Here is a 57,671-nt window from a genome sequence, read left to right as displayed (position 1 = left end):
GTTGGCAACTTATACCAATCATCAGAGCAATCTGTTGAAGGCGATATATTCAATGGCGAGCGAACGCGAGCTTGGGAATCATCGTACGACGAGAGCTCCATTCTATCCGAGTGGTCCAAGAACCTTTGGGCAATGCTTGACTATGTCTTGTTACACGAAGGCATGAAAGGGGTAAAAGTGGGTGAGAACGGTTGGTTGTTTAGCAACGAAGAATACGAACTTCCATCTGAATCAAGACTTAATGACAATATAGACTTTATTCAAAGCACAGCCAAAACACTTCAAAAGCATGATATCGAGCTAAAAATTGTCCTTATTCCAGAAAAAGCCGAAATATATCATCGCTACGCTCCTCAACAACACTTCAGAGGGAAACATTTAAGGTCTGAAGTGACGCAATCCTTGGATGCAATCAAGGTCGATTACATCGACCTCTTTTCTGTCTTTTATGACCACAGCGATAACTCTCTACTCTATTTGAAAACCGATACGCATTGGAGCCCTATCGGAGCAAAAATCGCAGCAACTACTGTCGCGAATCAATTGCTAAGCAAGGGCAATACGCCCTACCTATCGCAGTTAGTGGAAACTCAAGAATTACGAGGAGATCTCCTCAACTTTATTCCTGTATCCCCACATTTTAGTACCTTAGGCCCTTCTCCGGATAGTTTACCTCTCTATACCACCGCTAAAGAGTCAAACAATGAAGAGGACCTATTTGGTGAGCCTGCTATCCCTCAACTGTTGTTAGTTGGCACGAGTTATAGCGCCAATCCAAATTGGAACTTTCCCGGTTTCCTGCGAGAAGCAGCCAGTCAAGACTTGATAGATATGTCCGTTGAAGGGGAAGGCCCATTTCAACCAATGCAAAGCGTTCTCAGTGACGCTTCACTACTGGATGGTGGTGTAAAAACCATCGTTTGGGAAATACCCATCCGTTATTTCGAATCCCAACAATTCCATATGAGTACGCAAGGAGATCACTCATGAAATTTGTCAACGCTATTATTACGTTAAGTCTATTCTTCAGCTCACAATTGTCCGCGAACGATGCCGCTCTGTATGATCCTAAACCGAACAAGGATTCAAGTTTTGTTCGCTTAGTCAATACTGCAAATACCAAGCAGACACTACAAATTAACGGTAAGAAAACAAGGTCCACTGATGCGTATTCAGTCTCTCCTTATATTGCTCTCGATGCCGGCAGTTACCAAATATCAATCGGCGTAACTGAGAAAGAAATAACCATTCCAAGTAATCACAAGTACACCCTGTTTATACAAGACAACCAAATTCGTTTTGTAGAACAAGCTAAGAATACGAGCAAGAAATCTGCCCGTATTGCGTTCTTAAATCTTTCAGAACAGCCATTGTCACTGACTACACAAAACAACAAGTCGGTGTTTGAACAGTTAGGTAAATATCAAGCCATCGAACGTGATGTTAACCCGATGAAACTCAACTTCGTTGTTAAGAACGACAATCAAGCTATCGTGGCTGACGTAAATGGAGTGTCGATGAAGCGTGGTTTTTCTAGCGATATCATCACCTTCAACACGGCTTTGGGGACTAAAGCACTAACATCAAACTCTGAGTGGTAACAATGAGAACATCAAGTCTTTTACTGTTTCTATTATTAGCAAGTTTTCAGTGTATTGCGACGCCGAAATATAATGCCGAACTTGTCCAAGAACTGTGTTCGGCTGCTCAGTATCAAGAAAACTACAACACCCAGTATACAAAATATATGTATCCACTGGTGTTAGATACTAGGGCCGGAATTTGGATGACCGGGGGACAGCGAGAGCTCTCCCAAGAAATTGATCAAGAAAGCGTTCTAGAATTCAAACGATTCATTAATAGCGTAGAAGCGCGTTTTAATGCAACCATAGTTTTAGCGCTAGCACCGCCAAGAACGTTGGAACACGATCGTTGGAGCAATGGTGAATATGCTTCAAAACAAGAACTACATAAACGATACCAATCTATCATCAAACTGTTCCGACAATCAGGTATTCATGCACCTGATCTATCTCGAGGTATTGATGATGTTAAACCAAGTTACTTTTTTCAAAGAGACGTTCATTGGCGGCCTGAGGGAGCAAGGCATGCTGCATATGCAATCAAAGAGTATCTCCAGACAAGCGGTATTTTAGACCAGTTGCCAAAATCCGATATCGAATTTATCACGAAGCAAGTTGGTGAAAGCCAGTTATCCAAATCAACGTTCAATCGAGTACTAAAGTCGGTTTGTGGTTATTCTTTCATCGACGAATCAAGCATTCGCTACGAAACAGCCTCAAAGGCTGAGCTAGATCTATTTGATACTAGCGAACCAGATATTTATATGCTGGGTACCAGTTACTCGAAAGTACCATTGTTTAACTTCGAAGGATTTTTAAAAGAAGCACTGCAACGAGATGTCACAAACCTAGCAGTTAGTGGTGGGGGGGAGTATGGCGCATGGTTAGAACTACTTCAGGCAAATGACGAAAGTAATTCGACACATAAAATCATAATTTGGGAGCTGCTCTCCTATTATAACCCCACAGATCATGAGACCTTGAAGCACCTAATACCGATGGTCAACGATGGCTGTAATAAACAACAGAAACTAAATAGTTTTTCTTCAACTATTCACGATCGACATAAAAAAGAACTGATTTTTTCACCAAACCTTCTAAATTACTACCCATCTCAATTGACTGTGGATCTACAAACCGACGTCTCGGATACCAAGTCACTTAAGCTACTGATCTGGCATGAATCGGGGCATAAAACGAAAGTCTACTTAAGCTCTACTCGTAATAGACACAAGAATGGTCGCTTTGTATTTGAGCTGGCTCAGAAACAATCTGATGAACTGGGGAGAATCCTTGCTGTTGACCTACTTGACGTCGAGTCAAACTCGCAACCTATCACACAAATTAATGGCTCTGTTTGCTTGTCAACTGTTGGAGGAAATGCATCATGAGATGGGGACAGGGTCAATTAATTTTTGTATCACTTTTAGTGTCAGCTTGTGCAACTGAAGCAAGCATTGAAAATGTCGCCCTCCCTACTGACTATTTTGTTACCGCTGCACCTATAAGAACAAAAGACGTCACTTGTACTACCCTACCGCCCTATCAAGGTTCCATGGTGTTTTACAGCAAATACCGTAAAAGTGACCCAGAAAAAAGTCATGTTATCGCGAGTTTGGATGAAAAATATAGACAAGATACTTTTGGTATAAATCGGTTTAACTCACACATGACCAAGCTCGCTGATCGACTAGTGAAATCGCCTACCGAGGAAGATCTAAAATGCTATCTAGACAATCTTACCAACTGGTCTAAGTACAGTTCTTTGGCAACAAGCAAAGATGAGAACTACGTAGGAAAAGCAGTCAAAAAATGGGCGCTAGCTTCAATTGCCAGTAACTATTTGAAAGTCATCACTAACCATTCAACAATCGTTGACCAACAACAAGATCAGGATATCAAAAAGTGGATTTCGATATTGGCAAATCAAGTCACCATTGATTATTCCAATCGCAAAGCTTCTCAAATAAATAACCATGACTACTGGGCTGCATGGGCAGTTATGGCTTCAGCGGCTGTACTTAACGATACTAAGTTATATCGTTGGGCCGAAGGACGCTTTGTCTACGCAACACAACAAATCGACGACCGAGGCTTTTTGCCTAATGAGTTAAAAAGAAGCCAAAGGGCAGCCAATTATCACAACTATGCGATGCAACCTTTGGCCATGCTAGGGTTATTTATTAATGTGAATAACCCTGACACCTTCAGCGCTCATAGACCGTCTCTTGAATTGCTGGCAGACAATCTATTCATCCATGCAACCGGGACACCTATCTTCGAATTAGAGACCGGCGTTAAACAAGTCGATTCCGACATAACTATAAACGGACGCAGCGCTTGGCTCGCGGCCTACCTAACCTATTCTCCTGCACAGGAGAAGCAAATTCGTGAAGTAATCGATATATCAACCAATCTACGCTCAACTCGTTTAGGCGGCGATTTAGGTTTTCTTTTTTTGCATCCAACTAATCACCACAATAAGGAATAATTATGGTTCCAGTAATTTTGTCAGGCGGCAGTGGCTCTAGGATGTGGCCACTATCTCGTAAAGACTTTCCAAAACAATTCATCAGCTTAGTCAGTGATTTCTCGCTATTGCAGGATACGGTTTTAAGGCTACCAAACGGCGCTGATGAGCAGCCGATCTTCATTTGCAGCGAAGATCATCGATTTATCGTCAAAGACCAACTGGCTGAAATTAATTGTCATGCTCGCTCTGTTTTACTTGAACCAACCGGTCGAAACACAGCTCCAGCTGTCGCTTTAGCCGCCTTGGAGCTAGAACATCAGGGCCTCAGTGATGAACTTATGCTTGTGCTTCCCGCCGATCACGTGATCAAAGACAAGCAAAAATTCCATCAAGCTCTAAGTCAAGCTTGCGATGCCGCTCAAGCCGGTAAACTGGTGCTGTTTGGTATCGAACCGACTGGACCAGAAACTGGCTATGGTTATGTTAAGTCGGGAAATAGTATTGTTGATAATACTTACGAAGTTGACCGCTTTGTTGAAAAGCCCGACATCAATACAGCCATCGAATACCTCAAATCCGGTCAATACTACTGGAACAGTGGAATGTTTTTATTTAAAGCGAGCGTTGTTTTAGATGAACTCAAAAAACACACCCCAGAAGTACTCGACTACTGCCGTACGGCCATAAACTCTAAGTTCAAAGATCTGGATTTCTACCGCATCGATGAAACTGTTTTCAGTCGCTGCCCTGATATTTCTATTGACTACGCTGTGATGGAAAACACTCAAGACGCTGTAATTGTTCCCCTCAGTGCTGGTTGGAACGACGTAGGTAGTTGGTCTGCTTTATGGGAAGAACGAGACGACATACGAGATAATCAAGGCAATGTTTATCAAGGGGATGTTATTGGTGAAAGTAACCAAGACTGTTTGGTCAAGGCTAACCATCGACTCGTCAATGTCAATGGCCTCAAAGATACCATCGTAATTGAAACAAAAGATGCCGTGATGGTCTCGCATAAAGACCATGTGCAAGATATCAAACAAGTGGTGGAGACTCTAAAAAGCCAAGAGCGCAATGAAGGCTCACATCATACAAAGAGCTATAGACCTTGGGGTTTTAACGACAGCATCGATAAAGGGAGTCGCTATAAGGTGGTTAAGCTGACCATACATCCTGGAGACTCACTCTCTCTACATCGCCATTATCATCGTGCAGAGCACTGGATTGTTGTCAAAGGCAGCGCGGTAGTTACCGTCGATGAAAACTCCTTTGTCATGACTGAAAACCAGTCCACCTATATTCCACCAGCAACTTACCATCGCTTAACCAACAACGGGCAAATCCCGTTAGAACTAATAGAAATTCAAACCGGTTCTTATTTAGGTGACGATGACATAGAACGTGTCGAAGACAACTACGGACGTTCAACAACTGAAAAACATGATGCAGGACTTATGCAACCAGCTCCATTCTTGCACATGGTTAGAAACTCATAAGGTAGGCCGACAACATGGAACAATTAACCTGTTTTAAAGCCTACGACATTCGAGGTAAATTAGGGGAAACGCTCGACGAAGAGATCGCTTACAAGATTGGGCGCGCATTTGCTCAGCATCTAAGTGCGAAAAATGTCGTGGTAGGCGGTGATATCCGAGAATCAACAGAAGCGCTTAAGGCCGCGTTAATTCAAGGACTAACCGATAGTGGCGCTGATGTAATCGATCTCGGGCTTGCGGGCACCGAAGAAGTTTATTACGCCACCCCCTACTTTGATGCATGCGGTGGTATTGAAGTAACGGCGTCACACAATCCAATTGACTATAATGGGATGAAACTCGTTGGACAGAACAGCAAACCAATCAGTGGCGATACAGGGCTTAATAGTATTAAACAATTGGTCGAAACTGGAACCTTCAAACGCATTGGGCATAAAGGTAACGTCAAGACCATTGATATTAAGCCTGCCTTCGCGAAATACTTAGTCAATTATTTCGATACTGGCTGCATGTCAGCGAAAAAAGTGGTTATCAATCCTGGTAATGGTGCCGCAGCCCCGCTGTTAGATGCCATTGAAAAGGAAATGAGTCTACTAGGAGCGCCAATTGAGTTTATAAAAGTAAACTACACTCCAGATGGCAGTTTTCCCAATGGTATCCCCAACCCACTGCTGGAAGAAAACCGCTCATCAACCGCAGAAGCAGTCATTACCCATAAAGCTGATTTAGGTATTGCATGGGATGGTGATTTCGACCGCTGTTTCCTCTTTGATGAAAACGGCGAGTTTATCGAAGGTTATTACATAGTCGGTTTGTTAGCAGAGGCTTTTTTGAATGCCCATCCAAACAGTAAGATCATTCATGATCCAAGACTAACTTGGAATACTATTGATGTGGTGGAATCAAATGGCGGTCATGCTATACAGTCAAAAACTGGCCATGCTTTCATCAAAGAGCGAATGCGTGAGGAAGATGCCATTTATGGTGGCGAAATGAGCGCCCATCACTACTTTCGCGACTTCAACTACTGTGATAGTGGGATGATTCCTTGGATTCTTGTACTCAATCTTTTAAACCGTAAAAAGTGTTCTCTCTCAAGCTTAGTTCAAGAGCGAATGGAAATTTATCCTGCCTCTGGAGAAATCAATCTAACATTGAACAATCCGCAGGAAAAACTTGAACTTATCGCTCAACACTTCGCTAATGACGGTTTTCGTATTGATACTACCGACGGGATCAGTGTTGATTTGACACACTGGAGGTTTAATTTAAGGATGTCAAATACAGAGCCACTAATAAGACTCAATGTTGAAAGCAAGAAAAGTGTTCAATTAATGAGAGAGAAAACCGAAATGCTAAAAGAAATGATTATGGGATAACTGCATCACAATGTTAGGTATTTAATTTTGGCAATATAACTTTGTGGGCGCAATTTTGCGCCCACTGACTAATTTACTATTTAGATAATAAATCATGAACATCGAACCAAAACAAAAAATACTCTATGCAGGTAACGAATCTTTACAAAGCGCAGCATTTACTAGAATACTTTGCAATGAACTTAATTTAGAGAAAATTGACAACATTGAGTTTATTGAAAATGAAACAAAACCAACTTTAGTACTAATTGACCTTGTCACTGAAAACATTGAACTTCAAGAATTAAAACAGCAGTTGGAGAAAAATCCAACTCTATGCTTAGTCATTTTATTGAATGTCGAAGAAGATAAAGAATACTCAGCTTTCCTTTCTTGGCCTTCCGTTGTCGGAACATTTAAGCCATCAGATTCACTGGACTTCTTGATTGCAGGAATTCAAAGAATGATGAATGGTGAAATATGGGTATCTCGAGAACTCAGCACTCAGTTAATACATCATTTCAGAGGGCACCATGAAAGGAAGAGGCTATCTGTCGGAGAATTAACTCATAGACAGAAAGAAATATTGAGAATGATCATGGATGGAATTTCCAATATTGATATCGCAAAAAAATTAAATATCAGCCCAATGACAGCAAAAACCCACATCTACAATATATACAAAAAAATCAAGGTTAAAAATAGAGCACAAGCCACTCAGTGGGCAAGCAAATATCTTCTAGATTAATATTAAATGACAAAAACAACAATAAATAGCTCAATACTATTGCTGGGCTTTAAGATATATAACAAACTACTCTATTCATTCAATAAGGAACAGCATGCATTATTTTTATCCACTTGATTGTCAAATTCAAGAGTATGATTGGGGCAGTAAAACATCATTAAACCAGTTATTCGGCATTAAAAATATCGAGAACAAACCTCAAGCGGAAGTTTGGATGGGTACTCACCCTAATGGATGTTCAACCATCATTGCGAACGGTGAAAAAACACCATTATCGACCTTCATCCAAAAGCAATCTATCTTCGCCCTAGGTGAAAAGGTTGTAAAACGATTCAATGGTTTACCATTCTTGTTTAAGATACTCTGCGCTGACAAAGCTCTCTCCGTACAAGTTCATCCCAATAAAACGCAAGCTGAACAAGGGTTCAACAAAGAACAGAGATCTGGAAAGGTGGCATTAGATAGTGCTAAGCGAAACTATAAAGATCCAAACCATAAACCTGAATTAGTTTACGCATTAACCCCATTTCAAGCGATGAATGGATTCCGCCAGTTTGATGAGATATTGACCCTACTTTCACGTTTAGATATTCATAAACTCAATAGAATGCTGGAAGAGTTTGAAGCGAACTTAACTCACGATGGGTTACGTTTGTTGTTTGAAGCAATCCTTTATACCAAAGGAGCAGAAAAACAAACAATGATCAGCGGCCTGCTTAACCATGCAAAAAAACATCGCGACATTGAACCTTTCAATTTAGTACTAACTCTTGCTCAGCAATATCCAGATGATATTGGGCTATTTTCCCCATTATTCCTTAACACTATTACGCTCAAGCCTGGGGAAGCGATGTTTCTGCGAGCGTGTACCCCCCATGCATATATCAGTGGTTCAGCCCTCGAAATTATGGCGAATTCGGACAATGTGTTACGAGCAGGTTTAACCAGCAAGCATGTAGATGTTTCAGAGTTAACACGCTGTGTTGAGTTCTACCCTCAATGTAAAAGCACGTTACGCTCAACACCTAACAAAAACCTCAATGCACAACACTATGCAATTCCTGTCGATGATTTTTCTTTTAGCGTCTATTCATCTAGCCAAATCAATCAACTTGAAACAGACAGCGCAGAAATTATCATTGCTCTCGATTCCCCAATAACACTCTCACATTCAAATGGCGAGAGTGTTACCTTGAATCAAGGCGAACCTGTGTTTGTCGCAGCCGCTGTTCAACAATATACCGTTAGTTGTAGTGGTACTTTTGCCCGCGCATACTGCTCGCTCAATTAACTAACAGCCATTCATCAAACACTGCTAATAACCTGGAGAGTTCACCCAACAGTAAATCAGGGCTTGCTTCATTGCCTAACTGGGTACTCTCTTCCCAAGCTATTGCTAACGCTGTCAGTCCTTCTAGCTGCAATAGCGATGCAGAACCTTTGAGTCGATGGATAACTTGCGCTAGCTGTTCTCCATCTTCAATAAGCGCCTTTTCTTGCTTAAACGAATCCACAACGACTCTCATCATTTCCGCTCTTTCATCACCTTGATGATCATCTAACCAAGTAAGGTCTGTCATATGTCGTGAGATTACGTTTTTTGAAGCGACACTTTCAAATTCAATATGTTCTCGAAGCATTTCGCCCAGCTCTTCAAAACTGTATGGCTTGTAGAGAACGTGATCCATGCCAACGCTAGCGGCTTTTTCAAACACAAGCCTTGAATCTTCCGCTGTACACCCTACAACGGGCAAATGCCCAAGTTGTTTACTTTGTTTTATTGCACTGCACAACGCATAGCCGTCCATTTTAGGCATATGGCAATCGGTGATCACAAGATCAATTTCCCCAAAGTGTTCTTCTAAATATTGATAAGCCTCTAGGCCATCATTTCTGACCACTGCTTCAATGCCAAATTTGGCAAGCTGTTTACTAAACAATAATCGGTTGATTGGATCATCATCGGCAACAAGTATGTTTCCTATAAACCTTACTTGTTCGATTTCTAAATCATTCACTTCGTCTTTTTGGTACTTGAGTGCATCTAGGATAACGTCTGGATAAACGTTCTTCCATCCGCTCGCTAGCTCAATGATTGGATAAGATACATCTGTTTGCACCGACCATACTTTAAGCCAATCTAAGGTAACCGCATCGTTAGAGTGCGCTTGGTACTCCGAGCCTATAAAAGCTGTAGTCTGCGAGACGGGTAATAACAATTCTATCGTCGTACCGATGCCTAACTTGCTATTTATTCGCAATTCACCTGACATCATATCGACAATGCTTTTGACAATTGTCATACCTAAACCAGTACCGCCATACTGACGAGTGATCGAAATATCACCTTGCGCAAAAGGAGTAAAAATACGCGAGAGTTGCTCGTCATTCATACCACAACCAGTATCGCTGACAGTAACCAACAACTGCTGTTCAAGTAACTTAATACTGACCTTAATCGAGCCTTGCTGAGTAAACTTCACCGCGTTGTTTAATAGATTATTTAACATTTGTGCGACGCGTAACCAATCCAGCTCTGCTTTCGCATACGGGGTCGCTTGCCAATCTAATTCAAATTCTAAGCCTTTCATTGCCGCATTTGATTCGTAAGTCCGAAGCAAAGGCGCCAGTTCGCTATAGATATTACCATTGCGTATATCTAGATGAAGCTGATTGGCTTCGATCTTTGAAATATCAAGAATATCGTTGACCAACAACCTTAATCGGTTTGCCGACAATTGCGCGTTAGTCAGCAATTCAACATTCTCATCACCCTCAGTTTTTGAACTCATTAACTCCATCAAACCGATCATAGCGGCAATTGGAGTACGAAGCTCATGACTGACGGTGGCAAGGAACAAATCTCGTGATTTTATCGCTTTCAACGCTTTTTCATTCGAAGCTTTAAGTTCATCTTTTTGCGTTTCCAACGCAGTATAGTCATCAAAAACCATCATTCGGTATCGACCGTCATCATTGAGGCCACTGATCTCATTTTCGATAACACGCAAATATCTCTTTGAAAAGCTGCACTGGCATACTAGATGGTCGCTATTGCCAAACTGATAGGTTTCATTTTTCAGTAAACAGTTGCCTCTCTGAAAATTTGAACATTGCATACCATGTTGATTAAACGCCTTGTTTGACATGACTATTGAGCCATCAGTATCGTAAATGGCAACCATACTCGGTAGGCGATCGAGCAAATCACGCAACCAAACCATACGACGCGCGTTCTGCTTTGCTTGCTCATCAGCACGCACCAACGACTTAGACAACCGATTCGCTTTAATTTGAAATGCAATGATGATCAATAAGAAGACCGATAATACTGACAATAAAGCCAACGCGATTTTATTCTTATTGTAACCGTACTGAACGATCACTTTGTGGTGCTTTAAATGCAGCATCTCAACTTCGTTTTCACTCACTTGAGTAATCACCTGATTCATAATGCCTTGTAACAAGCTGCTTTCTGGCGCAAAAGTAAAAACCAGATCAATACTTAACCTTTTTGCTTGGGGAGATTGCAAAACACTGAACAACTCATCCTCAGTATTATAAGCATAATAATCAACGACATATGATGGAATATAAGCATAATCGACATCACCATCCTTCATGTCATCTAGCAACTCATCTAAATCCTGATAGATAGTCGGTATAACATCAAATACTCGCTGCGCTTCTCCCATAACCAACCGACCGGTCCTATCTAGTATTGCGATCTCGCCACTGCCCGACTTAGTATTCGACTCAACGCACTTCCAATTGATCGACGCAAACGAATTAGTAAAGATAAAGTCTTTATTTTTATCTTGAGCAAATCCGGGGAGTAAATCGATATCGCCATCACGCAACATTTCAATCGGTGATTTATCTTCAGGTGGCACATAGACAAATTGTATCCCGCTCTTTCGTGACAACACCGCCATCAGATCATGGATATAGCCAACTTGGTTGCCATTTTCTAAATACGAAAACGGGCGCATTTTTTCTTCAAAGCTATAACGAATGGTGGTTCGCCCATAGTGAAGAGCTAATGCTTTCAGCATCATTTCCTCTGCAATGGGATCCACTAAAGTTCGCTGATTTCGGCGCAAAGAGGCGCGAGATAATGCGACGTATTTATCCGCTAGTTTGTGAAGCTCTGTATTATTTTTAGCCGTCGCTATCGCTGCGGGCAAAGGTGGGAGTTCGGCCAAATAGTCGATGTTACCTTGCCACTCGCCAGGAGTTCGTACAGATAGATATTGCTCTGCAGTAATGACATCTGTATACAAGGCATCAATTTCCCCTTTCGCAATCGAGCGTAGAAGAATTCGCTCTGAATCGAAGATGGAAATATTTTCGAATCCCTGCTTTTCATACATGAAGCAGTAAAAAGAACCTCTCACGCAACCCCATCGTAAGCTTTCAGCATTCTGTTTGCGCTTGCCCGAGTCTTGATACCAAATAACACTGCGGATATTAAAAATTGGCGTGGTAAAGTTGAAATAATCTTCGGCATAGTCTGTAGTCGCATAGCCCAAAACCATGTCTAAATCACCATAATATAGCGCCGTTAGCATTTCATCACGATTAGCGAAAAATCGATATTCCGTATCGTAACCATGCTTATCTGCGAACCTCCCAACGAGGTCTTGGAAAGTACTGTTCTCTTCTCCAACTTGCTTAGGCGTCCACAAATAGTTGAAGTGATCAATTTGACGACCGATCACAAGTTTTTGTTTCTCTTCGACTAATGGATTCCTTTCACTCTCTTGAGCAAAAGAGAACGTAGAAAATAGAGAAAAAAGGAGAAAGACGAGAACGGCCTGCATTACAACTACCCATGCTAATTACTGCGCAATATTATCTCTGGCGCATAAGCAGTTCTCTAGAAAAGGTTTGGAAATAATTTTTATGCTTACGACAAAATTACAGGCCGTGGTATGACAAACTGATTTCTTGTCTTTTTTACTAATCCAGTAAACTATCTTGATAGATCATTTTCTTGCTCATACCACCATCAACCACCAAGTTATGACCATTGACAAAGTCATTCTCTGGGTGGGTTAAGAAAAGACAAGCATTGACAATATCGCGCGCTTTACCAACTCGACCAGAAGGATGTTGCTGATGGTCAAAATCAGCAAGCTGCTGGTAATCCTCAACCTGAATCCAGCCAGGGCTGACTGCATTCACTGTGATTGGGGTTTCTGTAAGAGAAATCGCCATCGATTTAGTCAACGACACCACTCCTCCTTTCGATGCGCCATACGCGTCCCAACCCGCTTCATTTTGATTCCAGCGCGTAGAGGCGATATTGACGATACGTCCATAATCTTGCCCCCGATTAAGGCGAATAAAGTGACGACTACAAGCAAACGCGCCTTTTAGGTTAACATCAATCACACGTGAAAACTCATCATAAGTCAGATCTTGTAGCGCCTTATTAAAATTGGCGATAGCACCGTTATTAATCAACACATCGACTTTACCCAAGCGCTGTTCAATTTCACTAAACGCTGCATCTATCGTTAAAGCATCGCCCAAATCAGCATGTAAAAACTCCACGCCTAACTCATCCGTGGCAACAACATCTAAAACGACCACATACGCGCCGCCTTCACGATAGGCTTGCACCAAATGCTTGCCGATTCCACGGCTACCACCGGTGATCACCACAACTTTATCTTTATACATAACACTTACTTATTCTAAACAGACTCGCTGCGATTTTAGAGTGAAACAAGGTCATTGAATATAATTTGTGTCTACATTTCGATCACGCAAATTGATTAATGAACTATATTTCAGTATGCCGCAGAGGATACCTCCATTTGCAACAAAGAGCTCAGCGGTACTATAACAATAAAACATTTGTGTAAAACGTCTTTCGCTAAAACTCACTCACCCACACAAAACGAAAAATTAACTACTGATTTTATTATGAAAGATGAAAAATTTGGGTTCTATTGGATCGGAAAATCACCGCCGAGCGACACCTATCACTTAGTGCATTGGATCAACAACATTGAGGAGTTACCACAAACCATTGGTAACGCAATTTGTATCAATAATGATACAGATGAAGAAATCGATAGCACTTTAACCGAACTTTTCACAAGAGAAGGCGCATGGTCATGGAGCGTTTTTACGACACGCCACACCGAGCTATCGAAAGCCATTTGTGATGGCCTATTCGAGCCACTCCACTCATTTGCTTTAGCAAGAAAAATTAAGCAGAAAGCAATCAGTGTTGCAAGCTCACTGTCTAAAGAGCCTTTGGTCGGATGGTTAGGGCTAAGTGATAAACGCCGAATTAAGCCGCTAAAATACCTCAATTCACCGTCGATATACACTTATCCCATCGTTAATGCATTTTATCCGGAAGCAACCACCAGTCATCGTTACGTCCTATCGGAAAAAAAACGCAACATCATAGAATCCGACCTGCTCGTTGATCGGATTCGAGCATGTAAACACTGCAATAGTTCCCACCTTAATTACATCGAAGTCTGTCCTCATTGCAATTCCATAGATATTGAGACTCAAAGCTCTTTGCACTGCTTTACCTGTGGCAATGTTAGTGAACAGCAGAGCTTTCTGCGCAGAGGTAAGCTCGAGTGTCCAAAATGTCTAACTCAATTGCGTCATATTGGCGTCGATTACGACCGACCTCTAGAAAACTATCACTGCAACAGTTGCAGTAGCTTCTTCATTGAAACAGCAACGAGGTGTCAGTGTTTTAGTTGTAATCAGGCATCAAGCATTGATGAACTCATAATACAAAAAATCGAACAATTTAAGTTGGGAGAAGCAGGAGAGTACCTTTTCTATCATGGTAAACTGTTTGAGGCCCCAGAGCTCTCCATTAAGGGTAAAGTGGATATCGTGTTTTTCCATCATTTGCTCTCATGGGCAAACAAAGTCGCTCTGCGCCATGAACACCAACATCTACTCTTAGCGATTTACCTCCCAGTAATGAAAGAGTTTGAACAACACCACTGCAGCGCTCAACTGTTTGCTTTGATGGAGCAAATTACCGATTACCTAAGTCAGATATTCCGCGATACAGACATCTGTTGCCAACTCAAACAAGACCTCTTGATGGTCTTTATGCCCCACACATCCCGAACTCAACTCAATGCCTTAGAAGAAAAGCTGTCTAAGCTAAGCGAACTCATTCAAGACAAGGAGTTTACCTTAGACGTGTATTCATGGATGCTGCCAGACGAAGAAATAGATGATCAACTCCCACTTTGGTTAGAAGCAAGAATTGGTGAAATTTATGCTTCAAGATAGCTTTTCGCTACTCACCTATCTGCAAGGCATACTAATACATAATAAAGAGCTTTGGCTTATGCTTTTTCCAGTGATGATCGCTTTTGAGTTGCCTCTTTATTTATTAGTACTAACGGGCATTTTCCGTTGGTCTTGGGCATCAGAAAAACAACCAGCCCCCCAACGATACCCGTCTATCAGCTTTGTGATTACTTGCTATGGTGAAGGCGATGCTATCGGCATCACCATCGATACTTTAGTTGAACAAGTCTATCCCGGCCATATCGAAATCTTAGCGGTTGTAGATGGTGCAATACAAAATAACAATACCTACTGCGCTGCACTTAACGGAGAAAAACGCCACGCCGGCGTTAAAAACAGAAAAGTTCGTGTGGTACCCAAATGGAAGCGAGGTGGCAGAGTCTCGACACTCAACGCTGGTCTTTCAGCCGCAAACGGTGAGATTATAATTAACGTTGACGGTGATACATCGTTTGATAACGACATGGCTTGTTCGATGATCAAACAATTTGATTCATCACAAGTCATAGCCAGCGGCGGCGCATTGCGAGTCAGAAATCATGACAACAACATACTAACAAAAGTGCAAGCTCTCGAGTACATGCTGTCTATGCAAGCAGGTAAAACCGGTATGGCCAATTGGGGAGTTTTAAACAACATTTCTGGTGCATTTGGAGCATTTCGCAAGCACATACTAAAGCAAGTTGGTGGATGGGACACTCACACTGCTGAAGATTTAGATCTAACCATGCGATTAAAACAATACAAACGTCGCTACCCGGGTAATGAACTTGCTTTCGCCACTCGTGCGGTTGGTCATACAGACGTACCAGACACATTAAAAGGTTTAGCCATGCAGCGGCTTCGCTGGGATGGTGATTTGCTGTTTCTATTCTTAAGAAAGCACAACAAAGGGTTATCTCCACAGCTTTTAGGCTGGGGAAATTTCATATTCACACTCGCCTACGGCATTATCCAAAATATTCTGTTACCCCTGCTGGTCATTTTATACAGTATCTATCTCGCGATTATCTATCCCGTTAGTTTTGTGTTCGCATTGATGGCCCTGCTGTACATTATCTATCTATTTCTAAGCACTTTGATCTTCGTTGCGTATATCGGTTTGATTTCCGAACGCCCAAATGAAGACATAAGCTTTACCAAATGGTTACTTCTCTATCCTATATATCAGTTTTTCATGAGATTAGTTACCGCCTTCTCAATGATCAACGAAGTAGTACGAAGAAGTCACGAAGAATCAAGCATGGCGCCTTGGTGGGTATTGAAAAGAGGAAAAAGGTTCTGATATGAAGGTAAACTTTCACTTAGATAAACAAAACAAACCTGATTCTGAAAATGGCATGAAAGTCGTCTATGGTTCAGCCAAAAGAAGCGGCTATAGAATACGTTGGTATCTCATTTTATTTCTCGTCATAAGCCCGCTTTTATTTATGGCGTACTATCTATTCCGTACTCAAATTTTGATTACAGCGCCGGCAATTGTCACTTCGTACCCTGTTACATTTATTGCCACACAGCCTGCTGTGGTAGGTGAAATACCTTTCGATGTAGGCATTAGCGTTGCTGAGGGAGATCCACTCCTTATACTCAAAAACAATGCACTCAATGAAGAAGTCGCTTTTATTCAAGAAGAACTCATAAAACTTTCATCCTCGAAATTGCAACCCACCAGTAAACTCTATGAAGAAAGCATCAAAACCACGAAATTAAGTCTACGTAAAGTCGAGCAAATTCAACGAAAATACGACAAATTCCGTAAAAATGGGCAAGTTTCTGAAGTAGATTATGCGGCAATTGTAAATATGAGCAGCGCGCTTAACAGCCAACTAAACACACAAAAAATCGCTTACGTGGATGCCACTAGAGAAAAGCAAGAGATTGAACTTGCTGGTCCCGTTTCACAAGAACGCCGCTCTCTCATTCGGGAGCTTATTATTAAGAAGGCTTTACAAGAAAGTTTAACCTATCACTCTCCTTTTGATGGAAGAATACTCGACATTCATATCCATGAAGGTGAACGAGTAACAGAGAATGACCCATTATTCACCGTAGCCCGCAATGTCACTCCAGAAATTACGGCTTTTCTAAACCCTAAATATCTAAGGTTCAGTCAGTTGGGAACACAGGCGACTATCGTATTTCCTGATGGCCAGCGTTTCGCAGCAACAGTATCTCGACCAGTCGAAGTTGTAAATAAACTCCCGCCTGAGCTGCAAAGCCCCTTTGAAGGCCAACCCGCTTACTTAAAAATTACGCTTTCTTTTGACCAGCCACTAGAGAAAACACACTGGATTGAAGGCGTTGAAGTTGAGGTACGATTCTAGTCATGGTTCAGAAAACTAACGTGCAGCTTGAGTAAGCTTAAATCGCTCTTCTTATGTCTGTAGTGGTCAATAAATGGCGTAAGTTGTTTAGGAGAGATGTTTTGCATATACTCATCGCCCATTTAACTAACGGCATAACTGCATGATCATTTTTACCACTAACTTTGGTGACATCACCATTGAACTCGACCAACAAAAAGCCCCTGAAACGAGCAAAAACTTTCTCCGTTACTGCAACGAAGGCTTTTATGAAAACACTCTGTTTCATCGAGTAATCGATGGTTTCATGATTCAAGGTGGTGGCTATGAGCTGAAGGATGACGGCTTTGCGGTCAACATGGTAGAAAAGCGTACTCACGCTCCAATTGCTAATGAAGCTTATAACGGTTTGAAAAACATCACTGGTTCTATTGCGATGGCTAGAACCGATGCTCCACACTCTGCAACCGCGCAATTCTTTATTAACCTAGAAGACAATGACTTTTTGGATCACACAGGTAAAACCAATTACGGCTGGGGCTATGCAGTTTTCGGCCGTGTCACGATGGGTATGGATGTGGTTGAGAAAATTGCAACAGTGGATACCATCACCCGCTTTGGCCATGAAGACGTACCAGCACACGATGTGGTGATCGAGAAAGTAACGGTTAAGTAAGCGTTAAACGTTACCTTGTCGGTGCTAACGACCGTAAGCACCGACTATCTTGTAATGAAATTAAGTACCTTGAAATTACAAACTCAGATCTGCGCTGCTTAATTTCACTCAAGATACTTCTCGTCATTACTCAGTAACACATGCAACTTTTCGTAGTCATTAATCTCTAATTTGCTACCTACTCTTCTCACGACCCCGCGATCAAGTAATTCTTTCACTGCTCGACGATAGACTCTATCGGAGCAACCAAACCGATCGGATTCATTCACTGCAACCGTAAAAGCGCGATTGGGTTTCAGGTTTTGATCTCGCTGCTCAATATCATAAGCGATTCGTGCCGTGATCGGATTTAACAGTTGGAAGATAAGGTTGCGCGTGGCGTTTTGGTAATTCACGGCGAGACTTCTAGCCAAAAAAACCGCAACTTCACTATGATCTGTCACCATTTTTCCAAATACAGCGATAGGAATTGCCTTGGCGACAAGATCGTCATACGCCTTAATGCTGAATTGACAAGGTTTACCGGTAAGCGCTTCCATCTCACCAAAGATTTGATTGATGCAGAAAAACAAACCGAAGCTAAATACACGCCCATTGTTACACGATGACTCGATGGTGCACATGCTCATGTCGACCAAATAGATGGTATCCACCACTTGATTCTGGCGCAGCAGATATTCACCTTTAGCAAACAATTTCTCTTTGGGGTTAGATTGATCTATTAAATCCAGCAGCAAAGCTTGCCCACGTTCAGCGATGGAATCAAAGTGTTGCATAATGTCCTTACAACCATACTAAAACGGGCGCATCCAACGATGCACCCGTACACATTTTTATTAGCTTTTAACTGAAAGCCAAATTTGGCTTATTATTTTAGTGTTTTAGCAAAATTGCCAACTTTATCGGTCACTTTTTTCCACTCTTGGTTATGTTCAGCCATATCAACGGTCATCAATTGTCCATTTTCGACGATGACTTTACCATTGACGATAGTGTACTCGACATTTTGCGGATAGGCTGAAAATGCAATTGTTGAAAACGGATCGTAATTAGGCTGCATATTCGGCGAATTGGTTTCGAAAATCACGATATCAGCTTTTTTACCGACTTCTAATGAGCCAATTTCATCTTGCATGTTGAGTGCACGAGCACCACCAATAGTGGCTAGTTCCACCAGCTCATACGGTGAGAATTTAGAGTTATCTTGATGGAGTGTACGCGCATTCATTGCCGTATAACTCATCACGGTAAGCACATCGTTTTGATTCGAAGACATAGGACCATCAGTTCCAATACCAAGATCAATGCCTTTACTGTGCATCATCCAAGCTGGACTCTGACCATTCGCTCCTTTTAGATTCGACTTAGGACAATGCACGACACCTACATTATGCTGCTTGACTAAATCCATGTCGTGTTCATCGAGATAGTTCATGTGTGCCGCAACAAGATTGTCCCCCAGCACATCGAGAGAATCTAAATACTCAATCACCGATTGCTCTTCGCTCATTTGCTTTGAGAACTTTCTTACACCAGCGTCTTCCCAACGAAATTCAGCTAGGTGGGTCAGTAGAGGTACATCATATTTGTCAGCAAGTTGCTTAGATTTAACCAAGAACTCCGCAGACACTGTATAAGGTGCGTGAGGCGCGACAGCCGGCACAATTAACTCATGGTCATGCCACTCTTTAATGAACTGCTCAGCATATTCCAATCCGCCATAAGGCTGCTTAGCATCGACAACTGGAAAACCAATGACTGTCTCACCCATTACGCCACGAATACCCACCTCTGCAACCGCTTTGGCTACTTCATCCTGATGGTAATACATGTCAGCAATCATCGTCGTCCCGGACAACGCCATTTCCATCGCCGCTTGGCGTGATGCGGTACGAATTAAATGGCGATCTAGCATCTCTTTTTCAAGCGGAAACATCACTTGCTTCAAGCGGTTTTCTACCCCACTCTCTCCTAAGCCACGAAATGCCGTCATACCGATGTGGGTGTGACCATTGACCATTCCTGGCATCACAATCTTGCCACTGGCGTCAATAACACGCTCAGCGCTATAGCCTTGCGCTACCTTTGCATCACCAACAGCGACAATCTGATTGCCTTGAATCACAATGGTTCCATTCTCAATGATTTGAGTTTTGCCATCCATCGGGAGAATTTGCGCATTATTAATAATGATTGTCGCCTGAGTTGTCGCACTTCCATCAGATGCGGAGGCAGCAGTAGCAAGCAGGATGCTGGTTGCAAGTAGGCTTTTGCTTAATAAGTTCATTTTGACACCCTAAAAATAAAATCCACCAATCCTAGTTTTAGGGTGTATTGCTCGATAGGACATATGTCCGAATGATGATTGTTGAACTCACAAAATAGTGAACTTAATCACTGAGACGAATATATTGGAATGAAACATTCTTTCTCAGTTATTCCAACTCGCTCATGGCGAACTGAATCTCGTCAGAACTGAATCCTTTGCGGCTTAGCATCGCATACGCTTTACTGCGCTCGCTGTGAACAGTCAGGTCATAAGATTTTTTACTTAGTTGTTCTAAACACGCGCTGTAAAAATCGAGTTGTTCTGCGTTAATTAACTTTTCAACTAAAGCGTCAAGCTCGGTAATATCAATTTTACGCTGACGAAGCTCTTGGCGAATAACCGTAAGCCCTTTACCTTTGCGGGCATATTTCAATACTTCTTTTTCAAGATCCGCGTTTTCAGCTTTAATCTCTAAATTGGTTTTCAGCTGATAGTAACAAGCATGCTGCTTTATCGCTTGATTGACTTGAGCATAACTAAAGCCGCGCTTTTGAAGTGTTGCAGTGAGTTTCTCTTTACTTATCGTAAAGGTTTGGTAGTAGTTGTTCACTCGCTCATTGAGCATCAATTGCTCATCAATATTCAGCGACTCTTTCACCTTCGCGATCGCCTCGTTGACCAGCGACTCATCCAACCCTTTCTTTTTTAACTTGTCACGAATGTATTCACTGCCATATTCATTCGCAAACGAGCGCTCAGCAAATTGTTCTGCAAATTGTTTGTCTGATTTTAGATAACCAAAGCCACGCAACTTTTCTAAGGTATCGTCGATCCACTCTTGGTTATCCGTCTTTACCTTCAACTTAGCGATGAGCTCGGCTTCAGTTAAGTCTTTCTGACCCAAATGCCAAAGCGCTGAATTCATCACGCTTTCGACGCGTCTGGCTTTTCTTACTCGGTTTTCTTCTGGATACAAACTTGAAGGCTCATTGATGGAGAATGTTAATAAGAGTGTACATCAATAGCGTGCAATTTTATCTACCTTGAACTTTGTATCTGAATGCAATCCCAATACAGGTCAACCACTTCATTACAATGAAGTGGTTGACTCTTAACACTCAGCGATTTATTCGATGTGGCCTTTGTAACACTGCGCTTGTTGATCAAACTGAAACTCTAGATAGTTTTGGATACTGCTTAAGCCATCTTCTTGATAGTGAGAAACGTAAAGCAGCTGGCTTAAGTTTTCTTTGGCAATCAGCTCTAGGGTATTTTTCACCAGCACTCGACCTAAATAATCTAAGCCTTGGTAAGGTTCATCCAATATCAACAGCGTCGGCTGCTTCACGATCGCTCGCGCAATCAATAGCAAGCGCTGCTGACCGTATTCCAGTTGTCTAAAAGAGGTATTCTCATATTGCTTCATATGAAGAATCGTTAACCATTCCTTGGCGATATTGATCTCTCTTTTACTTGGTTGAGAATAGAGACCAATAGAATCATAAAAGCCCGACAGAATTACATCCAGTGCGCTACAGTTTACCCGGTATTGAAGATGCAAAGCCGAAGATACCATGCCGATATGTTGCTTGATTTCCCATATCGTCTCACCACTGCCACGCTTTTTACCAAAGATATGAATATCGTTGCTATAGCATTGTGGATGGTCACCAAATATCAGCCCTAGCAAGGTACTCTTTCCACAGCCATTTGGTCCTTTAACTTGCCAGTGCTGACCTTTATCAATACGCCAATTCAAATCAGTAAAAATGGTTTTCTCGATGTATTCCACCTTACCGTTTTTCAACTCAAAAATAGGATTGTCAAAATGGGTCGAATGTTGGTGCTGACGAATCAACGCCATCATTTCTTCGCTTTGCTTTTCTGACTGGGATTTGATCTGTGTGATAATCGGGTGCCTGTCCCAGCTTTGCTTGTCCATAACGCTGTCCAGTTTCCCGCCATTAAACAGTGCAATCCGCTCTACCCAATCCGGCATATCAGATTCACGCGAGAAGGTAATCAACATTTGTACTGATTGAGACAGCGCTTGAAGGTAGCGAGCTAATGATGCTCGGTGTTCAACATCTAAGCCTGTAAACGGATTATCGAGCAGTACAACATCTGGCTGTGCTGCGAGCGCCCGAGCCAGCATCACACGCCTAGTCTCACCCGTTGAAAGCACTCGAAATCCACTTTCAAATAAATGGGTAAGATCGAGTTCTTTAATCAGGTTTTGGGTCAAGGCATCATCTTGGCTAACTTCAAAGATCAGTTGGTATACTGAACTGCCTTGATCAATCCGATCAAGAAAATCCGTATCATCTTTTTCAATCTCCTGCTCTAGCAACCGCTGCTGTTCAGATAGAGAAACTTGAGCAATATGGCAACCTACGATGTGTAGCTCACCAGACTCAGGTTTAATTTCTCCGCACAACAAATCACCCAGCATCGAACCAATATCGCCCTCAGAGCTAAAAATGCCCCAAGATTTTCCCTGTTCAATGTACCAATCATCGATGGTGAGTGTTGAGGTGTTTTCCTTTGCAGTAAGCTGATGAAAATGAATCGGCATTGCTTTTATCTTCCATGATTTATTGTCGTTTTATTTGTTATACCAAGCTTACTGTTTCTAATGCCAATGTTTGGCACGAGAAAACCCCACGCATTGGATAAAATGTGACCTGAAAGAGAATGTGTATTTCGCGATAAAGAAGTGAATAAAACAAATTTGGACTACCCGCATTCCAACAAAGGCTAAGAGAGTGTGTAGTGCGGTTAAGGTTTTGAGCGTGGCGGAGAGTTGGAGTCGCACACGACTAAGGAATAATGCTCGCAAGCGAGCACCCTATATCTATCAGGTTTCAGATAGCAAAAAGCCCGCTAGATGTTAGCGGGCTTTTTTGAATGTGGCGGAGAGATAGGGATTTGAACCCTAGGTACGCTATTAACGTACGCCGGTTTTCAAGACCGGTGCTTTCAACCACTCAGCCATCTCTCCGTTGTGGGACGTATATTAGTGACAGCCGATCCGCTTGTAAAGCAATAATTTCTCGCTAATTGTTCAAGTGGTTACAAAGCAACCACGCCGATCTGCTATGCTTTTTATAAGTGACTGATATTTGGTCGATCAGATTACGTAAAAGCTCTAATTCAAGTTAATTCAATAAAATAGTGTTTTATTGCTATCACATTGAATATAATAAGATTAGTTACTTTAAGAGAACATGTGTACGCCCGAAAGTCATTGCAGATATTTGTGAGTTGCTTCAAAATTAGTGTAATTAGCGTAGGCTACCCAATTTTTCTGAGGTTTGTATGAAAGTCGCAGACTTGTTTAAACATCGTAGTGAACATAATTCCAAGCATCAATCTGAATTTATGCAATGGATGTCTCCTGCTGTACGTGAGTACTGGGGAGAGTTCCTGAATAAGGCGAATAACCGTCACCTATTCACTAGGTTGCGTGATCTTCAGCAGCCTGCAGTTAACGATGAACAGCCTCAACCTAAACCAATCGAAATGAAGCCTGAAACACAAGCGCTTTATATGGATTTGGAACAAAAGATCAATACCGTAATTCACACTGGTGAATGGGTACATGTCTCTCAAGAACGTATCAACCAATTTGGTCAAGTAACTGAAGATATGCAATGGATTCATACTGATCCAGAGCGTGCTGCAGCTGAATCGCCATTTAAAACCACAATTGCACACGGTTTTCTAACACTGGCACTGCTACCAAAAATGACCGATAGCGTTGATCCAGAGAACACTCTGTTCCCTACGGCAAAAATGGTGGTTAACCTTGGTCTTAACCAAGTGCGTTTCCCTTACCCAGTCAAAGCGGGTAACAACGTTCGCGCAGTGAGCACCCTTTCTAAAGTCACACCAATTAAGAAAGGTTTAGAGATCGAGCGTGAGATCAAAGTTGAGATTGAAGGCGTTCGCCGCCCAGCAGCGGTAGTCGTATCGGTTATTCAACTGCATTTCTAATGCCGCGAAGCAAACACTGAGAAAACTCAGCGACACATTTTTAAAGGAGAGCAAATCATGCTCTCCTTTTTTATTGCTTGTTGTTCAAGTTAGGCTAACCGCACATACCGTTATTTCGTTGCGATATAGCCGTACTCATTGATCAGCTGTTTTGCTTGTGCACTATCAAGATAGTCAACAAAATCCTTTGATTGTGCATCTAATTTTTCAGTTTTGTACAATACCAAGAATGGACGTGCCAATTCATAGCGACTGGCCATGATGTTCTTATTGGTCGGCTCAACCCCTTCAAAGTTAATCGCCTTAACCGAGCTATCGACAGAACCGACCGAAACAAAGCCGATTGCTTGGTCGTTATGGTTAACCAGTGTTTTTACCATGCTGTTGCTGTTTACCACTAAATTATCTGGGTTAACATCTGAAACCATTTGACCATTCACCATTTTGGTTAAGCCAAGCAAGCTCTCAAAACTGTATTGCGAGCCAGAAGAAGCTTCACGTGTTACCACCGCGATCTCTTGATCAGCGCCACCTAGCTGTTTCCAATTGGTAATCTTGCCTTTGTACACATCATAAAGTTGCTCGCGAGTAATATTTGTCACTGAGTTCGATTGATGCACTATCACAGCTAAACCATCCATCGCGATAGTTTGTACTGTCAATGACTCATCCAGCTCACTTTCAGTAAGGTAACGCGAGCTCATGCCAAGCTCTGCGACGCCCTTTTTCACTAATGTGATGCCCGCTGTCGAGCCGATACCCTGCACCGCTATGTAAGTCTCTGGGTGAGATTGGTTATATTGCTCGGCTAGAACGTCCATTACGCGCGCAACAGAAGTCGAACCTGAAACGTTAATTTCGCTGGCTGATGCAGAAAGTGTCCAAAAAGGTAGGGTGATAAGCGCAGCAAAGGCGACTCGTAACATAGGTTTCTCCAAATACTAAAGCGGTTCAGTGAAGTTATGAACGCTCTTCTAATACTTGGTTAGAGATAGAGTCGTTCACAAAACAGCCTTAGCATATGGCGGTTTGATGACAATTTTGTGAAAGGGGGTGCAGACGCCATCAAATCTAAGCCATACTATAACAGGAGTGACCGTTGTTCTGGAGATGACATGGGGTTAGTAAGTTTGCTACAGCGCCAGGTGGAAAGCCGCGCTGAAACTATCTGTCGTTGCCGCAATCAAAACCTTCCAGCTGAATTAGGTAAGGCGAGTTTCGAGCCGATCAGTAATGGCGTGGTGTTCTTTAAACAGCACTACTTATTGGATTCCGCCCACTGCGACTATACCTCACAAGTAGCCAAAATATTGTGGGATGACGAGTCCAGTTTGTGGTGTCTGTACATGGCTGATGAGCAGGATGATGAGATTTGGCTCCCCTATCCGTTTTTGCCCCAGAGTATTGACCTCACCGCGCTGATGCGAGAGATCGATAAAGATCCAAAATCGCTGTTTTGGGATGACTAAATTACCGACTTTGCCGTTTGGAACATACCCTGTGTCAGCAAATTAATATTATGTTCCAATAGCTGCTCTAAAAAGTCATCACTCAGCTGCACGCCATGTATGGCTAGCATTGATGGTGGAGCAACAAATGGGAACACCATCAGCGAAATAAATGACACTCGACATAAATTCGCATCAAGATCGCTACGTATTACCCCTTTTTCAAGTAATTTATCAAAGATCACCGTTTGAATTGGTTTGGCAATATCGGCGATGACCTTTTCTAATAACCGACGCTGTACCATCGATTCGGGCATATTCATCACTTGCAAAATCAAACGAGGAAACTGCGGATTTTTGCTCATCTCTTGATAATAAGTGCGCATAATACTGACTAAATTACCCTGACTGATTTCCTTCTGCAGATTCCCCATACGCTGGTTAATCGGCTCTAAGGTTTCTCGTAGCATGGTTTCAAACAAGCCTTCTTTATTGCCAAAGTAATAGCGAATCAATGAGCTATCCACTTGCGCTTTGCTGGCTAGTAAACGAATCGAAACTTTGTCATACGCCATGACGATAAAAAGATCTCGAGCTGCTGCAATTAACTTGTTGCGCGCCTGAGTCTTATTACTCGGTCTGCCTACTTTACGTTTATTCATGCACTTACTCAGTCCGTTTGATTATTAACAAAAAAGCACCGCGAGCGGTGCTTTGTAGCTTATCTGATTTTTATTGCTCAGACGACCATTTAGGTATCATGCAAGAAGACATTCTCATCCACTAACGTTGATAGCATTTGGGATTGATCCGATATATCTAACGTCAGGCTTTGTGCGAGGTTCTCCACCACGATGGTTTGTTCATCACCACCTACAATATCACCATCGGGTTTAATCGTCAGGGTGACATCATTGTTTTGCACGCCAACTTCGATATGATCGAGAAGCTCATTGATATCAACCGATGGTGATTTCAATTCAGGTAACACATCGCGTAAATCGATCTTATCCTCTTGAAGAGTAAAGTCCGTGATCGTATCAACAGCACCATCGGAAATTTCATTCCAGACGAACACATCTTCCCCCGTGCCGCCAGTGAGAATGTCTGAACCTAAGCCACCCTCAATAATATCATTGCCCGCGCCACCGATGATGGTGTCGTTCCCTTCGCCACCAAACAGCATATCGTTACCATCACCGCCAACAATGCGGTCGTCACCCTCGCCTGATTTCAGTTCTACACCGCTATTATCACCGATTAACTGCACATCATTCGTTGCAGTCGATTGATCGATATCGCTACCATCAGCGACCACGTTCAATGCAATTTCCAGCGGGGTTGATTGCGCGGTGTCACCATCATCATTCGAGACTGCGACTAACTGGATGGTATGGTCACCAATACCCGCACCCACAATCTCAATGCTATCAATTTCATCAGCATCAATAGTGTAAACCCCATTAACCGGCGTGATCTCACCTGATGAAGTATTCACTATCGCGCCGGCTGGCAGCTGCGACATCTCCAAGGTGAGGATTTCACTCACATCCGTCAACGCAGCGATAATCCCAACGATGGCAATACCGCTATTACTGACCGAGAGATTGGCTGAGATATTGCGGACATAATCAAAGCCAGGTTGAATCGACAACGTTGGCGCATCCGCAACTGGATTCACCGTAATGGTATGATCCTTGGTTGTGGTGATTGGTATTCCTGAAGGGTTACCAGAATCGGTCGCAGTTACCGTTAGAGTGATATCTGCTACCGTCGCAAAACTTGCATCTAGCATTACCCCTTCACCACTGTTTGGCGTATCAAGTAATGCGTTGATTTCACTCAAAGGTCCCAACAACGTGATGGTGCCACCCGTAGCTGGTGTCACGGTAATATTGCTCGACGTTGGTAATACAACACTGAGCTCACCGTAACTGGCTTCCAGTTTCACGCTGATCAAGTCACTTGCGTAGGTATCCACATAATCGACATCGCTGACACTAATCCCTGAAATCTGCTGCGCCGCGGCTTCATCAATACTCGCTGTGGCTGAATTCACATCAATTTCAGGGGCATCATTGACACCGGCAACCGTGAGCGAAATCGTTCCGGTATCGGTCAGGAAGTTATTCACACCGTTGTCTGTGCCGTTATCTTCAATTTCATAGGTAATTTCTACGTTACCATTGAAGTTAAGCGCTGGTTTAAACGTCCAAGTACCATCGCTATTCTCAACAATCGTGCCTTGCTCGGCAGGAACACTCATCGATTTAATGATCAGTGTTTGTCCTTCCGGATCAGGGTCAGTACTGAGCCCTGGACCAATCAATTGTGAAGGGCTAATTTGAATCGAGTTGTCTTCATCAATCGTGCCTAGATTAACGTCTACTGCGTTCGGCTTATCGTTAAGCTCAGAAACATTGATAACAAACTCTGCCTGATTCTCATTGTCGGTCGCTGGCGTGCCATCAACTAAACCAAGGTTGCCGTTGTCATTCACAGTTGCAGTGACTTTGACACCATCAGGATCAATCAGATTGTTGCTATTTAACGCTGGGGTAAACAGCACCAAATCTTCGCCCAATGCTTTGTTTATCTCCGCAACCGTACCTTGAATCTCAATCGTGTTGCCACCTGTGATGGTCACGGTTAAACCATTCGCTGCTGCTACCGTAGCATCTTGCGTAAGTGTGCCACTGTCGACGGTTAACGTCAGCGTGTAGTTAGCGCTTGGGTCGTCCAGTGTGGCATCGATATCGTTGATGGTGAAGCCTTTCACCGCAACAGTAGTATCTTCCTCGGTTTGCAGATCGCCAATACCCTCAAAGTATGGTCTATCATTCACAGCCTCAACCGTCACGCCGACTTCAAACTCACTCACTGGCCCCAAGAACTTATCGCCATTGTACTTAGTATCAACCGACTGAACTTTGATAGTCAAAGAGTCAGGGTTCCACGTACCTTGGTTTTGTTCACCGGAATTAAACACAATTTTATCTAATGACTGGGCATTGACCTCTAGCTGCCAAACGCCACCGCCAAGGTTGGTTGCCAGTGTCGTGCCATCAGGGAAGTAAATTTCGCCGCCATCAGGGACGTTTTCTACCGTTACAAGCAGAGTCTCTGGTTGGTCTTGGCTTGCTTCACCTGGCAGCAAATCAACTTTATCCGTCACGCTGGCGTTGATGGCGATGTCAATATTCTCGCCCTCATTGCCCGAGACGCTTGCCACTGGATCAGTATCGACCACATCCCCAACTGGCGTCACATCGATTTGGAACTGTCCGGTATGTTCAACGGGCACACCCAACAGCTTCTCTTGCGTATACACCACAATACCAATATCAGCCTTGCCGCTAAAGTTCGCCGCAGGCTTAATCGTGATATCCGACAGATCAATGCTAGTCACGTTTGGATTATTCAATTGAATCGTCCATTCACCACCACCATTGTTCTTAACCACGAAATCACTCGACGAGCTGTTTACGATAAAGTCATCTGGTAAGCCCGTTAGCTTGACCGATAAGAACACTTCTGAGCCATCGGTATCATTTAGCGCGATGGTTAGTCCCGAACCACCAGCACTCAAATCGATATCTGTATCTTCATCACCCACGACAACGACATTATTGCCATCAGGCGCAGTGATAGGATCGAGAACTGGAGTGATTTCGAATGATGCTTCTTTACTGAAAGTTAGGTCTGCTTGCGAATCCGGCGTCTCAGTTGTCGATGTTTGGTCAAAGTCGGTTTGATCGGTAATGGTACCGGTTACCTTAATATCTACGGTGTTGTTATTGTTGCCAGTAGGGTAATTCTCTTTCGGTACAAAATAGATCTCTTGAAGCGCCGCTTCGATAACCGCAGGATCGGTCGATTCAATCACCAACTTACCTGGTTCAGTGGCTGAAAGTGGCTGACCATTCACATCAGCAAAATAGCCTAAATCGCTATCAACTAATTCAATTTCGACTTTAGTGAGAACTTCACGCCCCTCATTGGTCGCATTGCGTTGGTCGGCAAGATCGATATCAACGGCTAACTTAATCAGATTATCTTCTAACGCTTCACCAGCAACTTGCGCCCCTGTGCCTTTTTCTACCGATGTCGCGCTGACGCCAACCGCAGGGGTGACATCATTATCACTCGGCTGCGCTGTGCCGCCATCCGGTTGCCCAGTGACTGGCACATCCACCAATGGGCTAACCGCAACAGGTACTTTATACAATATCGAGTTTTCATCCCCTGACTGAGTATCTGTCGTTACCACTGTCATAGGGATAAGGAAATCGCCTGCGTAATCATCTGGCGTGGTAAACGTTAGACCTGGCGGGAATGTCAGAACACCATTTGCATCAACCGAACCTTGGAATATATATAGCTCGTTAGCAAAGTCATATTGTGCACCGCCTATTTGTAGCCCTTTCACTTCATCCGGAATGTCAGCTACTGCAATCACGACCGTCACCTGATCAGGCACCGTATCAGCGGTATTTGGTTCCAATTGAAAGATTTTTGACAGCTGCGAGCTCACATCAAAGACATTGTCTTCAGTGCCAATCACTATCGCGCTCGGATCCTCAGTGAGCGTCACCTCATCTATCTCAGCGGCAACACTTGGGGCCGGTGTCACCGATTCTGGGAAAACTAAATCAATCGTTGTGCTCACTTCCCTTGGCGCGCTACCTTCATTTTCATCGCCTTTGTCGATAACTTGCGTGACAAACTCAACGCCGATGGTGTTTTCAGTCGCCGAAGTGCTGTATTTCAAACCGTCCGGAGCTGAAATGGTGAAGTTTTCTTCGTCAATAATGGTCCATGAACCGTCACCATTGTTGATGCCACCGAAGACATACAGCTGGTCCATCACATCATCAAAATCTTCACCTGGCGGCACTTTAAAGCGCACCACGACTTGGTCAACAACTTCATCTGAGCTTGGGTCTAAATCTTCAAAAACGACAACATTGGCATCGCCATTTTTGTCATTGATGGTAAAGGCAATTTTACCATCGCCATTGACTGCATCGTTCGGGTTCGGATCATCACGAATCACAGTAACGGGGTTACCATCTTTATCTTCAATACGCAGCGTACCATCTTGCTCAACGACAGGGTTCACCACCACCGTGATATCACCTTTCACATCTGCCGTTTTAATCAAAGTCGGATCGTCTTCATCAATCTCTTGAATCGTAACGGTCGTTTTCAACGGGAAGTTTGTACTTGAATCCTCTGGCGGCTTAACACTAATAATTGGTGCCGCTGTCGATTGATCTAAGCCGGTTATCGTCAGGGTAGCGCCATCAAAAGTTGCGCCAGAGAAGTCCCCCCAAGCTTGACCGTTAATTTCAACTTCACTGCCAGGAGGGAAGCCTTCAATCACAACTTTGGTAACGTATTCGTAGTCTCTGCCATTAGCCGTCGGCTGACTATCAGGCGCATTGTCCGGATCGGCAGTAACATTCCATGGCACTTTGATAAAGGTATCTTCACGACCAGTCACCGAGGCGTCATAAGTGTGCGTCGCGCCACCGGCTTCAATCACTGGCTCAATGTTAACTCTTAACTTGCCATCAATCTCACGCACGTGACCATCGTTTTCTGTAACAATCACTTTGGCATCAATGATGATGTCGTCAGTCGAGTATTTTGTAGGACGAATGGTAATACCCGCGTCGTATTCATCTTGCGTAATATTGGCTTGGTATAGGGAACCATTTGGTCCCTCACCTACATACACTAAGTCGATGGTCCCGCCATTCGCATCAAGCAGTTCGACGTCGTCGGGAATGTTACTTAAGATTGCAGACAGAGACTCTGACTTATCAACCACACCATCTTGCTCTTCACCAGACAATACCGCGAAGCTTATTTTCGCCTCCGTGCTTTCGTCTATCGTCACTTGCGCGCCGAAAATCCCAGAGCCATCGTCATATTGGTACCATTTACCCAATTCCGGTCCCGTTGCTGGCTCCTCTGGCACGTCAGGCAAATATGGGATATCAGCAACCCCTTTGACTGTCACATTGACGGTTTTCGGATCTGCCATTGGCTTGATATCCACCGCTTGGTACGTGTTACCAGCAGGATCGATTAACGTCGCGGTATCTTTAACAAAACCTTGTACATCAAAGCTAAAGTTCTCATTGCTGTGCAATGGCGGCTGAACTTCCACAAATGGCAATGCTTCTTGTGGGATCTGATAAACTCCTGGTGAAACCTCCACAATTGGGTTATTGCCAGTGCCAATCCAGCGCACTTCGTACCCCACTAGCGGGTCACCATTTTCTTGAACGAAATTGGTTAACTCAACAAACTGCGTTTCAGAGTTATCACCGACCGTGGCGATATCGTCCGTGGTGCCTAAGGTGATCACTTTATCCAAGGTAAAATCGAGATGATCGGTATCTGGATCGACGGTATCTTGCGTCGCGGCATTATCTTCAAAAATGGTGATGCGACTAACACTGAATGACCCTTGGTCAGCACTAGGTGCAACGTTAATCACCAGTTCTTGAACTGCAGATTCTGCGCTATTTTTACCCGTTAAAGGATTGATCCCTTCTGTTGTCACCGCATAAACATCAAAAGTAATCGCGCCGGCAAAATGATCCACAGGGTTTACCTGCACATCGTTAATGTCAGCGGCATCAATGAGGTACACTCCCGGAGAAGACTGCGCAATTGGCTGCCCTGCACTATTTTCTAGTACAAACTGCCCCTCACCCGCGGTCACCTCTAAACGATAAGTAATACTCTCGGGGTTACTCCCATCTTGGGTTTCAGCCTGAATTTTGAGTATCGCATTGGCATCATCTTCAACAATTGAATAACGGTCTTGGGTGTTGCTCGAATTCCAAGTTGCAATATCGGCGACCGCTTCTACTTCAATATGCAGTTGTGACGTCACGGTATGGTCGGTGCTGCCACTATTTAAAATCGAAACAGAAATCGGCACATCAAAGCCTGCATCGCTGGATGAGTAGTTTCTGTCTGGGACAAAGTAGAGGTTATTTAACGTAGCAACGTTATCGCTGCCAATGGTTTGAACCACATCGCCACTCGGTAGCAATACACTACCATCAGCTTGTACCGTGAGCGCTTTGTAAGTCGACGTTGCGGCATCGTAGAAATAGAACTGACCGTTATAAGTGCCCGGTCCAATTACCACATCACCGATTTTTTCATCGTTATCGATATCAAATAGATCAACCGTTAAGGTAATTTTGCTTGGTTCTACCGCAAGACCACCTTGGTTATCTTCGGCATTGCTGTTGTTAATTGCCGGATCAAAGGTGAGCGTATCTGAACGTCCAGAATCTTCGAACGTCGTCACTTCAGCGGTTTTTATTTCCGCATCTTTATCAAAGATGGTCACGGTATAGGTTTTCACTGATGTGTCTTGGTCACCATCAGTGGCTGTGACATTGAGACTAAAGGTAAGCTCGCCGCCATCATGAGCAAGATTCGTAACAGGCGTAAACAAGAAGCGACCACGCTGGGAATCGTCAGGGCGGATCTCCAGTGAACCGAGTTGCTCGTAATTAAAGCCACCACTACCATCAGGACGCATCTCTACCACCATCACTGTCGTAGTGGTGCTATTTGGATCAATGCTTTCCACATAGCTGCCGTCAGCTAGTTGGAATCGAATTTGCGAGTCTGCGGTGCTGTTGGCTTCGACCAAGGTGATTTCTGCGCCATCCGCTCCTGGGCGACCAAACATATTAACGTTGGTGCTGCTCGTCTCACCCTCTGTGACTTCAATGCTGCGGTTAGCGATACGCGGTACATCATCGACCACATCGATGGTTAACGTGGTTTCGCCTGTTTCATCACCATCAAAGTCCACCGCTTTGATATCAAAATCAATCGGCTGTAGGTTTTGCCCTTGCCCAGGCGCATGATCGAACGGCTGAACGAGCGTAAACGAATACGTATTGTTAGCAGTATCAAAAACCAGAGTAAACACCGTGTCACCGCCAGTCTCTGTCACCGCGGTATGCGTCACCGTGTTGCCAGATTCAATGACTGTATCCCACACTAGCCCTTGGTTATCAGATGAGAGTTGATCTAATACCGTATCTAGATTGGTGATCTGGTATTCAGCGATGGTATCCGCGCCTTCAACCACGGTGAACTGACCATCAATGGTAGTGCTTTCTTTGCTGCCGTCTGATCCAATGCCTGGAATATCATCTTCATCCACGCGGGTCTCACCAGTCGTACCACTCAGTGACGGCTTATCATCGTTAATATCGACAAATACCGTTTGCTTGCTGGTATCACCATCTTTATCTTCGGCGACAACGGTGAAACTGATGGTCGTTAAATCCGAGTTCTCGGCATGGTCAATTGGCGCCAGTAATTTAAAGCTGTAGCTACCGTCAGCGTTAAGAGTGAGTTCGAACACATCAACACTACCAGCTTTCGCCGTGTAGACATATTGGTTAGTAGTTGCATCGATGACTGGCGAGCCAATCGTCACATCAACGCCACCCGATTTGAGCCCGGCAACTGGATCAGTGGTGGACTCAAGACTATATTTGATGACCGAGTCGGCGCCTTGGGTAGTATTAAAATCACCACTCGCCGTCAGAGCCGCTGCGTCAGGCGTTGAGCCCGCATTGAGATCATCTTCGTTAACACTAAGGCGATCTGCCGAGTTAATCTGCGGAATGTCATCAATGACGGTGATGTCAAGCGGCAGTGAAGCGCTCTGGTCGTTATCAAAATCGACCACGCTAACTTCAAACCCAATGGATAGGCTGTTTTGCGGGTCACCCAAATCGACCGGATGGTCGAGGGCTTTGAGCAGCGTAAACTGATAACTTTTGGTATCAATATCAAATACGACGGTAAACACTGACTCGCCCGATGCAGTTTCTGCGGTATAGGTAAACTGGTTACCGACCTGAACTGGCGAACCATCACTCCACTTAAGAGCTTCACCACCCGAGGTAAGTGAATCTAACACGGTATCTTGATTAGCAATCACCACCGATTTAATCCCGTCAGCACCTGCGGTAAAGGCAAATGTACCACTGGTCGAGTTCGATTCCGGGGTCGAATCTGAGCCTACGGTAGGAATATCATCCTCATCCACATCAGCAGGGCTAGAAATACTATCGATTGTCGGTGCATCATCATTAATGGTGACTGGCAGAATAATCGAGCTCAAATCACCGTCAAAGTCTTGCGCTTGAACGGTAAACTGAATCTGCTTACTGTTCTCGCTATCGGCATGATCAATCGGCTGTTTTAACTCAAAGGTATAGCTTCCGTCAGCATTTAACGTCAGCTTAAACACTTCAACTGTGCCAGCTTTTGCCGTATAGGTATAGCTATTGGTTGTCGGATCAATGACCGGGGAGTCAAGCGTAATTGCCACACCGCCCGACTCTAAACCCGCAACAGGATTGGTGCTAGGGTCGATTCGGTACAGCACTACATTATCCGCACCTTGTGTCGTGGTGAAATCACCACCCACCAATAAGTCACCTGAGCCATCTGTTCCCTGTGGTAGATCGTTTTCATCCACACTGAGCGGCTCAACATTGGTTATCTCAGGAATGTCATCTTTTACTTTGATCGTCAGTGTTTCGGGCGCACTCGTATCGTTGTCCACATCTGTTGCAGAGATATTGAATCCAATCTCAAGATCGTTTTCTCCATTGCCTGTCGGGTGATCGAGCGGCTGCAACAAGCTAAAACTGTAACTGTTATCGCTAGTATCAAACACTAAGGTAAACACAGCATTTCCCGATACCGTCTCAGCGGTATAGGTAAATTGGGTGCCATTTTGCACTGGCGAGCCATCACTCCATTTCAGCGTTTCACCAGCAGAACTTAACGTGGTGATATCTGGCGATGTTGAATCAATCTGATAGCTCTTAATTCCATCAGCACCAGGTGCTATATCAATGTTACCCGTAATGACCGTCGACTCTTTTGTCGGATCAGAACCGTCGAAATTAGCCGTATTTAAATCATCTTCGTCCACTTCCGTTTGACCAGTAAAGCCGTTGATGATTGGTGCGTCATCCGTAATCGTCACAGGCAATACAATCGAGCTGAGATCGCCATCTTGATCTTGTGCTTGGATAGTAAAATTGATCTGTTGATTGTCATCACCAGCGGCGTGATCAATCGGCTGCTTGAGCTCAAAGGTATAACTGCCATCCGCTTTGAGCGTGAGGATAAACACTTCTGCCGCACCAGCCTTAGCAACATAGGTGTAGTTATTGTCACTATCAATGCTTGGCGCATCGAGCGTCACTGCTACACCACCAGATTCAATACCCGCTAGCGGGTTGGTATTTGGCTCAATACGATACAAAACGACATTATCGGCGCCCTCGGTGGTGGTGAAATTACCACTCGCAGTAAGACTGCCGGTTCCATCGGTACCTTGCGGCAAGTCATTCTCGTCAACACTAAGCGGCACAACGTTGGTGATCTCTGGAATGTCATCAACCACAGTAATGGTAAGAGTTTGAGCCGTGCTGGTGTCGTTATCAAAGTCAGTAGCACTGATATTAAAACCAATTTCAATATCGTTTTGGTTGTCAGCTTCAGGATGATCAAGCGTCTTTAGCAATTCAAATTGGTAGCTGTTTCCATTAGTATCAAACACCATAGTGAAGACTGCATCACCTGAGACAGTCTCCGCGATGTAGGTAAATTGAGTGCCGTTTTGTACCGGAGAATCATCGCTCCATTTAAGTGCTTCACCGCCAGATTCTAAGGTTGAAATATCTGGTGAGGTACTCTCAATTTGATAGCTCTTAACACCATCCGCGCCCTCTTGAATGACGAAGTTACCGGTAATAAGCGTGGATTCCTTGTCAGGATCCGAGCCTTGATGTGCCGTGCTATCTAAATCGTCTTCATCGACTTGTGTTTGCCCGGTAAAACCACTTATCACTGGAGCATCATCATTAATTGTGACTGGCAATACGATCGAGCTAAGGTCACCGTCTTGGTCTTGTGCTTGAATCGTAATGTTTACCAACTGACTATCTTCACCATCTGGATGATCAATCGGCTGTTTCAGTTCAAAGGTATAACTGCCGTCTGCGTTAAGCGTTAAGGTAAACACCTCAACCGTGCCCGCTTTGGCTACATAGGTGTAATTGTTGTTGCCATCAATGGTCGGCGGGTCAAGGGTAAGTGCAACCCCTCCAGATTCTATCCCAGCAACAGGGTTGGTAGTCGGATCTATACGATACAGCACCACGCCATCGGCACCCTGTGTGGTGGTGAAATCGCCACCGACAATTAGATCACCCGTTCCATCAGTGCCTTGAGGTAAGTCATTTTCATCAACGCTGAGCGGCTCAACGTTAGTGATTTCGGGAACATCATCTTTAACGGTGATCGTCAGCGTTTTAGGGTCGGTGGTGTCGTTATCAAAGTCGGTTGCACTGATATCAAAACTAATCTCGATATCATTTTCACCATCAGCCGTTGGGTGATCCAGTGGCTTGATTAAACTAAAACTGTAGCTGTTGTCATTGGTATCAAACACCATGGTAAACACGTTTTCACCAGAAGCAGTCTCAGCAATATAGGTAAATTGTGTTCCATTTTGTGCTGGCGAGTCATCGCTCCACTTCAGCGCTTCACCACCGGACTTTAAGCTAGCAAGATCCTGTGAGGCAGTATCAATTTGGTAGCTCTTGATCCCATCGGCACCCTCTTTAATATCAAAGTTGCCGGTGATTGATGTCGATTCTTTACTCGAGTCTGAACCTTGATGAGTGCTAGTGTTAAGATCATCTTCATCAACCTCGGTTTGTCCGGTAAAACCATTCAGCACTGGCAAATCATCGTTGATGGTAACAGGCAGCACGCTCGAGCTTAGATCACCGTCTTGGTCTTGCGCTTGAATAGTAAAATTAACCAGCTGACTGTCTTGGCCATCTTGATGATCGATAGGCTGTTTGAGTTCAAAGGTATAGCTGCCATCGGCGTTTAGCGTTAATTCAAATACTTCCGCACCGCCCGCTTTCGCGACATAGGTGTAAGTGTTGTCTGCGGGGTCAATCACTGGCGCATCTAACGTAATCGTCACTCCGCCGGAAGTTAAACCATCAACAGGGTTGGTCGTTGGATCAATGCGGTAGAGAATTACACCATCTGAGCCTTGCGTCGTGGTGAAGTCTCCACCGACAGTCAAACTGCCTGAGCCGTCTGTCCCTTGTGGCAAATCATTTTCATCAACACTCAATGGCTCAACATTGGTGATAGTAGGAACATCATCTTTGACCGTAATCGTCAGCGTTTGTGGTGCAGTCGTATCATTATCAAAATCAGTGGCGCTGATATTAAAACCAAGCTTTAATTCATTCTCACCATCACCCGTTGGGTGATCGAGTGGCGCAACGAGATCAAAGCGGTAACTGTTGTCACTGGTATCAAATATCAATGTGAATACGAGTTCGCCAGAGGCAGTTTCAGCGGTATAAGTAAACTGCGTACCGCTTTGCACTGGTGAGTCATCACTCCATTTCAGCGCCTCTCCACCTGAACTAAGCGTAGTTATATCCGGTGACGTGGTATCGATTTGGTAACTCTTAACCCCATCTGCACCTTGTTCAATCACAAAGTTTCCACTGATTAGGGTGGCTTCTTTGTCTGGATCAGAACCGGGTACTGTTGAAGTGCTTAGATCATCTTCATCAACCTCAGTTTGCCCAGTAAATCCGGTAAACTGCGGTTTATCATCAAGAATGATGATCGGCAGTAACCCTTGTGCCGTGTCGCCATCAAAATCGGTTGCGGTAATAGGCAAACTAATGGTGGTTGAATCGCTACCCTGCGCGTGGTCAATTGGCTCGAGTAAAGTAAAGGTATAGTCGCCACTGGGCTCAACCTCTATGGTGAATACTGAGCCTGACGCCGTGGCACCTGTGTAGGTAAAACTCGAGTCCCCATTCTCCACTTCGGTAATAGTGATGGTTTCCCCGTGAGACTTGAGTGCCGCTTGTTGGTTAAACTGTGTAATGTCGAGACGGTATTGCTCGATTTGGTCGCTGCCGAGTCCCATGTCGACCATATTGCCTTTCACGGTTTCAGCAATATTAGTATCAGTACCGTCAGTCAAATTCGCTTCGTTAACGGTCACACTTGGCACTTGAGCAATATCAGGGTCATCACCATCAACAATCGTGACTGTAGCGGAAATCGGTGAGCGAATCGCATTACCACCGCTGTCTGTACCTGTGATATCAAATGAGACGATAATTTTGTCGTCAACGAGAGCAACATTACCACCGCCAACACTCGGTACATGGTCAATCGGCTGGTTAAGTGTTGTGGTTAATGAGAGTTCTAAGTTCTTGCCAAGGTTAGTCGTATCAATATCGATTTTAAGCACTTCATCGGCACCAACAGTACCAATAATCGCATTTTGGCTGGCATCGTAAGTGAAGGTAACATCTTGTCCTGATGCAGTGATATCACTATTCAGTTCGGTAAGGAGGGCAGCGAGAGAAATTGGGTCGGGAACAAAGCTGGTCGCATCAAGCGGTAGGTCACCGGCTTCGATTAAGACGGTATTAGTGATTGAAGTCGGATAGCCATCGCTGGCATCGAGGTCTCCCTCAACAAGCAATTCAGATATCGACTCACCACCTGCGGCAAAAACCGTCGCTCTAGCATCTTCTTCGGGGTCGTCTATCTGTTCTCGTCGAAACCCACTGGTTTCAAAAAACGTCTCCGCTAAGACTTCAGGGTTATTAAACTCTACCGTAATAAAACCCGCGTTTGCAGAGCCTAATACGCCCCCCGCGGCCGCAGCTTCCAAGATTGCCGTTGGGTCTTCCCCGGCTAAGATGGCTTCTTGTATTGCCTCAATCTGCTCTAGGCTAAACTCGCCATTTTGACTCAGGTCGAGGTCTATGGTGCCGTCAACCACCGCCCCTTGTACATTGCCTTGCTGATTGGTACAAGCAATACAGTTTTCACCAAGGTTAATGGTTTCTACCTGCTCTGATATATCCACACTGGAATTACGAGCAGTGATAATAACCTCATCGCCACGCAGTTGATCGCCCACTCTTAACTCCCGCGCGTTACCGCGGCTATCTATGGCAATCACCTCTCCGATGACTTTGACTACTTTGGCTCCTTCAATAGAAACTTCTTCGTTCATCCGATCCCCCGAACTTTTGAACTAAATAACGCAACTTTATTGATTTTTTTATCAGCCAAGAGTAACAAATTTTCAAACATTAGTGTTACATTTCAAAAAATTAAGTGATTTTTGTCGCATATGGTTAAGTATAGACGGTATTTAAGATACTTTTCTCGAAGTAATCGAATGAAAATTATCATTACTACTTTCTTATCCACTGAGTTTCTATTATCTTCTCAAGTTCAAGACTCCTCTTGGTATCTATAGTATCGCAAATGAGACTCAGTCTGATTTTCGACGATAAATAATCTACTTTTGTTTTTAACGCTCTATAGTGGATAGGTAAAGGGAACGCAAAAAGACTGCAATGGACTCATCACGGATTAATCTTCATTCAATCTCTGGTTTTAGTAAGAATATGTTCCGCCACTTGCCAAATTTATTACCTGTGGCTGCTATTTTTTTGATTGCTCTGCTTTTTTCTGTAGCAGGCAACTACTACCATACACAGAGAGCGATGCAATTAGACGGGAAAGAAATCGTCAACGTACTTGATCGTTACATTGATAAGGTCGCAAGTGAATTATATATACTGAACCAAAACGTCAGTAACTTATGCTCAACACAAGATAAATTGCGAATGCGAGCTCATGTATTCAACTCTGAATACATTAAAGAGGTGGGGCTTTATAAAGACAACTTCGTTACTTGTACAAGTAATGAAGGCCCAAATTACATTCAAATCGGTGATGAGGTGATGGACAGAATTCATGCCTCAAAAAATCACATTACGATTTCTATTGGTGAATCCAGTAGCTATATGCCGACGTTCTTTATCTACGCATCAACAAGCGCCTCAACTGGCTTGAACGCTCTTATACCGCCAGAACGTTTTCCTGAGCTTATAAAACAATTCGTCAACTCACATGAATATCAATACAAACTCACGATTCTAGATTACGAGTTGAGTAATCTGTACCAGAACAACACCGAATACCGAGAAAAGCTCACTTTTACGTCAAACCTTTACCCTTTTAAAATTGAGCTTCAACCTACATTCGGCACTTATCAGTACCACTACTTTTCAAATGTTTGGCAAACGATACTCGCTGCATCGATTTGTGCTCTGCTCTATCTCATTATTGGTTATCAACTCCTCGCTAAGCGCTCTATTGAATACACATTGCTCAATGCGATTCATAACGACGAAATCGAACTCTATTTACAGCCAATCGTCGATATCAATAATAATGCGGTTGTAGGTAGTGAGGCATTGGTGCGCTGGAATCATCCAACTCAAGGGCAAATTTCTCCCGATATTTTTATTCCACTTGCAGAGAAACTCGGAGTGATTGACTTATTGACAGAAAAAATGATGTCCATGGTCGCACAATTCCTACAAGAGAACCCAAGATACCAGGAATCAAAATACGTTAGTGTTAATGTTAGTCGTATCTCTTTAATCGATAGCCTCTTTCTAAACAACCTGAAGAAATTCGCTAAGCGCCATCCATTACTGGTCGATCGGATCCTACTCGAAGTCACTGAAAATCTAGATTTTGATCAGCAACAATTGAATACTGCACTTTCCAATTTAGTCAGCATTCAAAAGCTTGGATTCCAACTGGCAATTGATGATTTTGGTACAGGCTACTCTGGACTAAACTTCATTCGTTTGCATTCTTTTCAAGTGATGAAGATTGACCAAGTTTTTATCAAGAGCCTTCACTCAGAGTCCAGTATCACACCGGTTCTTGTATCTATGATTCAATTGGCTAAAGAGCTCAACATGAAGGTGATTGCTGAAGGGGTTGAGACTGAGCAACAAATATCACTTTTGAGAAAGCTTGGCGTGAGTTATATCCAAGGGTACTACTATTCTTACCCTATCAAGCCTGAAGCCCTGCTCAAACTAAGTGAAGACGTACAGTATTCTCCTGTAAATAGCCCAGCATAGAAAAAGCCAACCCGAGGGTTGGCTTTCATTTAGCAATCTATCTATTTATCATAGTTCTACGGCACACCGTGACCTTTAGACGCTATCCATACGCGATACCATTGCTCACGAGTCAACTCGATGCTTAGAGCATTGATTGCACTCTCAACACGCTCAATCTTACCAGAACCGATAATTGGCAGCGGTTTTGAGGGAAGTCTACGCACCCAAGCATAGATAACTTCATCAATTGAGTTAGCGCCCACTTCTACACGAATAAGCTCCAACTCTTCTCGCACACGCTTGGCTTGTTCAGTTTCACCAGTAAAGATAGCGCCGCCACCTAAACATGACCATGCCATTGGGCGAATACGTGCTTTTTGCAGCTGATCAAGCGTGCCGTCATGTGCTACTTCAAAATTGAGCGGGTTGATCTCAACTTGGTTAGTCACAAGTGGTTTATGTACGCGATCTTGCAGCAACTCAAACTGACTAGGCGTAAAATTAGACACACCGAAGTGCTTCACTTTACCAACCTTATGCAGCTCGGCAAAGGCCTCTGCAACTTCATCAGCATCCATCAATACGTCAGGGCGGTGAATGAGCAGCAAATCAATTTGCTCAATGTTTAAACGGCTTAATGAGTTATTTACCGACTCATAGATATGTGCGGAGCTGGTGTCATAATGATTAACCTTACGCTCTGGAAACTTATCACCACACAACTTGATATCGCACTTTGTCACGATTTCTATCTGATTTCGGACGGTAGGGTCGAGCTTTATAGCCTCACCAAAAAGCTGCTCACATTCGTAGTTACCATAGATATCAGCATGGTCGACTGTCGTAATACCCAAATCAATATGCTGTTTCAAGAATGTCAGACGCTGCTGAGGTGTCATCCCCCATTCTGCAAGTCGCCAATAGCCTTGTACTAACTCTGACAAATCTGGACCCTGTGGTCCAACGGTCACTTTAGACACCATGTCTTACCCTCCTAAATAAACTGAACTTAGGCTATGCCGGAATCCTTCCTCACTCAATATCCAAGACTCTTCACTTAGTGATGAAGTTCTCATTCTGAGTTGTCACGCACATTAATCGTCAATTTATTAGCCGCCATAAAAATAACGTGGTAGCGCTCATTGTTCGCTTTTGCCCAACAACCTTAAGTTTAGAAGATTTGATATCCAAAGATCGGTGTAAAAAACAAAAAGGCCCCTATAAACAGGAGCCTTGAAATAGTGCGGTTATATTACTTGAGGGCGCGACGTGTTTTCACTGCTTCCGCCAATTGCTTGAGTACTTTTTCAGTATCTTCCCAACCAATACATGCATCAGTAATCGATTGACCGTAAGTTGGCGCTTCGCCATTTACCAAGTCTTGACGGCCTTCAACAAGGTGAGATTCGATCATCACACCAAAAATAGCCTCTTCACCACCAGCAATCTGTGTCGATACATCTTCACACACATTAATCTGACGCTGGTACTGCTTTGAACTATTCGCATGACTGAAATCAATCATCACTTTTTGTGGTAAACCCGATGCTTCCAACTCTTGTTTGATGGCACCAACATGTTCAGCACTGTAGTTAGGCTCTTTACCACCGCGCAAAATGATGTGGCAATCTGGGTTTCCGCTGGTTTCAATAATCGCAGAGTGACCGAATTTGGTGACTGAAAGGAAATGGTGTGATGCACTCGCTGAGCGAATCGCGTCTGATGCGATTTTGATATTACCGTCTGTACCGTTCTTAAAACCCACTGGGCAAGATAAACCAGACGATAGCTCACGGTGAACTTGAGATTCAGTAGTACGTGCACCAATCGCACCCCAACTGATCAGATCCGCGACATATTGCGGCGTAATCATATCCAGGAATTCACTGGCCGTCGGCATACCCATATCGGTTAGATCCAGCAGCAACTTTCGGCCAATGCGCAAGCCATCATTGATCTTAAACGTGTCGTTTAAGTACGGGTCGTTGATGAGACCTTTCCAACCAACCGTCGTACGCGGCTTTTCGAAATAAACACGCATAACAACTTCAAGTTCTTCGCCGAGTTCTTCACGCAGTACTTTAAGTTTTTTACCGTACTCAAGAGCCGCTTGCGGATCATGGATAGAACATGGACCAACAATCGCTAAAACGCGATCGTCTTTACCCTGAAGAATGTCTGAAATGGCTTTACGCGAGCGAAAAGTGGTAGAAGACGCGGTTTCTGTCGCCGGAAACTTCTCTAGAACGGCAATTGGCGGTAATAACTCTTTTACTTTATTAATTCTTACATCATCGGTTTGAAACATCGCTACTTCTTCCTGTTATGCGACAAGTATACTGAGCCATTCATTGAATACTCAAACATCTACTTGTCTGTATTTATCCTGTCCCTTGTAACTTATCCGCCCAAAACGAAGCTTGCAACCATTTTTTTATTCATAAGGCAACATTTCACCAAACTTTACAAAAAACGTGGCGTGTAAAGATATAATTACACCATTAAAGATTCTCGATTCACTACAATAATAATGGGATTAATTATATATTTTTCAATGTCTTATGATTTTTATAATTGATAAATACAGCTATACATTCGCGCAATTACCAATTTTCATTCTTAGAAATTAAAGTCACTGAAGGGCGGGCGTAAAAGAAAGTGTGCGCTCTAACCGCCATAAGATCGCATAACTTGGCAGAACTTAAATATTCTTACTGCGCAACCAAAGACGATGAGTTAAAGCACCAACAATCAATCCTGCGATATTGATGATTAAGTCGAGCCAAGAAAACTCTCTTGTAGGTACAAAGGCTTGCAGTATTTCATCTGCGGAGACAAACAACAGCATCATGACTAATAACGGCGTGACTCTAAAACCATAGTATCGAAAATAGGTGATAGGCGTAGCCCAGTTCGCAGTCCAACCCAGTGCAAATGCCATTAAGGCATGAAGCACCCAATCACCACCCATTGTGACTTCAAATTGACTAACAACGCCACCATGAAGACTAAACGATTTGGTCAGTGAAGCGCTCGCACCAATCAGCACCAACAAGCACAAAAACGGTAAGCGACGATGAACAACTAATTGAGAAAATTGCATGTAATTAATGAAATACTAAGTAACCGATCCTTGGAAGCAAAACAGAATACGCGACTTGTTGCTCAGTTAAAAGTCAAAGTACATATTTTATTCACACTACCCGTATTCATGACCGATGATGACCGATGAGTATCTGTACCAATGGATCTAGTAATTGATGCTCAACTTGCCTAAAAACTGAGCCAATAGTGGTCAACCAACAACAATACGAATAACAGCATCAAGTGATAGATAGAAAATTTAAAAGTATCTATCGCCGTTTTTTCCGACGGATTAAATTTGAGTTTCCACGCGTAACCAATAAACCCAGCGCTTAACATCATTGAACCTATCCAATAGATAGCTCCTGACATCCCCACCAAGGCAGGTAACAAACAGATGATGGCTAACAGTACGGTATAGAGCAGTATTGAGGTCTTGGTATACTCCTCTCCATGAGTCACTGGTAGCATTGGAATATCCGCTTTGGCGTAATCCTCTTTGCGGTGGATCGCCAGAGCCCAGAAATGAGGTGGAGTCCAAATAAAGATAATCATCACCAGCAGCCAAGCGTGACCATGTAACTCCCCGGTCACCGCCGTCCAACCTAACAACGGCGGCATTGCACCTGCAATCCCTGCAATTACGATATTCTGTGGCGTCGCTCGCTTGAGGTACATGGTGTACACCACGGCATAACCAAGTAGGCTCGCAAACGTTAACCACGCCGTGAGGGCATTAACGGCAAAAAACAAGATGGCAAAGCCAAAGACACCAATTGAAGTCGCAAATAGTGCCACTCGGCTTGGTGCAAGTTGTCCACACGGTAACGGGCGACGATGAGTGCGAAACATAATCGCGTCAATTCTACGGTCGATCAAATGGTTAAAAGCTGCGGCAGAGCCGGCCATCAAACCGATACCCACCATTCCAAAAACACTCTGTTGAAGTGGCAGTGCCCCCGGCACTGCCAAGCACATCCCTACCAATGCGGTGAGCAGCATCAGCGCAACCACTTTGGGCTTAGTTAAAGTGAGATAACTGCGCCAAATAGAACGCTCTGGGGTCAGTTCGGCAGTGATTGTTTTACTCATAAGAGGCCTCCTTGCCAACTTTATTCTTTATCGTATTTTGGTCGCTCGCTGCATTGATTGAACTGTGACTTGCCGATGTATGCCGCCACAAAATATGGTTAATATATAAGGTATTGAGCAATAGCAACGCAGCCGCTAAGTTATGCGCGACCGCAACGGCAAGTGGTAACCCAAACGACACATTACTGACGCCTAATCCAATTTGAATAATCAACAATCCAGCGAGGCTTAATGCTGCGAGACGGTACTTTTCCTGCGTAAACCAGAGTCTGATGATCAACGCTAATAAAACGATGGTCGTTACCATCGCACCAATACGATGCGATACATGAATCGTCATTCGCGCACCATAATCCAACGTGCCAAACTCGTAACTCTCTTGTGCTGGCTGAATTAACCGAAAAGCCGTCTCAAAATCCAAATATTGCTGCCAATCCCCCTGACAAATAGGCAACTCAGTACACATCAAAGCGGCGTAATTAGAAGATGTCCATCCACCTAGCGCGATTTGTAAAGTCAGTGCCAGAGCACCAAGTACCGCCAGTACACGCGTTGTACTATCGCCAGTTGGGATATCAATGACTTCTTTGCGCTCGGCAACTTGCCAGTAAAGCAGCGCCAACAAACAAAACAGGGTAAAGCCGCCCAGCAAGTGCCCCATAACTACGATGGGCATCAATTTCATGGTCACGGTCCACATGCCGAGCAACGCTTGAAAAACCACCACCAGAGAAATGGACACTGGCAACCATTTTCCCATATGCCGACGATTTTCTTGCTTCGAAACTAAGGCTAATGCAGTAATCGCGAAGACTAATAGCCCTAACGTTCCGGCAAAGTAGCGATGAATCATCTCTAGCCAGGCTTTATCACTCTCGACCACTAAGTCAGGATAAAGCGCATTGGCTTTTGCCAATTCAGCTTGCGAAGTGGGCACATCTAGCTGCCCATAGCATCCTGGCCAGTCAGGGCAACCCAGCCCTGCGTCCGCGAGGCGCGTATAAGCACCAAGCAAAATCACACAGAAGGTCATCACTAGGCTTAATTGAAGTAATCGCTTTAGTATCATAGCCCCCCCCTTTACCCTACTCGAGACAATTTGAGCAACTTACGTAGATCGGCCAACAGGTCTTTGCTTTGGGGGATTAAACTGTCTTCCTTGTCCACTTGGGGATAGCGCATGACCAGTTGTCCGAGAGGGTCGACAATCACATATTCGTATTGATGGACAATTTCAGTAAACGCGGCATTCACATTTACCGTCTCAAGCTCAATATTCGCCATCGCTTGTAAGTCACTATGCTCGTCTATCAGCACCACAGGGGCGACACGCTGTTGATATTTACCTAACGCAATATGGCTTTGTTGAAGGTAATGAATTTGCTTTAGACATAACTCATCACATTTTTCAGGCACTAAATACCCCAGCTGCCATTTTTCACCTTGGTAAGGATTAGCTAAACCCAACATTTGCAACGTTTTCGCCGGCTCTATTAATTCCCCTTTATTGGTGACTCCGGAGTTGTACCAATGCTGAGAGAGCACTAATTTGGCGAGCAATGCGGGTAAAGCGAATACCGCAATCAACGCCAATAATGTTAAGCGACTGCGAGTAACTGATGGGTTCATAGACTCTCCTTAGTCGTATTTTTCAACGCTCTCCATAACCAAATAAGCGATAACACACCTAACGCCATTGCCATAGCAAACCATTGCACTGCATATCCTGTATGCTTGTCAGCGTTCATTGGTATCGGTCGCCAAGGCTGCAAATAGGGCCAATTAGAACTCATCGGCTGCAAGACATAGGCTTCAATTGACAATTGCCAGTACTCACTCAACTGCTCAATGTTTAAGTTTTGGATTCGCAGCGGTGTCGTGTTCTCTGCCATTAGTGCATCGCTGAGAGGATTGGTGCTGCGGGTATACAACCGTCCCTTGCCTTGATAATTTTCCGTTAACCAATCAACTCGGGGTAACACACTTCTTGATTGCGTCGCAGAGATAAAACCTCGTTCCAACAATACGTATTGACCATCACTGTGACGCATCAGCTGTAACGCTAAATAGCCAACATCCCCGTTATAAGTTTGGTTATCGAGCAATAGATAGTAATTGGCTAATGGTGCAAGATCTGCCATGACCGATACGCCGTTCACATTAGTAGAACTATCAATATCTAAACCGTTCAAACTCTGCGCCGCCTGTTGCTGATTGCTTTGCAGCGTTTTTTGCATTTCGCTCTTTTGCTTCGCTCGCTCTAGTTGCCACATCCCCAAGTTGACCAATATAGAAATAGCAACCAAGGTTAATATCAGAGCGAGCCAAAACATCGGCTGTTTCGACAACCCAACAAAGGATGACGATATGGTTTTCATTTTCAAATCAGTGCTGGTTTTACTACTACTCTTTATCATTGCTAACCTCGCCAAGGCGCTGATCGAAATGGTAAAAGGACCCAGTGAATCTGAAGATGAGCAACAAGATCAACCGCCAATGAGTCACTATCTTGGCAAGCGTGTCATCCTTTCAGCGCTCGCCGTCATATTGATGCTTGTTGCACTACTCAGTGGCTTTATCGAACCCAATTCTCGTCCTTTTTAAGCTTTTTTAACGTGAAATTTTGTGGCTCAATGAGCCACTGACTCCGCTTAGAGTACATACACAAAAACAAACAGGCACAGCCATACCACATCGACAAAATGCCAGTACCAACTACCTGCTTGAAAAGCAAAATGATCTTTCGGTGTAAAATGATCTTTGGCAATACGCGCCAGTAACACAATCAAGAAAATCGAGCCAAGTAGGACATGTAATCCATGAAAGCCAGTCAGCATAAAGAAGGTGTTGCCATATACGCCCGATTGAAGCGTTAAGTCTAAATCCTGGTAGGCATGAATGTATTCAACCCCTTGGTAGTAGAGGAAAAAGCCTGCCAAAACGATGGTGACCTCAAGCCAGACGATCAACGCCATGCGTTTGTTTTGCTCAAGACTGATGTGCGCCATATGCAGAGTAATTGAAGACAACAAAAGAATAATCGTGTTGTTCAAAGGGATGCCCTGCCAGCTCATCGCTGTGGTCGTAGTCCCATCTGGCGTGGTCGTTAATGGCCACATCGCTTCAAATGCAGGCCACAACACCTCGTGGGTCATCACGTTATTGTCCGCGCCGCCCAGCCAAGGTACCGAAATCATTCTGGCGTAAAAAAGCGCACCGAAAAACGCGCCGAAGAACATCACCTCAGAGAAAATAAACCAGCTCATTCCTTGGCGAAAAGAGCGAGCAATTTGATCAGAGTACAGCCCACTCATCGACTCACTCACCACGTTGGTTAACCAGCCCGCTAACATGTAGAGTAAGAACAAGAAACCTAAACCCAACACGAGTTTAGAGAACACACTTGCACTGCCCCCTTCTGCCATCGTCTGCACCGTTAACCCCGCGCCAAGCGCAACAAGAAACAGAGCGATCGCGCCGACGATAGGCCAACTGCTTTGCGCTGGCACATAGTAGGATTGATGCTTAGAACTCATGGTGTGACTCCTTTCTGTTTGGCTGATACCACAGGCTTCGCCTGTGCGGTTATGGTCGGCTCAGAAACGGTATCGGTAATATCGTAAAGGGTGTAAGAGAGTGTCAATGTATGAATCGATTCTGGTATATCGCGCTCGATATAGAATATTAGGGGCATTTCAACGCTGGCTTGCCCCTCTAAAGGTTGCTTGTTAAAACAGAAACACTCCACCTTGTTAAAGTAACTCGCACCGAGACCTGGTGAAACCGAGGGCACCGCTTGTCCGACGATGGTGTAATTTGCCCGGTTAAAGGCAAGATAAGCCGTTTGAATAACCTCGCCAGGATGCACATCCATCGATGTGACTTGAGGTTCAAAGTCCCATTTCATTGCCGGATTGGGATGAGCAATAAACTCAACTTTAATGGTGCGCGAGATATCAGGTGTTAATGCCGTCGGCTGTTCGACGGCTTGGGAGTTTGTCTTGCCATTAATACCGAGTGCGTCACACATGATGTCGTAAAGTGGCACCAACGCGAAACCGAAGCCAAACATAGCGACTGTCGCAGCAAGTAACTTAAGCGTTAACTTGCGATTAGCTGCACTGCTCTCTGTTGGATTTCGCTCCTGCATACATCACCACCTTTAATTCACTTTCGGTGGAGTTGAAAACGTATGATGCGGCGCAGGGCTTGGTACCGTCCACTCCAGACCTTCTGCTCGGTCCCATGGTTTAGCTTGCGCTTTTTCCCCACCTTTAATGCACTTGATAACCAGCCAAAGGAAGATCAATTGAGACAGACCAAAGGCAAAACCGCCAATCGAAACTATCTGGTTAATATCGGCAAACTGAATTGCGTAGTCTGGAATTCGTCTTGGCATTCCAGCTAAGCCAAGGAAATGCATTGGGAAGAACAGCACATTAACGGAAATAATTGAGCACCAGAAATGCCACAGACTTAGCTTATGGTCATACATATGACCGGTCCATTTCGGAAGCCAATAGTAGGCAGCAGCCATGATCGAGAACACCGCGCCCGAGACCAGCACATAATGGAAATGAGCCACTACGAAGTAGGTGTCGTGGTATTGGAAGTCTGCGGGCACAATCGCGAGCATTAGCCCAGAGAAACCACCAATGGTGAATAACACGATAAAGGCGATCGCGAACAGCATCGGCGTTTCAAATGTCATCGCCCCTCGCCACATAGTCGCTACCCAGTTGAACACCTTCACCCCTGTCGGTACCGCGATCAGCATGGTGCAATACATAAAGAAGAGTTCGGCGAACACTGGCATACCGGTGGTAAACATATGGTGCGCCCATACCAGGAACGACAACAGCGCAATACTACAGGTTGCGTAGACCATCGAATGGTAACCAAAGAGTTTTTTGCCGCTAAATGCTGGGATAATCGCCGATATAATGCCGAAAGAAGGCAAAATCATAATGTACACTTCAGGGTGACCAAAGAACCAGAATATATGCTGGAACATCACCGGATCACCGCCCCCGGCGGCATCAAAGAACGAAGTGCCAAAGTACTTATCGGTTAAGACCATGGTCACCGCTCCAGCGAGCACGGGCATCACCGCGATAAGTAGAAATGCCGTGATTAACCAAGTCCAAACAAACAATGGCATTTTAAACCATGTCATACCTGGCGCACGCATGTTCACAATCGTCACGATAACGTTGATCGCGCCCATAATTGAGCTGATACCCATGATATGTACTGAGAAGACAAACAGGGCGGTACTGTCAGGACCATAGGTTGTCGATAATGGCGCGTAGAAAGTCCAACCAAAGTCGGGGCCACCACCTTCGGTAAAGAGTGAAGCAAGCAAAATGGCGAAGGCAAAAGGAAGGATCCAGAAACTTAGGTTGTTCATCCGTGGCAAGGCCATATCTGGTGCGCCGATCATCATCGGAATCATCCAGTTTGCTAGCCCGGTAAAGGCAGGCATAACCGCACCAAACACCATGATCAAACCATGTACCGTCGTCATCTGATTGAAAAATTGAGGGTCAACCAATTGCAAACCTGGCTGGAACAGCTCGGCGCGAATAATCATAGCCATCGCGCCGCCAGTTAAGAACATGATGAAACTAAACCATAAATAGAGCGTCCCGATATCTTTATGGTTAGTCGAATAGATCCAACGCGCTAAACCTTTTGGTGCATGGTGCTCATGTTCATCATGATCAATAGCAATGGTTGAATTGGCGCGGCTTAACTCTGCATCAGCAACCGGTGATGACTTTTCGTTTTGAGTAGTCGATGGTTTCATAATTCCTCCTTACTACTCTGACCTTGCATGGTAAAGTTATTAATGTCTGACGCTTGCACAACGTCACCGGTATTGTTATCAAACGCGTTACGTTGATAAGTGACTACGGCAGCGATCTCTTGCTCGGTTAGCTGACTAGCAAACGCCTGCATTGCCGTTCCGGAGCGACCGTTGACGATGATGTCGATATGTTGATCAACGTCGCCTGTCGCGACAGCACTACCTTTGATTGCCGGAAAGGCTCCAGGAATACCTTGTCCATTTGCCTGATGACAGACCGCACAACGATCAACGTAAACCTTCTCACCGATTGGCATCAGCTCATCTAGACTCAATTCACTGGTAAGGGCTGCGGCGGCTTCTTGCTGAGCAAGCGCTAGCTCTGCTTTCTTGTCTGCCAGCCAAGTGTCGTAGTCTGCTTCGGTCATCGCATGGACCACTATCGGCATAAAGCCATGAGCTCGACCACAAAGCTCTGCACACTGCCCACGATAGACGCCCGGCTTGTCGATTTTTGTCCATGCTTCGTTAATAAAGCCGGGGATGGTGTCTTTCTTAACGGCAAAATCCGGTACCCACCATGAGTGGATTACATCATCTGAGGTCATAAGAAAACGGACTTTGCGGTTGATAGGCAGCACCAAAGGGTTATCAACTTCAAGCAAGTAATGGGCGCCTTTTTCTTCGATACCATCAATTTGGTTTTGCGAGGTTGCCAGCAAGCTGAAAAACTCCACATCTTCGCCAAAGTAGCTGTAATGCCACTTCCATTGCGAACCGGTGATTTTAACGGTTAGGTCTGATTGGGAAGTATCTTCCATAGCCACTAAGGTTTTAGTAGCTGGAATCGCCATCGCGATAAGAATGATGATGGGAATGACAGTCCAAATAACTTCGACTTTGGTACTTTCATGGAAATGAGCAGCAACCGCCCCTTTCGATTTGCGGTGCTTATAAATTGAGTAAAACATCGCGCCAAACACGACTAAGGCAATCGCACAGCAGATGTAGAAAATCAACATATGCAGGTGATATACCTCAGAGCTTATCTGAGTCACACCCTGCGTCATATTAAGCGCACTCTCTTCGGCAAGAGCCTGCGTCGACCAAGTGATGGCGAAAACTTCCAATGTTAGCCAAACCGCTAGTGGTATTCTTTTCAAAAGACCTCTCCTCTTTGTCTTTGCACTCTTTTCGCGGTGCTATAAAACAAGGGTTCAATCACTTTTACGCAGAACACCCGATACCGAGTCACATCCTTAGTGATATCGTGCAATCCTTGCGCTTCATATCCGAATTGTTCAAGTCGACTAGCAAGTAGCGACTTGTTTGGGCTAACCTAAAACTAACGCAAAATGTTATATTTATGTTAATTAAGGCTAGTTAGCGATTTAAAAATGTGCAAGCTGATGAATGACAAATTAGTTTAGCGATTGCGCTCTCGTAAATGATAACTACTATCACTTACTATTTCGTTATAACACCTGAAGGTTACTCCAGAAGAAAGGGAAAAGAGATGAATGAACAAATCACCCAATGGTTAGCTATCGATCCAGATCCTCGTACTCGTGAGGAACTTCAACGTCTAGTGGATGAACAGCAAACTCAAGAGCTGGAGGATCGTTTTTGCAGCCGTCTAGAATTTGGCACCGCCGGATTGCGCGGTAAAGTGGGAGCAGGACCTAACCGTATGAACCGACTGGTTATCCAGCAGACTGCCACCGGACTCGGACAATACCTGATTCAGCAATTTGATGATGCAAAACAACGTGGTGTAGTGATTGGTTATGACGGTCGTCCAGACTCAAAACAATTCGCGCACGACACAGCTGCGGTTTTGACCGCGCTTGGCATAAAAGTCTATTTAACTCATGATGTTGCCGCAACGCCAATCGTTGCTTTTGGTGTAAAATACCTTAATACCGTTGCGGCAGTCGTCGTAACCGCAAGCCACAATCCCCCAGAATACAATGGCTTTAAAGTTTACTGGGAAAATGGTGCGCAAATCATTCCACCGCACGATTCCGGAATCGCCCACCATATCGATGTCGCCGCCGAGTCACCATTAGAACTGCTATGCGTTGAAGAAGCGGTCGCTCTTGATCGTTTAGTTTGGCTAAAAGACGAATATTATCAAGCCTATAGAGACGCGATGAATGGTAATCCGCTACTCAAAAATCACCACAACCCAGACGGTATTGCTATCGCATATACCGCCATGCATGGTGTTGGTGCGCGTATGGCTGAAACCTTACTTGCCGATGCAGGTTTCAATCAAGTTTACAGTGTAAAAGAACAACGTGAACCGGACGGTCGCTTCCCTACCGTTAACTTCCCTAACCCTGAAGAAGCCGGCGCGATGGATATGGTGGTTGCGCTCGCCAAACAACACAGTGCTGATATTGCCTGCGCCAATGATCCTGATGCGGATCGTTTTGCTGTCGCAGTAAGAAAACCAGACGGCGACTACCAAATGCTTACTGGTGATCAAGTGGGATCGCTATTTGGACACTATCTGTTGAGCCAAACCGATGCCAGCAAACAGTTAGTCGGTAACACCATTGTTTCATCGACGCTACTGGATAAAATTGCCAAATCTCACGGAGCGACTTATTACCAAACCTTGACTGGCTTTAAATGGCTGACCAACGTTGCGATGCAAAAGCAAACTGAAGACAGCCAGTTCTTGTTTGCTTATGAAGAAGCACTAGGTTACACGGTCGGAAATAAAGTCTGGGATAAGGATGGCTTATCGGCACTAGTGGCATTTGCACAGCTTACTGCGGAATTACATAGCCAAGGTAAAACCATCTGGGATCAATTGGAAAGCCTATATCGTCAGCACGGCATGTATGTCAATGCACAGCGTAGTATCGCGCTAGCGCCAAATACGCCACCGGTAGGTGAAAAACTTCGTGCCAACCCACCAACTGCGATCGCGGGACGAACGGTTGAATCCACTGAAGATCTAAAATCACTGCAAAAGATCTTCGCTGATGGCAGTACTCAAAACATTGATTTACCACCGAGTGATGTGTTGATTTACCACTTATCAGGCGGTGCGCGCGTTATTGTTCGCCCTTCCGGCACGGAGCCAAAACTGAAATGCTACTACGAAGTGATTGAGCCGTTTGCCGCTGAGGATGACTTCCAAGTTGCACAAGAGAAAGCGCAACTCGCAATGGACATGTTGATTGCTGAACATCAACATATGATTTAATTTAAACCATTGATTTTAAGCGGGTATTTAATGCCCGCTTTTTTCATTTATACCAATCAGGATAAGTAAGTGGTCAGAAAACTTCGCAAGTAAAATCAAAGGCTTATGCTTATTGGTATTATCTATATTTCAACTCTTTACAAACGCACCAGTGTTACTCGACTCCCGCAGAGATTGCGCAATGCCATGCTTTCTTATCCGTTTAACATTACTGTTAATCAAGTGACGCAGTACATAACAGTACAGTAATTTTTTCGCCCCTCTTAAGTTACTGCCTCGAGTTAGATAAAAGGTATCTGGCTGAGCATAAATACCAAAGTCATCCGCAATCCCTTCTTTCTGAATGTAAGTGTCTCTGCCGAGCCAATCAACCTCCACAGCCCTTAAGCATTTAACGGCTACGCCATAGCCAGAAAATGCAGAACACTCAGTACCAAAACGCTGCTTAACTTTAGAAAGATAGGATTTATCTAAAATATAACCTTCTAAGTTCACCCATTTGCCGTTGAAGTAGACCTCTACCCAGCTGTGCATAATTTTCTCCGGTGCGAGCTTGAAAAAATACTTAGGAATCGCACCAAGCTGCAACTGGTTATTAATCGTAAAACCATGCAAACGAGTAGGAATACCTACCGCTCTAAGCAGGGCCATAAACAGAGTACCTTTGGTATTACACTGCCCATAACCGTCTTTTAGTACTTGGCTAGCTGGTATTGTGTCATCAGAGTTGTAGCCAAATACGATCTCATCACGAACAAACGAATATATTTGATCAATCGCATCATATTCATCTTGCTTGTGCCAAGTCCGAGTTTTTATAAGCTGCTGGATTGAGGCATTGTCGAAATCTAACATCTCTGTTTGCTGTAAGTATTGCTGCATACTGCCCTCCTTCTAAATTAACAGAAGCATAGCGGGTAACGAAAAAGAAAAATTGAATAAACTTGCTATGCTCTGTTTATTGGTACATCAATAACTGCGAGTAAAAATATGACAGGAAATATGCGTTGTTTATTTATCGTCGTACTAGCAATTACATCAAATGCTTACGGTTACGGACAAACAGAAAATATAGAGAACTGTGCGAGATTACTGCCAGAAGGCCATCAATATAATGTCTCAATTCAAGTCAGCGTAGATAAGATCAGCCAACCAAGTGTGGTCACTGGCGACTTTTCAGTTGATAGTGATGGCAGCAAGCAGTATGAAAAACAGATCCAGCCCTTCGTTGAGTGCGTCAGCCCATTGATCAAAGTTGAAGTTGAACCTATAAGTGAAGAGCAGAAGCTAGAAGATCTCAAGCCTCTGTTCCAAGGTATTGTCTATTAAAAATAGCCTAATCAGAACCAAAAAACATGGTTTTAGATTCGCGAATTGATACACCAAATATCGACTTAAAAGTACGGCTTAAGTGGGCACTATCAGAAAACCCTGCTCTATGGGCTGCTTCTGTGGCTGACTTGCCTTTTCGAAGCAGTTTAACCGCACACATAAGCCGGCGCCACAGCAGATAAGGTCGCCATGCGATGCCCATTTGCTGTTTAAAGAGATGAAGAAATCGACTCTCTGACAAAGCAAGTTGCTCGGCTATCTGCTCTGCGCGCCAACTATCAGGTATCAAGCACTCGCTAGCGAAGCATTGATTGAGCTGAGTCAGTAAACATTCAATACGCGGATCATTTGATGTCACTTCACCAAGCAGCTCTTGCCAACTCACCGTCGAAGAAAGCTGCTTCAAAATAGTAAGCAATTGAATCAATGGAAATTGATGCTCGTTTGGTACAACCAATGCATCATTAAAAGCAAACTCTTGAAATTGCCTATCAACCAGAAACTGCTGTAAACATCGTCCAACTTCAGATTGAGGCTCAACCAAAATGACCCAACCCTTGCTCATTTGCAGACGATGAGGCACCTTACTTGCCAGCAATGACGTGGAAAGTAAGTGGCCGTCAATCGACAGCGAACCACTATCTTCAAACACAGTCAATTGCATTAACGCGTGGGCATGTTGAGCGGTATCGACCATCTCACCATAGCTGACCAGCATACCAGGTATCACCCAAACACGAGGAGCAATCGCCATCTAGCCAATACTCTTTTGCAAAAAGATTTTATCGACATTCGGCATTGGGAACCCTGTGAATCGCCCCACCTCTTTGAACCCCATTTTTAGGTAAAACTCACGAGCTTGAAAAGTAAAAGTATCAAGGCAGATGGTTTCAACCCCGAGCAGCTTCACTTCACGTTCCACACACTCGAAGACTTGAGTCCCCACACCAGTTTTTCTCTGACTCTCATCAATCCAGAAATACTCGACAAAAAGCGTGTTGGTAAACACCTCACCAAACAGTCCACCAGCAAAGTGACCGAATTCATCTTTAACAATGCAGGCAACAGTTTGGCTATCTTGATCTGGAAAAAACCGAACGTTATAACTGCGTAATCCCGCTAAAATATCACTTCTTACCGATTCAGGTGGGTTTAATAAAAACTCCATTTGCATCGTACAACTCCTTTGCACACTGCCGATCAATAGTCAGGGTGGTGAATAACAAATATAAAAAAGCCAGCTTAATGCTGGCTCCAGATTGATGACGAACCCCGCTTTTTCAAGCGGGGTTCTTTTTTGGAAGCGACCGTAGGTCGCGATCGCGATATTTTTTGTTATACCGTGCGCAGAAGCTTCCATTCATTACATAGGCATACAGAAGCAAGTA

At 44.1% G+C, this 57,671-nt stretch carries 41 protein-coding genes and 1 tRNA gene (1 of these 42 running past the window's edge); 18 read left to right on the top strand and 24 right to left on the bottom strand.

All coding sequences use genetic code 11. From position 1 onward, the window contains the following. The 8 genes from IRQ95_RS08410 to manA all read left to right on the top strand — a co-directional run. A protein-coding gene (locus IRQ95_RS08410) for an alginate O-acetyltransferase AlgX-related protein (RefSeq protein WP_194436521.1) crosses the window boundary here: on the top strand, positions 1 to 990 show its 3' portion. Its footprint begins 66 nt before the window's first position; only the last 990 of its 1,056 coding nucleotides appear in the window; its start codon lies beyond the left edge, outside the window; the stop codon is at positions 988 to 990. Further along, a complete protein-coding gene (locus IRQ95_RS08405) occupies positions 987 to 1,601 on the top strand; it encodes an alginate O-acetyltransferase AlgF (RefSeq protein ID WP_194436520.1) in 615 nt (204 codons plus the stop codon). The genes IRQ95_RS08410 and IRQ95_RS08405 overlap by 4 nt, the downstream gene beginning before the upstream one ends. 2 nt (positions 1,602 to 1,603) lie before the next feature. Further along, positions 1,604 to 2,974, top strand: coding sequence for an alginate O-acetyltransferase AlgX-related protein (locus IRQ95_RS08400; RefSeq protein WP_194436519.1), 1,371 nt, complete (start codon positions 1,604 to 1,606; stop codon positions 2,972 to 2,974). Further along, on the top strand, positions 2,971 to 4,074 hold the full coding sequence (locus IRQ95_RS08395) for an alginate lyase family protein (protein ID WP_194436518.1): 1,104 nt from the start codon (positions 2,971 to 2,973) through the stop codon (positions 4,072 to 4,074). The genes IRQ95_RS08400 and IRQ95_RS08395 overlap by 4 nt, the downstream gene beginning before the upstream one ends. Continuing rightward, a complete protein-coding gene (locus IRQ95_RS08390; RefSeq protein WP_348541595.1) occupies positions 4,074 to 5,555 on the top strand; it encodes a mannose-1-phosphate guanylyltransferase/mannose-6-phosphate isomerase in 1,482 nt (493 codons plus the stop codon). The genes IRQ95_RS08395 and IRQ95_RS08390 overlap by 1 nt, the downstream gene beginning before the upstream one ends. A 14-nt stretch (positions 5,556 to 5,569) precedes the next feature. Further along, positions 5,570 to 6,934: a phosphohexomutase domain-containing protein gene (locus IRQ95_RS08385; protein ID WP_194436516.1), complete on the top strand. Its 1,365-nt coding sequence runs from the start codon at positions 5,570 to 5,572 to the stop codon at positions 6,932 to 6,934. Positions 6,935 to 7,028: 94 nt separating this feature from the next. After that, positions 7,029 to 7,661, top strand: a complete 633-nt coding sequence (locus tag IRQ95_RS08380; RefSeq protein WP_194436515.1) for a LuxR C-terminal-related transcriptional regulator — start codon at positions 7,029 to 7,031, stop codon at positions 7,659 to 7,661. A 94-nt stretch (positions 7,662 to 7,755) separates the two neighbouring features. After that, on the top strand, positions 7,756 to 8,952 hold the full coding sequence (gene manA, locus IRQ95_RS08375; RefSeq protein ID WP_194436514.1) for a mannose-6-phosphate isomerase, class I: 1,197 nt from the start codon (positions 7,756 to 7,758) through the stop codon (positions 8,950 to 8,952). On the opposite strand, the gene IRQ95_RS08370 is transcribed toward manA, so the two are convergent. Together IRQ95_RS08370 and IRQ95_RS08365 are read right to left on the bottom strand one after the other, a co-directional pair. Next, positions 8,945 to 12,484, bottom strand: a complete 3,540-nt coding sequence (locus tag IRQ95_RS08370) for an ATP-binding protein (protein ID WP_194436513.1) — start codon at positions 12,482 to 12,484, stop codon at positions 8,945 to 8,947. The two genes, manA and IRQ95_RS08370, sit on opposite strands and share 8 nt — an antisense overlap. Before the next feature lie 139 nt (positions 12,485 to 12,623). After that, positions 12,624 to 13,349, bottom strand: a complete 726-nt coding sequence (locus IRQ95_RS08365) for an SDR family NAD(P)-dependent oxidoreductase (RefSeq protein WP_194436512.1) — start codon at positions 13,347 to 13,349, stop codon at positions 12,624 to 12,626. 246 nt (positions 13,350 to 13,595) lie between these two features. Between IRQ95_RS08365 and IRQ95_RS08360 the strand changes: the two genes are divergently transcribed. From IRQ95_RS08360 to IRQ95_RS08345, 4 genes are all read left to right on the top strand, one after another. Further along, a complete protein-coding gene (locus IRQ95_RS08360) occupies positions 13,596 to 14,951 on the top strand; it encodes a TackOD1 domain-containing metal-binding protein (RefSeq protein WP_194436511.1) in 1,356 nt (451 codons plus the stop codon). Beyond that, entirely contained in the window at positions 14,938 to 16,257 is a 1,320-nt protein-coding gene (locus IRQ95_RS08355) for a glycosyltransferase family 2 protein (protein ID WP_194436510.1), read from the top strand. Before IRQ95_RS08360 ends, IRQ95_RS08355 begins: the two co-directional genes overlap by 14 nt. Position 16,258: 1 nt before the next feature. After that, entirely contained in the window at positions 16,259 to 17,296 is a 1,038-nt protein-coding gene (locus IRQ95_RS08350; RefSeq protein ID WP_194436509.1) for an HlyD family secretion protein, read from the top strand. Between the two features lie 142 nt (positions 17,297 to 17,438). Beyond that, positions 17,439 to 17,951, top strand: a complete 513-nt coding sequence (locus IRQ95_RS08345) for a peptidylprolyl isomerase (RefSeq protein ID WP_194436508.1) — start codon at positions 17,439 to 17,441, stop codon at positions 17,949 to 17,951. A 104-nt stretch (positions 17,952 to 18,055) separates the two neighbouring features. Here IRQ95_RS08345 and IRQ95_RS08340 read toward each other — a convergent pair whose 3' ends face one another. The 5 genes from IRQ95_RS08340 to IRQ95_RS08320 all read right to left on the bottom strand — a co-directional run bounded on the left by IRQ95_RS08340 (position 18,056) and on the right by IRQ95_RS08320 (position 23,221). Then, positions 18,056 to 18,727, bottom strand: a complete 672-nt coding sequence (locus tag IRQ95_RS08340) for a Crp/Fnr family transcriptional regulator (protein WP_194436507.1) — start codon at positions 18,725 to 18,727, stop codon at positions 18,056 to 18,058. Positions 18,728 to 18,819: 92 nt separating this feature from the next. Then, complete coding sequence (locus IRQ95_RS08335; protein ID WP_194436506.1) at positions 18,820 to 20,238, bottom strand: amidohydrolase; 1,419 nt, start codon at positions 20,236 to 20,238, stop codon at positions 18,820 to 18,822. Positions 20,239 to 20,386: 148 nt separating this feature from the next. Further along, a complete protein-coding gene (locus tag IRQ95_RS08330; RefSeq protein WP_194436505.1) occupies positions 20,387 to 21,145 on the bottom strand; it encodes a RecX family transcriptional regulator in 759 nt (252 codons plus the stop codon). Between the two features lie 201 nt (positions 21,146 to 21,346). Beyond that, positions 21,347 to 22,795, bottom strand: coding sequence for a molybdate ABC transporter ATP-binding protein ModF (gene modF / locus IRQ95_RS08325; protein ID WP_194436504.1), 1,449 nt, complete (start codon positions 22,793 to 22,795; stop codon positions 21,347 to 21,349). Positions 22,796 to 23,130: 335 nt separating this feature from the next. Continuing rightward, positions 23,131 to 23,221 (bottom strand) — tRNA-Ser (locus IRQ95_RS08320). Positions 23,222 to 23,538: 317 nt separating this feature from the next. Here IRQ95_RS08320 and IRQ95_RS08315 point away from each other — a divergent pair. After that, positions 23,539 to 24,216, top strand: coding sequence for a MaoC family dehydratase (locus IRQ95_RS08315; RefSeq protein ID WP_194436503.1), 678 nt, complete (start codon positions 23,539 to 23,541; stop codon positions 24,214 to 24,216). Positions 24,217 to 24,326: 110 nt separating this feature from the next. Here IRQ95_RS08315 and IRQ95_RS08310 read toward each other — a convergent pair whose 3' ends face one another. Next, the gene (locus IRQ95_RS08310; protein ID WP_194436502.1) at positions 24,327 to 25,142 is read right to left on the bottom strand and encodes a phosphate ABC transporter substrate-binding protein; all 816 of its coding nucleotides are present in this window, start codon (positions 25,140 to 25,142) and stop codon (positions 24,327 to 24,329) included. Between the two features lie 189 nt (positions 25,143 to 25,331). Between IRQ95_RS08310 and IRQ95_RS08305 the strand changes: the two genes are divergently transcribed. Beyond that, the gene (locus tag IRQ95_RS08305; protein WP_075648829.1) at positions 25,332 to 25,685 is read left to right on the top strand and encodes a DUF3024 domain-containing protein; all 354 of its coding nucleotides are present in this window, start codon (positions 25,332 to 25,334) and stop codon (positions 25,683 to 25,685) included. On the opposite strand, the gene IRQ95_RS08300 is transcribed toward IRQ95_RS08305, so the two are convergent. Continuing rightward, positions 25,682 to 26,326, bottom strand: coding sequence for a TetR/AcrR family transcriptional regulator (locus tag IRQ95_RS08300; protein ID WP_194436501.1), 645 nt, complete (start codon positions 26,324 to 26,326; stop codon positions 25,682 to 25,684). The genes IRQ95_RS08305 and IRQ95_RS08300 overlap by 4 nt on opposite strands. A gap of 89 nt (positions 26,327 to 26,415) precedes the next feature. Beyond that, complete coding sequence (locus IRQ95_RS08295) at positions 26,416 to 39,825, bottom strand: retention module-containing protein (RefSeq protein WP_194436500.1); 13,410 nt, start codon at positions 39,823 to 39,825, stop codon at positions 26,416 to 26,418. 349 nt (positions 39,826 to 40,174) lie between these two features. On the opposite strand from IRQ95_RS08295, the gene IRQ95_RS08290 reads away from it, so the two are divergent. Continuing rightward, the gene (locus IRQ95_RS08290) at positions 40,175 to 41,764 is read left to right on the top strand and encodes an EAL domain-containing protein (RefSeq protein ID WP_194436499.1); all 1,590 of its coding nucleotides are present in this window, start codon (positions 40,175 to 40,177) and stop codon (positions 41,762 to 41,764) included. A gap of 56 nt (positions 41,765 to 41,820) precedes the next feature. On the opposite strand, the gene IRQ95_RS08285 is transcribed toward IRQ95_RS08290, so the two are convergent. The 7 genes from IRQ95_RS08285 to IRQ95_RS08255 form a co-directional block, all read right to left on the bottom strand. Next, a complete protein-coding gene (locus IRQ95_RS08285; protein WP_194436498.1) occupies positions 41,821 to 42,729 on the bottom strand; it encodes an aldo/keto reductase in 909 nt (302 codons plus the stop codon). Positions 42,730 to 42,998: 269 nt separating this feature from the next. Next, positions 42,999 to 44,054 (bottom strand): 3-deoxy-7-phosphoheptulonate synthase AroG, encoded by a 1,056-nt coding sequence (gene aroG / locus IRQ95_RS08280; protein ID WP_194436497.1) that lies wholly within the window; start codon positions 44,052 to 44,054, stop codon positions 42,999 to 43,001. A 393-nt stretch (positions 44,055 to 44,447) separates the two neighbouring features. Further along, positions 44,448 to 44,849: a VanZ family protein gene (locus IRQ95_RS08275; protein ID WP_194436496.1), complete on the bottom strand. Its 402-nt coding sequence runs from the start codon at positions 44,847 to 44,849 to the stop codon at positions 44,448 to 44,450. 170 nt (positions 44,850 to 45,019) lie between these two features. After that, entirely contained in the window at positions 45,020 to 45,922 is a 903-nt protein-coding gene (cyoE, locus tag IRQ95_RS08270) for a heme o synthase (RefSeq protein WP_194436495.1), read from the bottom strand. Next, on the bottom strand, positions 45,915 to 46,991 hold the full coding sequence (locus IRQ95_RS08265; protein ID WP_194436494.1) for a COX15/CtaA family protein: 1,077 nt from the start codon (positions 46,989 to 46,991) through the stop codon (positions 45,915 to 45,917). Before IRQ95_RS08265 ends, cyoE begins: the two co-directional genes overlap by 8 nt. A gap of 11 nt (positions 46,992 to 47,002) precedes the next feature. After that, positions 47,003 to 47,551: a hypothetical protein gene (locus IRQ95_RS08260; RefSeq protein WP_194436493.1), complete on the bottom strand. Its 549-nt coding sequence runs from the start codon at positions 47,549 to 47,551 to the stop codon at positions 47,003 to 47,005. Beyond that, on the bottom strand, positions 47,548 to 48,300 hold the full coding sequence (locus IRQ95_RS08255) for an SURF1 family protein (RefSeq protein ID WP_194436492.1): 753 nt from the start codon (positions 48,298 to 48,300) through the stop codon (positions 47,548 to 47,550). The genes IRQ95_RS08260 and IRQ95_RS08255 overlap by 4 nt, the downstream gene beginning before the upstream one ends. Between IRQ95_RS08255 and IRQ95_RS08250 the strand changes: the two genes are divergently transcribed. Then, complete coding sequence (locus IRQ95_RS08250; RefSeq protein WP_194436491.1) at positions 48,290 to 48,526, top strand: DUF2909 domain-containing protein; 237 nt, start codon at positions 48,290 to 48,292, stop codon at positions 48,524 to 48,526. The two genes, IRQ95_RS08255 and IRQ95_RS08250, sit on opposite strands and share 11 nt — an antisense overlap. Before the next feature lie 47 nt (positions 48,527 to 48,573). Here IRQ95_RS08250 and IRQ95_RS08245 read toward each other — a convergent pair whose 3' ends face one another. From IRQ95_RS08245 to coxB, 4 genes are read right to left on the bottom strand one after another with little or no spacing between them, the layout of a single operon-like run. Beyond that, complete coding sequence (locus tag IRQ95_RS08245) at positions 48,574 to 49,458, bottom strand: cytochrome c oxidase subunit 3 (RefSeq protein ID WP_075648818.1); 885 nt, start codon at positions 49,456 to 49,458, stop codon at positions 48,574 to 48,576. Continuing rightward, complete coding sequence (locus tag IRQ95_RS08240) at positions 49,455 to 50,072, bottom strand: cytochrome c oxidase assembly protein (RefSeq protein WP_194436490.1); 618 nt, start codon at positions 50,070 to 50,072, stop codon at positions 49,455 to 49,457. The genes IRQ95_RS08245 and IRQ95_RS08240 overlap by 4 nt, the downstream gene beginning before the upstream one ends. A 12-nt stretch (positions 50,073 to 50,084) precedes the next feature. Then, positions 50,085 to 51,731 (bottom strand): cytochrome c oxidase subunit I, encoded by a 1,647-nt coding sequence (gene ctaD / locus IRQ95_RS08235; RefSeq protein ID WP_194436489.1) that lies wholly within the window; start codon positions 51,729 to 51,731, stop codon positions 50,085 to 50,087. Beyond that, on the bottom strand, positions 51,728 to 52,861 hold the full coding sequence (gene coxB / locus IRQ95_RS08230) for a cytochrome c oxidase subunit II (protein ID WP_431358051.1): 1,134 nt from the start codon (positions 52,859 to 52,861) through the stop codon (positions 51,728 to 51,730). The genes ctaD and coxB overlap by 4 nt, the downstream gene beginning before the upstream one ends. Before the next feature lie 386 nt (positions 52,862 to 53,247). Here coxB and IRQ95_RS08225 point away from each other — a divergent pair, with 386 nt between their 5' ends. After that, positions 53,248 to 54,951: a phospho-sugar mutase gene (locus IRQ95_RS08225; RefSeq protein WP_194436487.1), complete on the top strand. Its 1,704-nt coding sequence runs from the start codon at positions 53,248 to 53,250 to the stop codon at positions 54,949 to 54,951. Between the two features lie 129 nt (positions 54,952 to 55,080). Here the strand turns inward: IRQ95_RS08225 and IRQ95_RS08220 are convergent, their stop codons facing one another. Continuing rightward, entirely contained in the window at positions 55,081 to 55,833 is a 753-nt protein-coding gene (locus tag IRQ95_RS08220) for a transglutaminase-like domain-containing protein (protein WP_194436486.1), read from the bottom strand. A 108-nt stretch (positions 55,834 to 55,941) separates the two neighbouring features. Here IRQ95_RS08220 and IRQ95_RS08215 point away from each other — a divergent pair, with 108 nt between their 5' ends. After that, positions 55,942 to 56,280 (top strand): hypothetical protein, encoded by a 339-nt coding sequence (locus IRQ95_RS08215; protein ID WP_194436485.1) that lies wholly within the window; start codon positions 55,942 to 55,944, stop codon positions 56,278 to 56,280. A 7-nt stretch (positions 56,281 to 56,287) separates the two neighbouring features. Here the strand turns inward: IRQ95_RS08215 and IRQ95_RS08210 are convergent, their stop codons facing one another. Together IRQ95_RS08210 and IRQ95_RS08205 are read right to left on the bottom strand one after the other, a co-directional pair. Next, complete coding sequence (locus tag IRQ95_RS08210; RefSeq protein ID WP_194436484.1) at positions 56,288 to 57,037, bottom strand: helix-turn-helix transcriptional regulator; 750 nt, start codon at positions 57,035 to 57,037, stop codon at positions 56,288 to 56,290. After that, a complete protein-coding gene (locus IRQ95_RS08205) occupies positions 57,038 to 57,457 on the bottom strand; it encodes a GNAT family N-acetyltransferase (protein WP_194436483.1) in 420 nt (139 codons plus the stop codon). It lies immediately after the preceding gene. Positions 57,458 to 57,671 lie beyond the last annotated feature (214 nt).

The sequence above is a fragment of the Vibrio fluminensis genome (genome assembly GCF_015278125.1).
GTDB lineage: Bacteria > Pseudomonadota > Gammaproteobacteria > Enterobacterales > Vibrionaceae > Vibrio > Vibrio fluminensis.
Note: the sequence above shows the minus strand (reverse complement) of the source record. Positions and strands in the feature narration are given on the sequence as shown.

Excerpts from the sequence above, each read along its gene's own strand:
- IRQ95_RS08405 (WP_194436520.1), top strand. The coding sequence starts at position 987 with ATGAAATTTGTCAACGCTATTATTACGTTAAGTCTATTCTTCAGCTCA.
- IRQ95_RS08400 (WP_194436519.1), top strand. The coding sequence starts at position 1,604 with ATGAGAACATCAAGTCTTTTACTGTTTCTATTATTAGCAAGTTTTCAG.
- IRQ95_RS08395 (WP_194436518.1), top strand. The coding sequence starts at position 2,971 with ATGAGATGGGGACAGGGTCAATTAATTTTTGTATCACTTTTAGTGTCA.
- IRQ95_RS08385 (WP_194436516.1), top strand. The coding sequence starts at position 5,570 with ATGGAACAATTAACCTGTTTTAAAGCCTACGACATTCGAGGTAAATTA.
- IRQ95_RS08380 (WP_194436515.1), top strand. The coding sequence starts at position 7,029 with ATGAACATCGAACCAAAACAAAAAATACTCTATGCAGGTAACGAATCT.
- manA (WP_194436514.1), top strand. The coding sequence starts at position 7,756 with ATGCATTATTTTTATCCACTTGATTGTCAAATTCAAGAGTATGATTGG.
- IRQ95_RS08370 (WP_194436513.1), bottom strand. The coding sequence starts at position 12,484 with ATGCAGGCCGTTCTCGTCTTTCTCCTTTTTTCTCTATTTTCTACGTTC.
- IRQ95_RS08365 (WP_194436512.1), bottom strand. The coding sequence starts at position 13,349 with ATGTATAAAGATAAAGTTGTGGTGATCACCGGTGGTAGCCGTGGAATC.
- IRQ95_RS08360 (WP_194436511.1), top strand. The coding sequence starts at position 13,596 with ATGAAAGATGAAAAATTTGGGTTCTATTGGATCGGAAAATCACCGCCG.
- IRQ95_RS08355 (WP_194436510.1), top strand. The coding sequence starts at position 14,938 with ATGCTTCAAGATAGCTTTTCGCTACTCACCTATCTGCAAGGCATACTA.
- IRQ95_RS08350 (WP_194436509.1), top strand. The coding sequence starts at position 16,259 with ATGAAGGTAAACTTTCACTTAGATAAACAAAACAAACCTGATTCTGAA.
- IRQ95_RS08345 (WP_194436508.1), top strand. The coding sequence starts at position 17,439 with ATGATCATTTTTACCACTAACTTTGGTGACATCACCATTGAACTCGAC.
- IRQ95_RS08340 (WP_194436507.1), bottom strand. The coding sequence starts at position 18,727 with ATGCAACACTTTGATTCCATCGCTGAACGTGGGCAAGCTTTGCTGCTG.
- IRQ95_RS08335 (WP_194436506.1), bottom strand. The coding sequence starts at position 20,238 with ATGAACTTATTAAGCAAAAGCCTACTTGCAACCAGCATCCTGCTTGCT.
- IRQ95_RS08330 (WP_194436505.1), bottom strand. The coding sequence starts at position 21,145 with ATGAATTCAGCGCTTTGGCATTTGGGTCAGAAAGACTTAACTGAAGCC.
- modF (WP_194436504.1), bottom strand. The coding sequence starts at position 22,795 with ATGCCGATTCATTTTCATCAGCTTACTGCAAAGGAAAACACCTCAACA.
- IRQ95_RS08315 (WP_194436503.1), top strand. The coding sequence starts at position 23,539 with ATGAAAGTCGCAGACTTGTTTAAACATCGTAGTGAACATAATTCCAAG.
- IRQ95_RS08310 (WP_194436502.1), bottom strand. The coding sequence starts at position 25,142 with ATGTTACGAGTCGCCTTTGCTGCGCTTATCACCCTACCTTTTTGGACA.
- IRQ95_RS08305 (WP_075648829.1), top strand. The coding sequence starts at position 25,332 with ATGGGGTTAGTAAGTTTGCTACAGCGCCAGGTGGAAAGCCGCGCTGAA.
- IRQ95_RS08300 (WP_194436501.1), bottom strand. The coding sequence starts at position 26,326 with ATGAATAAACGTAAAGTAGGCAGACCGAGTAATAAGACTCAGGCGCGC.
- IRQ95_RS08295 (WP_194436500.1), bottom strand. The coding sequence starts at position 39,825 with ATGAACGAAGAAGTTTCTATTGAAGGAGCCAAAGTAGTCAAAGTCATC.
- IRQ95_RS08290 (WP_194436499.1), top strand. The coding sequence starts at position 40,175 with ATGGACTCATCACGGATTAATCTTCATTCAATCTCTGGTTTTAGTAAG.
- IRQ95_RS08285 (WP_194436498.1), bottom strand. The coding sequence starts at position 42,729 with ATGGTGTCTAAAGTGACCGTTGGACCACAGGGTCCAGATTTGTCAGAG.
- aroG (WP_194436497.1), bottom strand. The coding sequence starts at position 44,054 with ATGTTTCAAACCGATGATGTAAGAATTAATAAAGTAAAAGAGTTATTA.
- IRQ95_RS08275 (WP_194436496.1), bottom strand. The coding sequence starts at position 44,849 with ATGCAATTTTCTCAATTAGTTGTTCATCGTCGCTTACCGTTTTTGTGC.
- cyoE (WP_194436495.1), bottom strand. The coding sequence starts at position 45,922 with ATGAGTAAAACAATCACTGCCGAACTGACCCCAGAGCGTTCTATTTGG.
- IRQ95_RS08265 (WP_194436494.1), bottom strand. The coding sequence starts at position 46,991 with ATGATACTAAAGCGATTACTTCAATTAAGCCTAGTGATGACCTTCTGT.
- IRQ95_RS08260 (WP_194436493.1), bottom strand. The coding sequence starts at position 47,551 with ATGAACCCATCAGTTACTCGCAGTCGCTTAACATTATTGGCGTTGATT.
- IRQ95_RS08250 (WP_194436491.1), top strand. The coding sequence starts at position 48,290 with ATGGTTTTCATTTTCAAATCAGTGCTGGTTTTACTACTACTCTTTATC.
- IRQ95_RS08255 (WP_194436492.1), bottom strand. The coding sequence starts at position 48,300 with ATGAAAACCATATCGTCATCCTTTGTTGGGTTGTCGAAACAGCCGATG.
- IRQ95_RS08245 (WP_075648818.1), bottom strand. The coding sequence starts at position 49,458 with ATGAGTTCTAAGCATCAATCCTACTATGTGCCAGCGCAAAGCAGTTGG.
- IRQ95_RS08240 (WP_194436490.1), bottom strand. The coding sequence starts at position 50,072 with ATGCAGGAGCGAAATCCAACAGAGAGCAGTGCAGCTAATCGCAAGTTA.
- ctaD (WP_194436489.1), bottom strand. The coding sequence starts at position 51,731 with ATGAAACCATCGACTACTCAAAACGAAAAGTCATCACCGGTTGCTGAT.
- IRQ95_RS08225 (WP_194436487.1), top strand. The coding sequence starts at position 53,248 with ATGAATGAACAAATCACCCAATGGTTAGCTATCGATCCAGATCCTCGT.
- IRQ95_RS08220 (WP_194436486.1), bottom strand. The coding sequence starts at position 55,833 with ATGCAGCAATACTTACAGCAAACAGAGATGTTAGATTTCGACAATGCC.
- IRQ95_RS08215 (WP_194436485.1), top strand. The coding sequence starts at position 55,942 with ATGACAGGAAATATGCGTTGTTTATTTATCGTCGTACTAGCAATTACA.
- IRQ95_RS08210 (WP_194436484.1), bottom strand. The coding sequence starts at position 57,037 with ATGGCGATTGCTCCTCGTGTTTGGGTGATACCTGGTATGCTGGTCAGC.
- IRQ95_RS08205 (WP_194436483.1), bottom strand. The coding sequence starts at position 57,457 with ATGCAAATGGAGTTTTTATTAAACCCACCTGAATCGGTAAGAAGTGAT.